The sequence below is a fragment of the Xanthomonas sp. NCPPB 1826 genome, from assembly GCF_056725285.1.
This window is the reverse complement of the sequence record NZ_CM161521.1, coordinates 1,260,503-1,316,649: the sequence shown is the minus strand read 5'-3', so window position 1 is coordinate 1,316,649 and position 56,147 is coordinate 1,260,503. Positions and strand designations below refer to the sequence as shown.

The 56,147-nt window shown below is 65.9% G+C and carries 50 protein-coding genes, 10 tRNA genes and 1 other RNA gene (2 of these 61 running past the window's edge); 21 read left to right on the top strand and 40 right to left on the bottom strand.

Going from position 1 to position 56,147, the window contains the following annotated elements; genetic code table 11:
* On the top strand, nt 1-239 hold the 3' end of the coding sequence (locus AC1PLA_RS05780; RefSeq protein ID WP_481105742.1) for a Maf family protein. 337 nt of this gene lie to the left of the window's left edge; only the last 239 of its 576 coding nucleotides appear in the window; its start codon lies beyond the left edge, outside the window; the stop codon is at nt 237-239.
* A 103-nt stretch (nt 240-342) separates the two neighbouring features.
* On the opposite strand, the gene AC1PLA_RS05775 is transcribed toward AC1PLA_RS05780, so the two are convergent.
* Genes AC1PLA_RS05775 through AC1PLA_RS05765 form a run of 3 tightly spaced genes read right to left on the bottom strand, consistent with a single transcriptional unit; the run spans nt 343 to nt 5,020 of the window.
* Nucleotides 343-2,175, bottom strand: a complete 1,833-nt coding sequence (locus AC1PLA_RS05775; protein ID WP_481105741.1) for a hypothetical protein — start codon at nt 2,173-2,175, stop codon at nt 343-345.
* Nucleotides 2,175-3,170: a glycosyltransferase gene (locus tag AC1PLA_RS05770; RefSeq protein WP_349782869.1), complete on the bottom strand. Its 996-nt coding sequence runs from the start codon at nt 3,168-3,170 to the stop codon at nt 2,175-2,177. Before AC1PLA_RS05770 ends, AC1PLA_RS05775 begins: the two co-directional genes overlap by 1 nt.
* An 8-nt stretch (nt 3,171-3,178) precedes the next feature.
* Nucleotides 3,179-5,020 carry an ArnT family glycosyltransferase gene (locus AC1PLA_RS05765; RefSeq protein WP_481105740.1) on the bottom strand — a complete coding sequence of 614 codons (1,842 nt, stop codon included), beginning with the start codon at nt 5,018-5,020 and terminating at the stop codon, nt 3,179-3,181.
* A gap of 36 nt (nt 5,021-5,056) precedes the next feature.
* On the opposite strand from AC1PLA_RS05765, the gene AC1PLA_RS05760 reads away from it, so the two are divergent.
* The 4 genes from AC1PLA_RS05760 to AC1PLA_RS05745 are packed head-to-tail and all read left to right on the top strand — an operon-like array spanning nt 5,057 to nt 9,447.
* Nucleotides 5,057-6,010 carry an AAA family ATPase gene (locus tag AC1PLA_RS05760; RefSeq protein ID WP_016902524.1) on the top strand — a complete coding sequence of 318 codons (954 nt, stop codon included), beginning with the start codon at nt 5,057-5,059 and terminating at the stop codon, nt 6,008-6,010.
* Between the two features lie 5 nt (nt 6,011-6,015).
* Nucleotides 6,016-6,972, top strand: a complete 957-nt coding sequence (locus AC1PLA_RS05755; protein WP_481105739.1) for a DUF58 domain-containing protein — start codon at nt 6,016-6,018, stop codon at nt 6,970-6,972.
* Nucleotides 6,965-8,917, top strand: a complete 1,953-nt coding sequence (locus tag AC1PLA_RS05750) for a transglutaminase TgpA family protein (protein WP_481105738.1) — start codon at nt 6,965-6,967, stop codon at nt 8,915-8,917. The genes AC1PLA_RS05755 and AC1PLA_RS05750 overlap by 8 nt, the downstream gene beginning before the upstream one ends.
* Nucleotides 8,914-9,447 (top strand): Slp family lipoprotein, encoded by a 534-nt coding sequence (locus tag AC1PLA_RS05745; RefSeq protein WP_016902527.1) that lies wholly within the window; start codon nt 8,914-8,916, stop codon nt 9,445-9,447. Before AC1PLA_RS05750 ends, AC1PLA_RS05745 begins: the two co-directional genes overlap by 4 nt.
* A 111-nt stretch (nt 9,448-9,558) precedes the next feature.
* Here the strand turns inward: AC1PLA_RS05745 and AC1PLA_RS05740 are convergent, their stop codons facing one another.
* The 4 genes from AC1PLA_RS05740 to dnaX form a co-directional block, all read right to left on the bottom strand.
* Entirely contained in the window at nt 9,559-9,909 is a 351-nt protein-coding gene (locus tag AC1PLA_RS05740; protein WP_481105737.1) for a histidine triad nucleotide-binding protein, read from the bottom strand.
* 106 nt (nt 9,910-10,015) lie between these two features.
* Entirely contained in the window at nt 10,016-10,609 is a 594-nt protein-coding gene (recR, locus tag AC1PLA_RS05735; protein WP_016902529.1) for a recombination mediator RecR, read from the bottom strand.
* Between the two features lie 100 nt (nt 10,610-10,709).
* Complete coding sequence (locus AC1PLA_RS05730; protein ID WP_005913896.1) at nt 10,710-11,030, bottom strand: YbaB/EbfC family nucleoid-associated protein; 321 nt, start codon at nt 11,028-11,030, stop codon at nt 10,710-10,712.
* 6 nt (nt 11,031-11,036) lie between these two features.
* Nucleotides 11,037-13,073, bottom strand: a complete 2,037-nt coding sequence (gene dnaX / locus AC1PLA_RS05725) for a DNA polymerase III subunit gamma/tau (protein WP_481105736.1) — start codon at nt 13,071-13,073, stop codon at nt 11,037-11,039.
* A 236-nt stretch (nt 13,074-13,309) separates the two neighbouring features.
* Between dnaX and AC1PLA_RS05720 the strand changes: the two genes are divergently transcribed.
* Together AC1PLA_RS05720 and ffs are read left to right on the top strand one after the other, a co-directional pair.
* Nucleotides 13,310-13,402, top strand: a tRNA-Ser gene (locus AC1PLA_RS05720).
* A 69-nt stretch (nt 13,403-13,471) separates the two neighbouring features.
* Nucleotides 13,472-13,568: signal recognition particle sRNA small type (gene ffs / locus AC1PLA_RS05715), an RNA gene on the top strand.
* Between the two features lie 246 nt (nt 13,569-13,814).
* Here ffs and AC1PLA_RS05710 read toward each other — a convergent pair.
* From AC1PLA_RS05710 to AC1PLA_RS05685, 6 genes are all read right to left on the bottom strand, one after another.
* Nucleotides 13,815-14,264 carry a molybdenum cofactor biosynthesis protein MoaE gene (locus AC1PLA_RS05710; RefSeq protein WP_481105735.1) on the bottom strand — a complete coding sequence of 150 codons (450 nt, stop codon included), beginning with the start codon at nt 14,262-14,264 and terminating at the stop codon, nt 13,815-13,817.
* Nucleotides 14,261-14,506 (bottom strand): MoaD/ThiS family protein, encoded by a 246-nt coding sequence (locus tag AC1PLA_RS05705; RefSeq protein WP_024938437.1) that lies wholly within the window; start codon nt 14,504-14,506, stop codon nt 14,261-14,263. Before AC1PLA_RS05705 ends, AC1PLA_RS05710 begins: the two co-directional genes overlap by 4 nt.
* Complete coding sequence (gene moaC / locus AC1PLA_RS05700) at nt 14,503-15,000, bottom strand: cyclic pyranopterin monophosphate synthase MoaC (protein WP_024938436.1); 498 nt, start codon at nt 14,998-15,000, stop codon at nt 14,503-14,505. Before moaC ends, AC1PLA_RS05705 begins: the two co-directional genes overlap by 4 nt.
* A 76-nt stretch (nt 15,001-15,076) precedes the next feature.
* The gene (gene moaA / locus AC1PLA_RS05695) at nt 15,077-16,108 is read right to left on the bottom strand and encodes a GTP 3',8-cyclase MoaA (protein ID WP_016902534.1); all 1,032 of its coding nucleotides are present in this window, start codon (nt 16,106-16,108) and stop codon (nt 15,077-15,079) included.
* Entirely contained in the window at nt 16,108-16,857 is a 750-nt protein-coding gene (locus AC1PLA_RS05690; RefSeq protein ID WP_016902535.1) for an MBL fold metallo-hydrolase, read from the bottom strand. Before AC1PLA_RS05690 ends, moaA begins: the two co-directional genes overlap by 1 nt.
* On the bottom strand, nt 16,857-17,606 hold the full coding sequence (locus AC1PLA_RS05685; RefSeq protein WP_053054149.1) for a 3-deoxy-D-manno-octulosonic acid kinase: 750 nt from the start codon (nt 17,604-17,606) through the stop codon (nt 16,857-16,859). The genes AC1PLA_RS05690 and AC1PLA_RS05685 overlap by 1 nt, the downstream gene beginning before the upstream one ends.
* Before the next feature lie 20 nt (nt 17,607-17,626).
* Between AC1PLA_RS05685 and AC1PLA_RS05680 the strand changes: the two genes are divergently transcribed.
* Nucleotides 17,627-18,676: a glycosyltransferase family 9 protein gene (locus AC1PLA_RS05680; RefSeq protein WP_104555572.1), complete on the top strand. Its 1,050-nt coding sequence runs from the start codon at nt 17,627-17,629 to the stop codon at nt 18,674-18,676.
* 237 nt (nt 18,677-18,913) lie between these two features.
* Here AC1PLA_RS05680 and AC1PLA_RS05675 read toward each other — a convergent pair whose 3' ends face one another.
* Complete coding sequence (locus AC1PLA_RS05675; protein ID WP_102252645.1) at nt 18,914-19,318, bottom strand: DUF6165 family protein; 405 nt, start codon at nt 19,316-19,318, stop codon at nt 18,914-18,916.
* Between the two features lie 99 nt (nt 19,319-19,417).
* Nucleotides 19,418-19,508: transfer RNA gene (locus AC1PLA_RS05670), tRNA-Ser, on the bottom strand.
* Between the two features lie 197 nt (nt 19,509-19,705).
* On the opposite strand from AC1PLA_RS05670, the gene AC1PLA_RS05665 reads away from it, so the two are divergent.
* On the top strand, nt 19,706-20,410 hold the full coding sequence (locus tag AC1PLA_RS05665; RefSeq protein ID WP_024938430.1) for a PP2C family protein-serine/threonine phosphatase: 705 nt from the start codon (nt 19,706-19,708) through the stop codon (nt 20,408-20,410).
* Nucleotides 20,411-21,008: 598 nt separating this feature from the next.
* Here AC1PLA_RS05665 and dnaQ read toward each other — a convergent pair.
* From dnaQ to AC1PLA_RS05650, 3 genes are read right to left on the bottom strand one after another with little or no spacing between them, the layout of a single operon-like run.
* Entirely contained in the window at nt 21,009-21,743 is a 735-nt protein-coding gene (gene dnaQ / locus AC1PLA_RS05660) for a DNA polymerase III subunit epsilon (RefSeq protein WP_039523879.1), read from the bottom strand.
* Nucleotides 21,744-21,762: 19 nt separating this feature from the next.
* Nucleotides 21,763-22,215 carry a ribonuclease HI gene (gene rnhA / locus AC1PLA_RS05655; protein WP_024938428.1) on the bottom strand — a complete coding sequence of 151 codons (453 nt, stop codon included), beginning with the start codon at nt 22,213-22,215 and terminating at the stop codon, nt 21,763-21,765.
* A 31-nt stretch (nt 22,216-22,246) separates the two neighbouring features.
* Nucleotides 22,247-22,903, bottom strand: coding sequence for a hypothetical protein (locus AC1PLA_RS05650; RefSeq protein ID WP_024938427.1), 657 nt, complete (start codon nt 22,901-22,903; stop codon nt 22,247-22,249).
* A gap of 12 nt (nt 22,904-22,915) precedes the next feature.
* Here AC1PLA_RS05650 and gloB point away from each other — a divergent pair, with 12 nt between their 5' ends.
* Both gloB and AC1PLA_RS05640 read left to right on the top strand, forming a co-directional pair.
* Nucleotides 22,916-23,683, top strand: a complete 768-nt coding sequence (gloB, locus tag AC1PLA_RS05645; RefSeq protein WP_104555573.1) for a hydroxyacylglutathione hydrolase — start codon at nt 22,916-22,918, stop codon at nt 23,681-23,683.
* Nucleotides 23,680-24,864 carry a lytic transglycosylase domain-containing protein gene (locus AC1PLA_RS05640; RefSeq protein ID WP_104555574.1) on the top strand — a complete coding sequence of 395 codons (1,185 nt, stop codon included), beginning with the start codon at nt 23,680-23,682 and terminating at the stop codon, nt 24,862-24,864. The genes gloB and AC1PLA_RS05640 overlap by 4 nt, the downstream gene beginning before the upstream one ends.
* A 671-nt stretch (nt 24,865-25,535) precedes the next feature.
* Here AC1PLA_RS05640 and AC1PLA_RS05635 read toward each other — a convergent pair.
* From AC1PLA_RS05635 to AC1PLA_RS05590, 10 genes are all read right to left on the bottom strand, one after another.
* Complete coding sequence (locus AC1PLA_RS05635) at nt 25,536-27,506, bottom strand: peptidyl-prolyl cis-trans isomerase (RefSeq protein ID WP_481105734.1); 1,971 nt, start codon at nt 27,504-27,506, stop codon at nt 25,536-25,538.
* A gap of 165 nt (nt 27,507-27,671) precedes the next feature.
* Nucleotides 27,672-27,748 (bottom strand) — tRNA-Asp (locus AC1PLA_RS05630).
* A 95-nt stretch (nt 27,749-27,843) separates the two neighbouring features.
* Nucleotides 27,844-27,920 (bottom strand) — tRNA-Asp (locus tag AC1PLA_RS05625).
* 28 nt (nt 27,921-27,948) lie between these two features.
* Nucleotides 27,949-28,023: transfer RNA gene (locus AC1PLA_RS05620), tRNA-Val, on the bottom strand.
* Between the two features lie 11 nt (nt 28,024-28,034).
* Complete coding sequence (locus AC1PLA_RS05615; protein ID WP_024938423.1) at nt 28,035-28,307, bottom strand: HU family DNA-binding protein; 273 nt, start codon at nt 28,305-28,307, stop codon at nt 28,035-28,037.
* A 214-nt stretch (nt 28,308-28,521) separates the two neighbouring features.
* Nucleotides 28,522-30,993: an endopeptidase La gene (gene lon, locus AC1PLA_RS05610; protein ID WP_016904733.1), complete on the bottom strand. Its 2,472-nt coding sequence runs from the start codon at nt 30,991-30,993 to the stop codon at nt 28,522-28,524.
* Nucleotides 30,994-31,138: 145 nt separating this feature from the next.
* Nucleotides 31,139-32,425 (bottom strand): ATP-dependent Clp protease ATP-binding subunit ClpX, encoded by a 1,287-nt coding sequence (gene clpX / locus AC1PLA_RS05605; protein ID WP_003483788.1) that lies wholly within the window; start codon nt 32,423-32,425, stop codon nt 31,139-31,141.
* A gap of 125 nt (nt 32,426-32,550) precedes the next feature.
* Entirely contained in the window at nt 32,551-33,177 is a 627-nt protein-coding gene (gene clpP, locus AC1PLA_RS05600) for an ATP-dependent Clp endopeptidase proteolytic subunit ClpP (protein ID WP_002806026.1), read from the bottom strand.
* A 98-nt stretch (nt 33,178-33,275) separates the two neighbouring features.
* Entirely contained in the window at nt 33,276-34,568 is a 1,293-nt protein-coding gene (gene tig / locus AC1PLA_RS05595) for a trigger factor (protein WP_039524079.1), read from the bottom strand.
* A gap of 201 nt (nt 34,569-34,769) precedes the next feature.
* A tRNA-Leu gene (locus AC1PLA_RS05590) sits at nt 34,770-34,854 on the bottom strand.
* Between the two features lie 274 nt (nt 34,855-35,128).
* On the opposite strand from AC1PLA_RS05590, the gene AC1PLA_RS05585 reads away from it, so the two are divergent.
* Nucleotides 35,129-36,424, top strand: coding sequence for a sensor histidine kinase (locus AC1PLA_RS05585; RefSeq protein ID WP_481105733.1), 1,296 nt, complete (start codon nt 35,129-35,131; stop codon nt 36,422-36,424).
* 125 nt (nt 36,425-36,549) lie between these two features.
* Here the strand turns inward: AC1PLA_RS05585 and AC1PLA_RS05580 are convergent, their stop codons facing one another.
* From AC1PLA_RS05580 to AC1PLA_RS05560, 5 genes are all read right to left on the bottom strand, one after another.
* Entirely contained in the window at nt 36,550-37,008 is a 459-nt protein-coding gene (locus tag AC1PLA_RS05580; RefSeq protein ID WP_481105732.1) for a hypothetical protein, read from the bottom strand.
* A gap of 201 nt (nt 37,009-37,209) precedes the next feature.
* Nucleotides 37,210-37,285, bottom strand: a tRNA-Lys gene (locus AC1PLA_RS05575).
* A gap of 84 nt (nt 37,286-37,369) precedes the next feature.
* Nucleotides 37,370-37,446 (bottom strand) — tRNA-His (locus AC1PLA_RS05570).
* Nucleotides 37,447-37,477: 31 nt separating this feature from the next.
* Nucleotides 37,478-37,554 (bottom strand) — tRNA-Arg (locus AC1PLA_RS05565).
* A gap of 42 nt (nt 37,555-37,596) precedes the next feature.
* Nucleotides 37,597-37,673: transfer RNA gene (locus AC1PLA_RS05560), tRNA-Pro, on the bottom strand.
* Nucleotides 37,674-37,825: 152 nt separating this feature from the next.
* On the opposite strand from AC1PLA_RS05560, the gene AC1PLA_RS05555 reads away from it, so the two are divergent.
* Nucleotides 37,826-38,587, top strand: a complete 762-nt coding sequence (locus tag AC1PLA_RS05555; protein ID WP_039523860.1) for a Bax inhibitor-1/YccA family protein — start codon at nt 37,826-37,828, stop codon at nt 38,585-38,587.
* Between the two features lie 117 nt (nt 38,588-38,704).
* Here the strand turns inward: AC1PLA_RS05555 and AC1PLA_RS05550 are convergent, their stop codons facing one another.
* From AC1PLA_RS05550 to grxC, 3 genes are all read right to left on the bottom strand, one after another.
* Complete coding sequence (locus AC1PLA_RS05550) at nt 38,705-39,712, bottom strand: isocitrate dehydrogenase (RefSeq protein WP_005998180.1); 1,008 nt, start codon at nt 39,710-39,712, stop codon at nt 38,705-38,707.
* A 358-nt stretch (nt 39,713-40,070) separates the two neighbouring features.
* Nucleotides 40,071-40,466 (bottom strand): carboxymuconolactone decarboxylase family protein, encoded by a 396-nt coding sequence (locus tag AC1PLA_RS05545; RefSeq protein WP_039523858.1) that lies wholly within the window; start codon nt 40,464-40,466, stop codon nt 40,071-40,073.
* Complete coding sequence (gene grxC, locus AC1PLA_RS05540) at nt 40,463-40,771, bottom strand: glutaredoxin 3 (protein ID WP_016902239.1); 309 nt, start codon at nt 40,769-40,771, stop codon at nt 40,463-40,465. Before grxC ends, AC1PLA_RS05545 begins: the two co-directional genes overlap by 4 nt.
* Nucleotides 40,772-40,919: 148 nt before the next feature.
* Between grxC and AC1PLA_RS05535 the strand changes: the two genes are divergently transcribed.
* The 8 genes from AC1PLA_RS05535 to lpxH all read left to right on the top strand — a co-directional run bounded on the left by AC1PLA_RS05535 (nt 40,920) and on the right by lpxH (nt 51,419).
* Nucleotides 40,920-42,566 carry a M48 family metalloprotease gene (locus AC1PLA_RS05535; protein WP_166764178.1) on the top strand — a complete coding sequence of 549 codons (1,647 nt, stop codon included), beginning with the start codon at nt 40,920-40,922 and terminating at the stop codon, nt 42,564-42,566.
* A gap of 174 nt (nt 42,567-42,740) precedes the next feature.
* Nucleotides 42,741-43,430, top strand: coding sequence for a phosphate regulon transcriptional regulator PhoB (gene phoB, locus AC1PLA_RS05530; RefSeq protein ID WP_002806631.1), 690 nt, complete (start codon nt 42,741-42,743; stop codon nt 43,428-43,430).
* Between the two features lie 76 nt (nt 43,431-43,506).
* On the top strand, nt 43,507-44,835 hold the full coding sequence (phoR, locus tag AC1PLA_RS05525) for a phosphate regulon sensor histidine kinase PhoR (protein WP_039523856.1): 1,329 nt from the start codon (nt 43,507-43,509) through the stop codon (nt 44,833-44,835).
* 122 nt (nt 44,836-44,957) lie between these two features.
* Complete coding sequence (gene ppk1, locus AC1PLA_RS05520; protein ID WP_104590471.1) at nt 44,958-47,060, top strand: polyphosphate kinase 1; 2,103 nt, start codon at nt 44,958-44,960, stop codon at nt 47,058-47,060.
* A 62-nt stretch (nt 47,061-47,122) separates the two neighbouring features.
* Complete coding sequence (gene ppx, locus AC1PLA_RS05515) at nt 47,123-48,643, top strand: exopolyphosphatase (RefSeq protein ID WP_026064255.1); 1,521 nt, start codon at nt 47,123-47,125, stop codon at nt 48,641-48,643.
* 216 nt (nt 48,644-48,859) lie between these two features.
* The gene (locus AC1PLA_RS05510) at nt 48,860-49,996 is read left to right on the top strand and encodes a glycosyltransferase family 4 protein (protein ID WP_481105731.1); all 1,137 of its coding nucleotides are present in this window, start codon (nt 48,860-48,862) and stop codon (nt 49,994-49,996) included.
* Nucleotides 49,977-50,519, top strand: coding sequence for a phosphatase PAP2 family protein (locus tag AC1PLA_RS05505; RefSeq protein WP_024938413.1), 543 nt, complete (start codon nt 49,977-49,979; stop codon nt 50,517-50,519). Before AC1PLA_RS05510 ends, AC1PLA_RS05505 begins: the two co-directional genes overlap by 20 nt.
* 156 nt (nt 50,520-50,675) lie before the next feature.
* Nucleotides 50,676-51,419, top strand: coding sequence for a UDP-2,3-diacylglucosamine diphosphatase (gene lpxH, locus AC1PLA_RS05500; RefSeq protein WP_039530457.1), 744 nt, complete (start codon nt 50,676-50,678; stop codon nt 51,417-51,419).
* 260 nt (nt 51,420-51,679) lie between these two features.
* Here lpxH and AC1PLA_RS05495 read toward each other — a convergent pair whose 3' ends face one another.
* The 4 genes from AC1PLA_RS05495 to purF form a co-directional block, all read right to left on the bottom strand.
* Complete coding sequence (locus AC1PLA_RS05495; RefSeq protein ID WP_065047629.1) at nt 51,680-52,099, bottom strand: hypothetical protein; 420 nt, start codon at nt 52,097-52,099, stop codon at nt 51,680-51,682.
* 135 nt (nt 52,100-52,234) lie between these two features.
* Complete coding sequence (locus tag AC1PLA_RS05490) at nt 52,235-53,488, bottom strand: zinc-dependent metalloprotease (RefSeq protein ID WP_039523844.1); 1,254 nt, start codon at nt 53,486-53,488, stop codon at nt 52,235-52,237.
* 480 nt (nt 53,489-53,968) lie between these two features.
* Entirely contained in the window at nt 53,969-54,772 is an 804-nt protein-coding gene (locus AC1PLA_RS05485; protein ID WP_481105730.1) for a ferritin-like domain-containing protein, read from the bottom strand.
* 265 nt (nt 54,773-55,037) lie between these two features.
* On the bottom strand, nt 55,038-56,147 hold the 3' portion of the coding sequence (gene purF / locus AC1PLA_RS05480) for an amidophosphoribosyltransferase (protein WP_016902228.1). The gene runs 357 nt beyond the window's last position; the window shows 1,110 of its 1,467 coding nt (coding positions 358-1,467); its start codon lies off the right edge, out of view — the gene reads right to left on this strand; its stop codon occupies nt 55,038-55,040.

Below are 56,147 nucleotides of genomic sequence, written 5' to 3'. Positions count from 1 at the left end.
GCCGCACCACGCACGCGCTGGACCTGACCGAAGTGCAGCTGCGCCCGCTGCCGCCAGCCGAAATCGACCGCTACCTGGCCGCCGAGCCAGCGCTGGATTGCGCCGGCAGCTTCAAGTGCGAGGGCTTCGGGATCAGCCTGTTCGACGCCATTCGCTCGCAGGACCCCACCGCCCTGGTCGGTCTGCCGCTGATCGCGCTGGCACGGCTGCTGCGGCAGGCGGGGTTCGAGATCCCGTAAGAATTGCAGTACGGCCAGGAGTGAAGGCCGCGCACGGAAAGATCGGGCACGAGCAAAACTCCCGAATCCCGAATCCCCAATCCCTGCACCCACGCACGCAGCCCTAATCGGGCCGAGTCAGCTCACAGAACTGATACGGATAATCGGCCTGCCCCACGCGCGAGGACAGCGTGCGGCAACGCGCAGGGTCCAGCGTCAGCCCGTACGCGGCCAGGCGCTGCTGCGCGGCCTCGCGCACGGCACGGTCGGCGGGGGCGATGTCCAACGCCCTGCCCTTGGCAACGTGGAGCACGCAGCGGCCCGGCTGCGATGCATCCAGTTCGGCACGCAGACCATGTGCGATCAACCAGCGCAGGCGCGTGCATTGCGGTTGCACGCTCCAGCCCAGTTGCTGCGCCCAGCGATTCATCCGGTCGATCCGCAGCTGCTGCTTGTCGCGCGCCGCGCCCAGCATGGCGTAGAGCTGCGGCCGCTCGGCAATCAGCGTTCGCACGCGCTGCCGGTACTGGTCGGTCTCGGCGATATTCGTCGCCACACCGATGTAACGCGCCTGCCGCGGAAGCAGCGGCACCCGCCAGGATTGCGGCTCGTCGCCGACCAGCAACACCGCGGAGGCGGCAGGTTCGCCCATCATTGGTTGCTGCACCTGGAAGCTGTCGCGTGCCCAGGCTTCATGCCCCCAATCCTTCCACCCGACCACCGCGACCAGGGCGCATAGCCCGATCAGCCAGGCCGCCTTGCGATCGGCGTGTGTGGCGAATGCGTGCCGGCACATGATCCAGAGCAGCAATGGTGCAAGCAGCTCCAGCACCACCAGATAGCGATGGATGCTGAAAATGGCCTGCCACAGCGCGTACGCAACGCCGAAGAACACCAGCAGGACCACGGCGGAGCGATCCAGCCCGACCTGCCGCACGGGCCGACGCAGCACGCTGCGTCCTGCAGCGACCAGCGTCACCGCATACAGCACCGCCCAACCGGCCTGCACCAGACCGAGATCGCCGATCCGCTGCGGCTTGAAGGTAAACAGCAGCGGCCAGATCAGCTGCTCGCCGAAATTGCGCGGCAGCCACCGCACATCGGCGATCGACACCGGCTGCGCAAGCGGCGATTTGAAGACTCCGTTGAACTGCGGAAACAGCGGATTGCCCAGGTGTTGCCAGACCTGCCAATACCAGGGCCCGGCCACCAGCACCACCACCAGCGCCGCAACGCCGGAAAGCACGCCAAGGCCCAGCACGCGCGAACGCAGCCGCCCGCCATCGCACAGGACCGCCGGCACCAGCGCCAACGCGTAGAGCGCATTGGTGAGCTTGAGCGAGACGGCCAAGCCGATCAGTGCGCCGGCAATGGCCCATCGATGCACCGCATGCGTGCCCTGCCGCGCCCGCGCCTGCGCCGACAACACCAGCGCCAGCGCGGCCAGCACCGGGATCGCGCTGGCGGTGTCGCCCATGGTGCCGCCAAGCCCGGACAGAAACACCGCGCTGCACATGCCGGCCACTGCAAGCAGCGGTGCCCACTGCGCGCGCCGCGTTTGCCCGGCCAATACGCGCCATGCCACTGCAGCCACCGGAACGAACACCAGCGCATGCAAGGCGCCCAGTAGCAGCCCGGCCACCGGCCCGGGAAGCTGCAGCATCAGCCACGCATGCAGCACATCGAGCAACGGGCTGAAGTAACTCTGCATCTGCGCCGGCGCCAGATCCACGCCCAGCCGGTCGTGTGCCCAGGCGTCGCCGATGTAGAGGTGGTAGTTGCGCAGGTCCCAGTTGGCGTCCTGGCCCAGCCCAAGCGAGAGCAGCGCGCCCAGCAGCACGACCGCCGTCACCGCCGCGGCGATCTGGCGTGGCGAATGAAAGCCGAAATGGCGATCGGCCCAGCCCAACAGCCGCTGTCGCCGGCCCACCGGCGTCGATGTCGCGATGGCTGCCATCAGCGGGTAGCTCCAGGCGCACGCGGCGCCACAACAGTGGCGACACCCGGCTCGGCCAGATACGCCAGATGCTTGGCCTCGACGCGTCCGCGCGTGACCGTGTCCAGGATCAGCCCGCACGCCAGCAGCAGGAAACCCAGCAGCATCAGCGCCACGCACAGGATCGCCGTGGGAAACCGCGGCACCAGCCCGGTCTGGAAATAGGTTTCGAACAACGGAATCGCCAGCACGATCGACAACGTGGCGCTAAGCACAAAGCCGATGGAGAAGAACAACAATGGCCGCTCGGCCTTGAACAACTTGGCAATGGTGGTGAGGATACGCCAGCCATCGCGCCAGGTATTCAACTTGCTTTGCGAGCCCTCCGGGCGCACGCCGTAGGCGGTTTCGACCTCGGCCACCGGCATGCGCAACTGCAATGCGTGCACGGCCAGTTCGGTTTCGGTTTCGAATCCCTGCGCATGCGCAGCGAAGGATTTGACGTAGCGCCGCGAGAACACCCGATAGCCGGACAGCATGTCGTCGAAACTGCGTCCGAACAGCAGACCCGCGCATCGCGTCAGCAATACGTTGCCGACGCGATGACCCGGCCGATACGCAGCCTGCTGCTGATCGCGGCGCGCGCCGACCACCATGTCCAGGCGTTCGTCGATCAGCTTGCGCACCAGCGCCGGTGCGGCGGCCGCGTCGTAAGTCGCATCGCCATCGACCAGCACGTAGATATCCGCTTCCACATCGGCAAATCCACGCCGCACCACATTGCCCTTGCCCTGCAGCGCCACGCGGCACACCTGCGCGCCTGCCGCCGCGGCGATCGCCGCGGTGGCATCGCTGGAATTGTTGTCCAGCACATGGATCGCCGCGCCCGGCAAGGCAGCGGCAAACGCAGCGACCACCGAGGCGACCGTCGCCGCCTCGTTATGGCAGGGCACCAGCACGGCGATTCGGATCCCGGGCACAGGCACGGGAGGGACAACAGTCATGGCGTCGGTCATTGCGTGATCTAAGGTGCGGAAACGGTGATGGGCTGTTCCCACCAGTCCTCGACGCTGCCGTCGTGGCCATGCAGGCGCAGTCCCAGCCAATGCGTGCCCGGCGGCAGCGCATGCGTGTCGAAGGTGGCGTTGAAACCGACGTTGGGGTGCTGCGGGTCGGTGGAGATCTTCCAATACGGGCGCACATCCAGCGGCGTGCCGTACTCGGCCTGCGCGACCGGGCGCCCGTCCATCAGCAGCTCCACCTGCGACAGCCCGACGCCATCCTTGAATGCCCAGCCGCGCACCTGCACCTGCCCGGACACGCGCACGTCCGGCAGCGGCGTGTCGATCCAGGCCATCGCCGGAGCGATGCATGGCCCGGGCTGGCGTTGCGCCGGCAGCGCGAACAGCAGGAAGCGCTGGTAGCCGTGATCGGTGGACACCACGGTGGGCGGCGGCAGCGGCCCGACCATCTCACAGATGTCGTGGTAGCGCTTCAACAGGTCGCGGTAACGCTGATCGCTGGGCGAGAGCACCAGCAGCCGCGGCCCGGCGCGCGTGCCGTCGCTGAGCAGTCCCCACTGCTGCAGCTGCGCGCTGCGCCCGTGCTTGTCGTTCAACTCCGCGCGCAGTACTTCCACGTTGGCATCGTGCAGTTGAAAGCCCAGCTCGGCACCGACCTTGAAATTTTCCGCCAGCACGCGCGTGCCCGGCGGCATCTGCGCGAGCCGGGTCTTGACCGCGCGCGCCAGGTCCTTCCACCCGGCGAAGTTGCGCGGATAGTATTTTTCGCCGGCCGCATGCGCGCGAATCGACGGTACCGACACCGCCAGGTAATAGCCGTACGCACCCAGGGTGCCGAGCAGCGCAATCGCCCAGGCCGCGCGACGCAGCGTATGCGGCCAACGCATCAGGATCACCGGCACCGCCACCAGCAGGGCCAGGTAGCCCGGCAGCGGCCAGTGGAAACTGATCCGCTCGGCATCGCTGAAGAAGCCGAGCACGAAGATCGCCACAGTCGAAATCCCGCCCAGCAGGCCGAAATACCGCCATTGCGCACGCGAACCGCCACCGGTACGCGTGCCGGCCAGGCCGACCTTGAGCATCGCCCAGGCCAGCAGCGGGGTCACCAGCACCGCCTGTATCAGCAAGAACCACAGCCCGGTGATCTGAAAGCGCCAGGGATGCCGGTCGACCAGCTGGAAGCGCAGCCCGGCCTCGTCATGCTCGGTATTCCAGAACAGCAGCGGCAGCCAGCTCACCGCGCCCACCGTCAGCGCCATCCAGATGCGCGGGTCGCGCATGACCGCGCGCCCCTGCGGAATGCACAGCAGCGCGATGCAGCCCACCCCGATCACCCCGGCAAAACGGTAATGACTGAGCGCGCCGATCACCAGGCCGATGGCGAGCTCGAGCGCACTGGTGGCATCAACCTCGCGCAGCAACCGCGCGCCGGCATCCATGCACAGCACCGCCGCCAGCGCCATCGGCACATCCGGCACCGCCAGGATGCCGAGCGTTGCCGACAGCGGCATCAGCAGGGTCAGGCTGCCGGCCTGCCAGCCCAGCGTGGAGCCGAACCAGCGCGTGGCGATATGCGCGATCAACCAGGGAATCAGCGCGGCAATGGCCAGAAACGGCAGGCGCAGGGCCAGCAGATGATGCCCGCCCAGTTCCACGCCCAGCCGCGCCAGCCAGGCGGTCATGCCCGGCAGATCCGAATACGCGGCGGCCAGATGCTGGCCTTCCTGCCAGTAGAACGCCTCGTCGACGAACAGCGGCAGCCGCGCGGCAATCAACAGCTTGACGGCCGTCGCCAGTGTCCACAGGATCACGAAGGTGCGATGTGCGCGTTGGTCCCCTTGCATTGCCCTGTGCACTCTTCTTCCACCTACGGAATTGTGATGTCGACACCGCTGCGTTCCACGGAAATGCTAACCGATGCGCTGCGCCAATCGCTGCGGCGCGCACAAGACCAGGTCAATTCGCTGCTGCTGGGCAAGGCGCAGGAAGTGCGCCTGGCGTTCGTGGCACTGCTGTCCGGCGGACATCTGCTGATCGAAGACCTGCCCGGTCTGGGCAAGACCACCCTCGCCCACGCGATGGCCTCCAGCCTGGGGCTGGGCTTCCAGCGCGTGCAGTTCACCTCCGACCTGCTGCCGGCAGACGTGCTGGGCGTGTCGGTCTACGACGCCGCCTCGCGCCAGTTCCAGTTCCATCCCGGCCCGGTGTTCACCAACGTGCTGCTGGCCGACGAAATCAATCGCGCGCCGCCGCGTACGCAAAGCTCGCTGCTGGAGGCCATGGCCGAACAGCAGGTCACGCTCGACGGCGTCACTCATGCGTTGCCGGAGCCGTTCTTCGTGATCGCCACGCAGAACCCGGTCGATCTGTCCGGCACATTTCCACTACCGGATTCGCAACTGGATCGCTTCCTGCTGCGGCTCAGCCTGGGCTACCCGAGCGCCGACGCCGAGCGCGCGTTGCTGTCGGGCGTGGATCGGCGCGAGCTGATCGCCCAGGCCGCACCGCAGCTCAGCGATGCCGACGTGGTGGCACTGCGTACGGTGGTGGGCCAGATCCATACCAGCGATGCGCTGATCGGCTATGTGCAGGCCTTGCTGCTGCGCAGCCGCCAGCACGCCGGGGTGCGCGTGGGGCTGTCGCCGCGTGCCGGCATCGCGCTGCTGCGCGCGGCCAAGGCCTACGCGCTGCTGCTCGGCCGCGAGCACGTGCTGCCGGAAGACGTGCAGGCCTTGTTCGTGGCGGTGGCCGGGCACCGGCTGGTGCCGGAGGCCGAATCCTCGTCCGGGCCGGCGCTGGCCAAGGCGCTGCTGCACAGCGTGCCGGTGGACTGATCCAGGTGCATGCGCACGTGCGCGGCATTGGCCGCCGACTCAGCCTGCTGGCGCGCCCGCGGGGCGCGGAGGCCTTGCCGATCGTGCTGGATCGGCGGCGCATCTACGTGCTGCCGACGCGCTTCGGGTTGTTCGTCACCGCCTTGCTGCTGGCGATGCTGCTGGGCGCATTGAACTACAACAACAACCCGGCGCTGCTGCTGGCGCTGCTGCTGGCCACCGCCGGGATTGCCAGCAGCATCATGGCGCACCTGCAGTTATCGGCGCTGCGCATCGAGGCGGTGTCGGCCGAACCGGTGGTCGCCGGCGAACCGTTGCGCATGCGGGTGTCGCTGGCACGTCGCGACAGCCGCGCACGGCGTGGGCTGCGCCTGGATCATCTGAACAGCAGCGGCTTCTGTGCGTTGCTCGAGCACGACATGGCCGAGGTGGACCTGCCGGTGCCCACCGAGCGGCGCGGCTGGCAGGACATTGAACGCATCCGCCTGTCCAGCACCCAGCCGCTGGGGCTGGTGCGCGCCTGGTCGTGGGTCTGGCCGGAGACACCGCTGCTGGCCTATCCCAGGCCCGAGGAACAGGGGCCGGCATTGCCCGAGGGCGCAGGTTCGCCCAACCAGACCCGCCTGCACCCGCAAGGCGAGGAGCTGCACCAACTGCGCCCGTATCGCGCCGGCGATGCGCCACGCACGATTTCCTGGAAGCATTCGGCACGCCGCGACAGCCTGCTGGTGCGCGAATACGAGCAGCCGCTGGGCATCGAAGTCACGCTGGACTGGCGCACGCTCAATGCGCTGCCGTACGAGCGCCGCATCGCGCGGCTTGCCCGCTGGGTCAACCTGGCCGAGCGCGACGGGCGGCGCTACCGCTTGTTGTTGCCGGGCCAACCGCCGCTGGGGCCTGCACAAGGTCCGGCCCACCATCACCTGTGTCTGCGCGCCCTGGCCCTGCTTCCCCATGACTGAGCCGTCCGTCCCGATCACCCAGGCCAGCCGCGCCTGGGTGCTGGTCACCAGCTGGCTGGCACTGGTGCCGTTGCTGTTGCAGCTGCCCGGCCTGCTCGCCGGCACCATTGCCGTGGCCGCCGTGCTGGTCGGCGTGCTGAGCTGGCGCGGCACCTTGATGGCACCGGTGCGGCTGTTGCTGGTGGTGGCGATGCTGGGCGCGGTGTACTGGCAGATCGGCATGCGCTTCGGCCGCGACACCGGCTGCGCGGTGCTGGCCGCGATGCTGGCGATCAAGGCCTCCGAGCTGCGCACCTTGCGCGATGCCCGCAGCCTGCTCGGCTTTGCGTTGTTCGCCCCGTTCGCGGCGTTTCTGCTCGACCAGGGGCCGGCGACGATGGGGCTGGCGCTGCTGGCGGTGGTGAGCGCGCTGCTGAGCATGCAGCGGCTGGCCGACGAGGAACACCGCACCGCCACGCCGGCGCTGCGGATGCAGTTGCGCGGCATCGGCAAGCTGGTCGCCATCGGCGTGCCGCTGGCCCTGGCCACGTTCTGGCTGCTGCCGCGCCTGAGCTCGCCGCTGTGGGGCGTGCCCGAGCGCGCGCTGTCGCGGCCGGGCCTGTCGGACAACATGTCGCCGGGTGAATGGATCGACCTGATGGCCGACGACAGCCCGGCGCTGCGCGTGCAGTTCACCGGCAAGGCGCCACCGCCGCAGCAACGCTACTGGCGCGGGCCGGTGATGTGGGACTTCGATGGCCGGACCTGGCAGCGCGCGCGCTGGACCGGCCGCGGCCAACCCGCCTCGGTCACCGCCGGGCCGCAGCGCTATCGCTATCGCCTGGACTACGAGCCCACCGATCGTCGCCAGCTGGTGTCGCTGGACCTGCCCACGCAGGCGGTGGCCAATGCCGAGCTGTCGCCCGACTACGAACTGTTCGCGCAGCGGCCATTGAGTGCGTTGACCCGCTGGGAGCTGCAATCGGCGCCACCGGCACGCTTCGACACCGACCTGCCGGACCAGTTGCGCAAGCGCGCCCTCGCCCTGCCGCCGGGCTTCAATCCACGTACGCTCGCGCTGGCACGGCAATGGCGCGCGGAAGCCGGCAGCAACGACGATGCCGTGGTGCAGCGCGCGCTGCAGTGGATCACCCGCGAATTCGCCTACACCCTGGATACCCCACTGCTTGGCCGCAACAGCGTCGACGAATTCCTGTTCCAGCAGAAGGCCGGGTTCTGCGAGCACTTCAGCTCTTCGTTCGTGGTGCTGATGCGCGCGGCCGGCATCCCCGCGCGCGTGGTCACCGGGTATGCCGGCGGCACCTACAACGGCTTCGGCAATTACTGGGTGGTGCGGCGCATGGATGCGCATGCCTGGACCGAAGTCTGGCTGGCCGGGCGCGGCTGGGTGCGGGTGGACCCCACCGCCGCGGTGGCGCCGGAACGTATCTACGACACGTTGGAAGACCGCGTGCAGGTCGGCGCGGGCAACAATTTTGCCCAGCTCGGCATGTGGGCCAGCCTGGGCCAGGTCAGCGACCTGCTGCGCCGCGGCTGGAACGATCTGGTGCTGTCCTTCGATGCCGACCGCCAGCAGCGGCTGCTGCAACCCTTCGGCATCGATCGCCTGGACAGCTCGCAGCTGGCCACCATCTTCGGCGTGTTTGCGGTCAGCGCGCTGGCGTGGATGGGTTGGCTGCTGGCGCGCGGCGAGCGTGAGCGCGACCCGCTGCTGCGCGCCTGGCATCGCCTGGGCCGCCGCTACGACAAGCTCGGCCTGGCCCGCGAACCGCACGAACCGGCCATCGCCTGGGCGCAACGTGTCGCCCGTTCACACCCGAATCCGGCATTGTTGGCACTCAGCCAACGTTTCGCTGCCGCGCGCTACGCTGGCGCTGATTCGGACAGCGCCTCACTCCTCAAAGATCTGCAGCAGCATCGCCCGCGAACCGGAGCTTCCTCATGAGTACCCGCTTTCTTCTTCCCATTGTCGCCGCGCTCGGGCTCGCCGCCTGCGCCACCGCGCCCAAGCCGCTGCAGGGTCAGTTCCCTACGGTCAGTCCGAGCGATTCCACCGCCAGCGCCCAGGTCGGCACGTCGGTGCGCTGGGGTGGCAAGATCATCCAGACCAAGCCCGGGCAGGGCCAGACCTGCTTCGAGCTGATCTCGCGTCCGCTCAATGCCAGCGGCCGTCCGGACCGCAACGCCGTGGACGCCAGCGATGGCCGCTTCCTGGCCTGCCGCTCGGGCTTCTACGACCCGGCCGTGTTCGAGCCCGGCCGCGAAGTGACCTTCATCGGCAAGATCGAAGGCTACGAAACCACCAAGATCGGCGAGTACGACTACAAGCTGCCCAAGGTGAATGCCGACGTGGTCTACCTGTGGCCGGTCGTGCGCGAGGTGGATGTGGTGCCGGCCTACCCGTACGGCCCGTGGGGCGACCCGTGGGGTCCGCGCTGGGGCGGTGGCTGGGGCTGGGGCCGCGGCTGGTGGTAATCGACCGCTGAGTCAGTGACACGCAAAAACGCCGCTCGCAGGGAGCGGCGTTTTTGTTTATGCGATGCGGCTGCTCGAACAGGCGCTAATGCGCTCGATCAAGCGACCAGGTCAGGGCGTGCCGAACCGTCCCAACGGCGCACCGGCCAGCAGATGCAGATGGATATGGAACACCGTCTGGCCGGCATGCTCGCGGCAGTTCATCACGATGCGATAGCCGTCCTGCGCCAGCCCCTGCTCGCGTGCATACGACGCTGCAGCGATTGCGAGCTTGCCCACCAACAGTGCCTGCTCCGGCGGCACATCGTCCAGCGTGGGAATCGCATGCTGCTTGGGAATGAACAGCACATGCACCGGCGCCTGCGGTGCGATGTCCTGAAAGCCCAGCACCTCGTCGTCCTCATAGACGATGTTGGCCGGGATTTCGCGACGAATGATCTTGCCGAAGATGGTGTCGGTCATGGGTGGGGATTGGGGATTGGTCATTAGGGATTGGCAAGAGCTTACCGCGCATGCCTCCGCTTTTCGCCTCTACGAATCCCCAATCCCAACTCCCTAATCCCCGCCCTCAAAGCACCTCACCCCGGGTGCCAAAGGCATGCGACAAGGTGCCGCGATCGACGTATTCCAGCTCGCCGCCCAACGGCATACCCTGCGCGAGCCGGCTCGGGCGCACCGCATGCTGGCGGGCAAGCTGCGCCAGGTAATGCGCGGTTGCCTCGCCTTCCACGGTGGCATTGGTGGCGATGATCATTTCGGTGACCTCACCGGTGGCCAGACGCTCGCCGAGCCGATCCAGGCCCAGCTCGCGCGGGCCGATGCCGTCCAGCGGCGACAGCCGGCCCTGCAGGATGAAGTACAGCCCGCGGTAGCCGGTGGCGTGCTCGATCGCCAGGCGATCGGCCGGCGATTCCACCACGCACAGCTGCTGTCGGTCGCGGCTGCTGCTGGCACAGATCGCGCAGATCTCCGCTTCGGTGAAGTCGCGGCATTGCACGCAATGGCCGACCTTTTCCACCGCATTGGCCAGCGCCGCAGCCAGGCGGCGGCCACCCTCGCGCTCGCGTTCGAGCACGTGGTAGGCCATGCGCTGGGCCGATTTCTGGCCCACACCCGGCAATACCCGGAAGGCCTCGATCAGTTGTTCGAGAAGAGAGGACATTGGGTGGCCGGGATTGGGAATTGGAGATTTGGGATTCGCAAATGCAGAAGCGGATCTCGCTTCCAGCCAATCCCCAATCCCGACTCCCGAATCCCCTCGCTCAGAACGGCAACTTCATGCCCGGCGGCAGCTGCATGCCGGCGGTGGCCGAGCCCATGCGGTCCTTGGATTCGGCGTCGATCTTGTTGGAGGCGTCGTTGAAGGCGGCGGCGATCAGGTCCTCGGCCATTTCCTGGTCGGAGAGGATGCTCGGGTCGATGCGGACCTTGCGGCACTCCTTGGCGCCGGTCAGCGTCACGCTGACCATGCCGCCGCCGGCGGTGCCGGTGACTTCCAGCTTGGCCAGCTCTTCCTGGGCGCGCTGCAGGTTTTCCTGCATCTTCTGCGCCTGCTGCATCAATTGGGCAATGTTCCCACGCATGTGTCGTTACTCGTCGTAAGGGCGGATGGAATCGGGGACGACCCGCGCGCCTTGCTGCTGAATCAGCTGCTGCACATTCGGATCGTTCATGAACGCTGTTTCGGCCGCGCTCTGGCGCTCGCCTTTCTGGCGACTGGCCCGCTCGTGCAGGGTCTCGACATCGGCGTTGCCGGTCTCGATGACGATGCGCGGCGTATTTCCCAACTCGGGCGCGAGTGCCTGCGCAAGGTTGGCGATGGAACGCTCGGAATTGAGGTATTCGAAACCCGGTGCCAGTGCCAGGCGCAACACGCCGTCGCGATGGCCGATGAAGGCGGCATTGGCGGCGAGCTGACGCGAGGGACCGTTCAAGCCGCTGCGGGTGACCAGATCCAGCCACTGCTCGGCGTCGGCGATGTGGCCGTTGTCGAGCAGGGGCGATGGATCGGTTGTCGGTTCCGGTGCCGATACGGAGGGTGCGGCAACCGATGGCATCGACATCACCGCCGCTGCAGGTGCAGGTGCTTCAGCCGCTGCGACAACTGCCAGCGCAGCTTCGGGCGCGACCGCAGGCGGCAACGCCGCAGCGACTGCTGCGGGTGGCGCCATTGCCGCTTCCGGCGCCAGCACGGGCGTCGCCGCAGCGACGGGGGCAGCATTGGCGCGCACCGGCGCATCGTCCATCGCCCAGGGCGGCGTGTCGTCGCTGCGCGCGGGAGCTGTCGATGGGCGGCTATCGGTCGATGCTTGCGCAGCGGGCAGCACCACGACAGGCGCGGGCGCAGCAGCGACCGGTGCCGGTGCGGCGACCGCAGCCACGGCAGCAGGCGCGGCCTCCAGGTCGGCCGGTTTCGCCACCGCTGCGGGTGCGGGAGCAGGCGCGGCTGCCACCGGTGCGGCGGCCTGCACGCCAGTTGCCGTAGAACGCGCATGACCGCCGGCACTGGCACCACGTCCATCGTCACTGCCGCCAGCCGGCACTGCCGCCGCTGGGCGGAAGGCCAGCATGCGCAGCACCGCCATCTCGAAACCGGCGCGCGGACTCGGCGCCAGATACAGATCGCGACGGCCGTTGAGCGCCATCTGGTACCACAGCTGCACCACTTCCGGCCGCAGCTGCGCGGCATAGGCGGTCGGGTCGATGCCATCGCCGACGAATGCCACCGACGGCACCAACTGCTGCACCTGGATGCGGTGCAAGGCCTCGGCCAGCGCCTCCAGCACGCCGCTCCAGTCGGGCGAGAACTCGGCCAGCGCGGCGACCACCTGCATCAGGCGCGCGCCATCGCCGTCGGCCAGCGACTGCAGCATCGCGCCGACCTGGGTGCGGTCGACCGTGCCGAGCATGGTGCGCACCACGTCCTCGCGCAGCGCGCCGCCGGCATAGGCAATGGCCTGGTCGAGCAGCGACAGGCCGTCGCGCAGCGAGCCGTCGGCGGCCTTGGACAGCTGCACGATCGCCGATGGATCCGATTCGATCTGCTCGGCGGCCAGGATCCGGGTCATCTGGCCCTGGATCTGGTCCTCGTCCAGCCGCTTGAGGTTGAACTGCAGGCAGCGCGACAGCACGGTCACCGGCAGCTTCTGCGGGTCGGTGGTGGCCAGCAGGAACTTCACATGCTCGGGCGGCTCTTCCAGCGTCTTCAGCAGCGCATTGAACGCGGCCTTGGAGAGCATGTGCACTTCGTCGATCAGATAGACCTTGAACTTGCCGCGCGAGGGCATGTACTGGGCGTTCTCGATCACCTCGCGCACATCGTCCACGCCGGTGTTGGACGCGGCGTCGATTTCCAGCAGGTCGATATAGCGGCCTGCGTCGATATCCAGGCAGGCCGGGCACTGGCCGCACGGATCGGCACTGGTGCCGGTCTCGCAGTTCAGCGATTTGGCGAAAATGCGCGCAATCGTGGTCTTACCCACGCCGCGGGTGCCGGTGAACAGGAATGCGTGGTGCACACGCCCACTGTCGAGCGCGTTACTGAGCGCGCGGACCACGTGTTCCTGGCCTACGAGTTCGGCAAAACGCTTCGGGCGCCACTTGCGGGCGAGAACAAGATAAGACATCGGGCAACCAGCTTCCTCTGAACCGATATTGTGCCATGGCGCGTCAAGTGGTTCGTTCAGCGGCCGTGGTGCCCCGGCGTTGCCACCCACCGGAGGACTGACAAACAGCGTCGGTGGCCGGCCAACCACCTGCGCTGGCGCCGTCATGCCGGACCGGCAGATCCTTTACCTTGTTAATGGCGCCCGCGGCGGCTAGAATCCCGCTCCTGCCGACGACCCGGTCGCACGGCAGGTACGGAGAGGTGTCCGAGTGGTTGAAGGAGCACGCCTGGAAAGTGTGTAAGCGTCTAAACCGCGCTTCGGGGGTTCGAATCCCCCTCTCTCCGCCAGTTTCATGATCCTGCAATGCGATTGCATGGATCCAGGGTCACACCAGTGACCCACGTCTTATGGTGGCCCCGTCGGTCCCTCGCGACGCTAGATCGAAAATCCCGCCAGGGCCGGAAGGCAGCAACGGTATCGATTGATGCGGGCGCCGAGGTCAACCGGCGGGGACACCACCCCAACCCAGACTGATGGCGCATCGACAGATGCCGCACGCACTCGGCGCGTAATGCAGACGGTGTGCAGCCGCCACTGCGACCCGGCACTTTGCGGCCATGCTCAAAGCTGGCCAGTGATTTGCAGCGCCGTGGCGACGGCTCGGAAATACGCGCAGCGTCGGGCGCTTTCCGGCGCGCTCAACCGGCGGACACCAACTGATCTCTTGATGTTCCCGCAGCGCCTGACCTGCAAGACGCGCTACTGCGTCTGCGATTCCGGATGCAGCCAGCCGGCATCGCCTTCCAGGTAATGCTCGTGCTTCCAGATCGGCACGCGCGCCTTGACCTCGTCGATAATGAAGCGGCAGGCATCGAATGCGGCGCCGCGATGCGCCGCACTGACGCCGACCCACACTGCCATGTCGCCGATGCGCAACTCGCCCACGCGGTGCACGCAGTAGGCGTTGACGATGGCAAACCGACTCATTGCCTCGTCGAGCACGCGCTGGCCTTCGGCCTGCGCCAGTGCGGCGTAGGCCTCGTAACGCAGCCCGGCCACGCTGCGGCCCTCATTGTGATTGCGTACCCAGCCTTCGAAACTGGCGAATGCGCCGGCATACGGGTGCTCCAGCGCAGCGCGCAAGCTGTCGACCGGCAAAGGCACGTCGGAAAGCGCAAAGAGGGCGGAAGTCTGCTCGCTCATACTCAACCTCCCGACACCGGCGGAATAAACACGATTTCACTGCCATCGCGCACGCCGTCCTCCCAGCGCGCAAACGCGCCATCCACCGCCACGCGCAGCTGCGCCGGTGTCCAGCGCAGGCCATGGCGCGTATCGAGTTCGGCATATAGCGCGCGCAGGTCCTGCGCCTGCGATTGCACCTGCTCGCTGGCAATGCCTGCTGCCTCACGCAGGCTGGCGAAATACAGCACTGTCACTGTCGTGCTCATTGGCTTGCTCCGATATCGCGCTTGCCACCGCGCTTGGACACCAACCTGGTCGGGCCGATGCTCATGCTGTGCGACAACGCCTTGCACATGTCGTAGACCGTCAGGGCCGCCACGCTGGCGCCGGTAAGCGCTTCCATTTCCACACCGGTGCGATGCACGCAGCGCACCGTGCAACGGATGTCCAGCAGCTGCTCGCCCGCCCAGTCGATCTCGAACCGACACGCGTCGATCGGCAACGGATGGCAGAAGGGAATCAACTCGTGCGTGCGTTTGACCGCCATGGTGCCGGCGATCACCGCGGTTTCCACGATGCCGCCCTTGGCGCTGCGCAAGCCATTGGCGCGCAACTGCGCGGCGACGGCGGCCGGAAAACGCACCCGGCTTTGCGCGGTGGCGCTGCGCGCGGTGACCGCCTTGTCCGAGACATCCACCATCGTGGGCAGTCCGGAATCGTCCAGGTGGGTCAGGCGTGCGGAACGGGATTTTGCAGGCATGGGAAACGACACGATGACAGGCGCTCAGGATGCGACATTCTCGGTGAACGGGGCGCCTGGATGGAACAGCAGTGCCTTACCCGCCGATCAGGAACATCTCCACCGGCTTGCCACGGCGCGGTGTCGATGCGCGCACCTCGCTGTAGCGGTCGCCACGCACGCTCCAGCGCGCACGCAGATGCTCAGACAATCCATGCTCGCCCTCGGCCAGGGCCGGCTTGAGGTCGTGGCCCTGGCTGGCGAACAGGCAGGTGTACAACTGCCCGTCGGCCGACACGCGTGCGCGCTGGCAGTCGCCGCAGAACGGCACGCTGACCGAACTGACAAAACCCACCTCGCCGGCGCCATCGGCAAATGCATGCCGCTGCGCCACTTCGCCGGTGTAATTGGCATCCAGCGGCAGCAATGGCCAGCGCGCGTGGATGCGCGCGTGCAGTTGCGCCGAAGTCACCACCGCATCGGCGGTCCAGCCATTGCAACTGCCCACATCCATGAACTCGATGAAGCGCAGCACATGGCCGCTGCCACGGAAGTGCTCCACAAGGGGCAGCACCTGATCTTCGTTGACGCCACGCTGCACCACGCAGTTGATCTTTAGGCGCTGGAAGCCGGCCTGCTCGGCAGCGGCGATACCGGCCAGCACCTGCGCGATCTCGCCGCGGTTGCCGCTCATGCGCCTGAACAGCTCCGGATCCAGCGCGTCCATGCTCACCGTGATGCGGCGCAGACCGGCCTGGCGCAGCGCCACCGCCTGACGGGCGAGCAAGGTGCCGTTGGTGGTCAGCGCCAGATCCTCGATGCCCTCGATCGTGGTCAGGCGCGCAATCAGGCTGGGCAGATCGCGACGCAACAGCGGCTCGCCACCGGTCAGGCGTACCTTGGTGACGCCGACCGAGACGAAGGCACGCACCAGCGTTTCCAGCTGATCGAAACTCAGGCGCTGCTGCGCATCGAATCCGTAGTCGTCGGGCACGCGATCGGCCGGCATGCAGTAACCGCAGCGGAAATTGCAGGCCTCGATGACCGACAGACGCAGGTCGCGCAGCGGCCGGCCATAGCGGTCCTGCATCGGCGCGGCGGTCAGGTTCGGCAACAGCAGGGCGCCCATCAGGGCACCATGGCGGCAGTCGGCTCTGCCAGCGGCAGATGTTGACCAGGCACGGCCACGCGATGGCCGCGTGCGCGGAGCACGTCGCCGTCGGCGTCGCTGGCGTAGTGGTACAGCAGCATGCGGCTCAACAGGTCCTGCGGGTACTCCCGCTCCAAATCGTCCACCCCAGTATGCGACGGGTTGCCGTGAACGCCGCAGTCATGCGCGATGAGCTCGCTGTCATCGGCATAACGGGCCAGCATTTCCGGGATCGGCCGGGTGTCGCCGCTCCAGACCAGCGCCCCCTTCAGCCGCAGCCCGTAGGCGGTCTCCGGCCAGTGATGGCGCGCCGGGAACACTTCCAGCCGCACCCCGTCGTGCCAGAACGCGTCGCCGACCGGCACCAGCTGGAAGGCATCCCAGAAGTTCGCGCCGCCCTCGGCCAGCACGTTGGGGTAGTCGGCGATCCGCCGCTGCAGCAACGGCACCACCGGCGCCGGCACGTACAGGCGCGTGCGCCCGCGGCGTTGGGAGAAATAGCTGTCCACGAACAGCCGTTCCAGCCCGCCGACGTGGTCCAGGTGCACATGGGTGATGAAGACCGCCTGCGGCAGATGACCGTACTGGGCCTGGTAGGCAGTCAGCCCTTCGCTGCCGCAATCGATGGTCAGCCACGGCGCGCCGGCGCGCTCGATGGTGGCCATCGGCGAACCGAGCGCCACCGCCGACGCATTGCCGACACCTTGCACCCGCAACGCCCAGTTCATCAGTAGCCCCGGCCCCAGGCCAGTTCGTACGCGCGGTGCAGGCGTTCGTAATCCTTGTCGACCTCTTCGCGGCTACGGTTGCCGCGCAACTTCAGCAGCGAGCGATGCAGGCGCTTGAGATTACGTTCGCGCCAGCGCGTGGCCGGAATGCGCAACACGCCACGGTCGAAATCGATCAACCAGCCATGCCCGCCGGCATCGAACAGGATGTTGTGCGCGTTGAGATCGGCATGATCCAGGCCGGCGCGATGAAAGCGCGCGATCAGCCGTCCGGTTTCTTCCCACGGCGCCCCACGCCCGGCGACCTGCGCATGATCGGCGAGCGAGCGCACGTTCTCCAGGCGCTCCATCAACAATGCAGCGCGATAGCTCAGCCCCTCGCGCAGATAACAGGCCGCCAACGGGCGCGGCACCGGCAACTTGCGCCTGAGCAGTTCGCGCATCAGCCGGAACTCGGCAAAGCTGCGCGTGCGTCCGGCGCCCTTCCACAGATAGTGATCGCGGCTCACGCGCGCGGCCATGCCGCCGCGCAGGTACTGCCGCAACACGCTGTGACCGAACGGCGCATCCACGAACCACGCCCCACCGCGCCCGCCTTCATCGACCGGCCGTGCCCTGTCGCCCCAGCGTTGCGGCGAAAACAGCCCGGCATCGGCTTGCCGCAGCCGTTCGCGGTCGAACAGAATGGCGCCATAGCCGCGGCCTTCGCGGTACGGCGCCAGCGCTTCAGTGGCGTCGAAAGAAACCATCTATCGAGTCTAACAACACCATGGCTTCTACGCCCGCCTCGTTATGCCTGCTGCGCCTGTCAGCCCTGGGTGACGTCACCCATGTGGTGCCGCTGGTGCGCACCTTGCAGGCGGGGTTTCCGGCAAGCCAGCTGCATTGGATCATCGACAAGGCCGGGCTGAAATTGCTCGATGGCCTGCCCGGCGTGCAGTTCCATGCCTACGACAAGCGCACCGGCGTGGCCGGCATGCGCGCGCTACGCCGCTCGCTGGCGCCATTGGGTCGCTTCGATGCGCTGCTGCAGATGCAGGTGGCCTTGCGCGCCAACGTGCTGTCGGCCTTCGTACCGGCGCGGCGGCGGATCGGCTATGACCGCAGCCGTTCCAAGGATCTGCACGGCCTGTTCGTCAACGAGCGCATCGCCGACCGCCCCGGCATCCACGTACTCGACGCCATCGGCAGCTTCGCGCAGCCACTCGGCCTGACCCAGACCCAGGTGCGCTGGGACTTGCCGGTCCCCGACGAGGCGCATCGCTGGGCACGCGCACAATGGGACGACGATGGTCGCCCGGTGCTGATGATTTCGCCGTGCTCCAGCCACGCACGCCGCAACTGGTATCCCGACCGCCATGCCGCGCTGGCCGACCATGCCGCAGCACAGGGTTGGCGGGTCGTGCTGTGCGGTGGCCGCAGCGAGCTGGAACGCAGCACCGCCGATGCCATCGTCGCAGCCGCGCACACGCCGGTGCTGGACCTGGTCGGCAAGGACACGCTCAAGCAACTCCCCGCCCTGCTCGCCCGCGCCGATCTGGTAGTTACCCCCGATTCCGGGCCGATGCATATCGCCAACGCGATGGGCACCAAGGTGCTGGGCCTGCATGCGGCCAGCAACCCGCTGCGCAGCGGCCCTTACTCGGACGTGCGCTATTGCATAGACCGTTACGACGCGGCCGCCCGCAAATACCTGGGCAAGCCGGCCGACCAGTTGAAATGGGGCACCAAGATCGAATTCGACCAGGTGATGGCGCTAATCACCGTGGACGATGCGATCGCCGCATTCGAGCGTTATCGCAGCGATCATCCGCGCTGAGCATCGGTAAGGGATAGGCGCTAGAACAGGCGTTCAATCGCCGCAGAGCTGCGCGCTGCGCCGTGGCGCAGACGCCCACAACAGCCAGGAAACAGGAGCCAAACACCGCCGGCTCACGTGCGCGGCAGCCAATCACCGCGGTGCCGGCCGACTCGAAGTGTGGCGGCGCACCAGAAAGCGCCGCGCACCCACCGACCACCACGTGTATCGGTTACGCAGACCTGCAGTCAGCGGCTCTCAGACACCGCTAGCGCGGTAGTCCTGATACGACTTCTCTTCCACGTACGACGAACCCAGCGCCAGGTTGATCTCTTTCTTGATGCGCGCGCGTTCGTCGTTTTCGATATAGACGCTGCGCGCCAGCTGCACGAAGCCGTCATCGAAGGTCTGCGCCTGCTCCTTGAGCCGGATGTCGTCCTCGATCACCCATAGCCGCTCGTTGACGGCCTTGAGCGCGGCACGCAGACGCACGATGTCATGGCCGGCGGCCGGATGCGCCATCCAGCTGGTCTCCAGCGCGGACAGCTCGCTGCGCACGTTGGCCAGCTTGACGGGGTCGCTCATGCGCTCGGACTTGATCTGCAGGATCGCGATCTTGTCGAGCAGCTCACCAAAGGACACGGGCACCAGGATCTCGGACATGACAGGCCTCCAACGGATATCGGGCGGATTGTAGCCAGCGCAGCAGCGCGCGGCGGCGACACATAAACAAAAGCCCCCTTGCGGGGGCTGATGCGAATCTGGCGGAGAGGGGGGGATTCGAACCCCCGAGGCGCTATAAACGCCTGCCTGATTTCGAGTCAGGTACATTCAACCGCTCTGCCACCTCTCCAGATGGTCCCCAGTGTCCTGGGGCCGTGCATCATACGGGCACCGGCGCCCAGCTACAAGCGGCCCGGGCCGGCATCGCCGGCACGATCGAAGGTCCGGGCGTGAACCCGCCCTGCGGCATCGGCGATCGGCGTGTTGCTGCGGGCCGGCCGCGCCGCGATGATGGTCACGCACCTCCTTCCTTGGCGACCCGCCCCCATGCTCGAATTCGGACACCTTACCCATGTCGGCCTGCGCCGTGACCTCAATGAGGACACGTACTACGGCGACAGCGAGCTGGGGCTGTGGCTGGTGGCCGATGGCATGGGTGGGCATGCCTGCGGCGAAGTGGCCAGCGCCCTGGCACGCGAAACCATCGTGCGCGAGGTGCGCGCCGGCACCCCGCTGGCCCAGGCGGTACGCATCGCCGACGAAGAGATCATCAAGACCTCGCGCCGCTGCAACGACACCTTGCCGATGGGCACTACCGTCGTCGCCGCGCGCGTACTGGGCCAGCGCTTCGAAGTGGCCTGGGTCGGCGACAGTCGCGCCTACCTGTGGCGCGACGGCCGGCTGGCGCAGCTGAGCCAGGACCATAGCTATGTGCAGGAACTGATCGCCCAGGGCACGCTGACCAGCGAACAGGCGCGGGCGCATCCGCATCGCAATGTGGTGACCCAGGCGCTGGGCGTCACCGATCCGGTCCACCTCAATGTCGCCACCATGCAGGGCGAGCTCAAATCCGGCATGCAGCTGCTGCTGTGCAGCGACGGCCTCACCGAAGAAGTCGACGATGCCGCGATCGCCGCGACCCTGTCGCAAGCCGATTGCAGCGCACAGGAATGTGTCGAATGCCTGGTCGCAGCCGCACTTGATGGCGGTGGCTCGGACAATATCACCGCGATCCTGGTGCGCAGCTACTGAAAACGGCCAACAAGACCTAGCGAGCGCCCGCTGGCGGTCAGCGCAGAATTTCGTTGGCTGCATATTGTTGGATGCAGACAAACGCTTGGTCGGTCCAGGGTACGGTGTCCTCACCGCCTGCGAACCACGCCGTCAATCTAGCCCTGAAGACTCGCTTGCAGCATCCAGGCCGCCAAGGATCCCGGAACCGTCGAGAGCAGTGCACCAGAGCGTGAGTCGGCTGCCTGGTTGAACACCATGCACATCGACCATCTTGACAGGTCCTTGCCCGCCCACCGTCGCGGGACCTTACGCGGCATGGAGGCCGCGTAAGAGCCTACACGGACGTACTTGCGGCGTGTCCTGCGATGGTGGGCGGGCAAGGGCCCCGCAGCCAGGCCGCAGATCACCGGCCTGCAGCCAAGAGCAAGCTCATCGCGCTCCGCAATAGACCGGATCGAAGTAGCTGTTAGCCGCGCCAAGCACGGGCATTGAACCCGCACGGCAGCCATCATGTGCGCACTACTCGCGCCCAGAACCGCCAGGCTTCAGCGGCGCACTGCGCCCCACCACATCGCCACGCCGCGCGACAACCGGACACCCGTTGCCGAAAGCCGCACTACCCGGCAGCAGCCACCTCTTCAACCGGCGCATCCCACAATGCGCGCCCGGCCTTCTTGCGCAGGTGCGCCAGGCGCGCCTCGTGCGCCTGCGACTCCGACGCGGTTACCACCACCCGTGCGCGCGGCAACAGCAACGCCGGATCGAAGGTGATCATGCCCTCGCCATGCTCGCTGCGCTGGCCGGTATCGGCGCTGGCAAAGCCGATCTCTTCCTGGCCCGAGGTCAGCGCGATGTACACATCGGCCAGGATCTGCGCATCGAGCAAGGCGCCATGCAACTGGCGATGCGAGTTGTCCACGCCCAGACGCTTGCACAAGGCATCCAGCGAGTTGCGCTGCCCTGGATAGCGCTCGCGCGCCATCATCAGGGTATCCACCACGGTGGCGCGCTCGACGATACGGCCGTAGTTGTCGCCCAGCAGCGACAGCTCGTTGTCCAGGAAGCCCAGATCGAACGCGGCGTTGTGGATGATCAGCTCCGCGCCGTCGATGTAGGCCAGGAACTCCTCGACCACATCGGCAAACAGCGGCTTGTCGGCCAGGAACTCCAGAGTCAATCCGGTCACCTCCTGCGCACCGGGTTCGAAATCGCAATCGGGCTTCAGGTAGCGATGGAAGTTGTTGCCGCTCGGGCGCCGCTCCAGCAGCTCCACCGCACCGATTTCGACGACGCGGTTGCCCTTGCGCCATTCCAGGCCGGTGGTTTCGGTATCGAGAATGATCTGACGCATGAATCCTCTTGCTGATTGCTTACGCGGTTGCGCTGCCACCGCGCTGGGCGATGGCCTGATTGCGGGCGAGCACGTCGACGCGCTCGTTGTCCGGGTCGCCATTGTGGCCTTTCACCCAACGCCAATCGATGCTGTGGCGTTGCGTGGCCGCATGCAGCCGCTCCCACAGTTCACGGTTCTTGACCGGGTCGCCGCCGGCGGTTTTCCAACCGCGGCGCACCCAGCCGGACATCCACTCGGTGATGCCCTGGCGCACGTATTGCGAATCGGTATGCAGCACGATCTGGCATGGCTCGGTGAGCGTTTCCAGCGCCATGATTGCCGCCATCAACTCCATGCGGTTGTTGGTGGATGTGGCTTCGCCGCCGGACAATTCCTTCTCGCGGCCGTTGTAACGCAACAGGGCCGCCCAACCGCCCGGCCCAGGATTGCCGAGGCAGGAGCCGTCGGTATGCACTTCAATGGATTTCATCAGCTTCTGGTGTTTGGAAAGTGGTCAGTCGTCAGATCGTGGCTACAGGCTGCGGCCAGCGCGAGGGCATCGCGATCGGGGTAGGCCCGATCGAAGCGGCGGCGCGCTTTTCCACTTCGAGCAGATACACCGCGCGCCAGGGTGCGCGATCGGTGCCGGTAACGCCACGCCCGGTGCGCCAGATTGGCCCCAGGTAGCGCTCGGTCTCCACGCATTGCAGCCCCGCACGCTGCGCCAGCAGCCGCCAGCGATCCGGCCGCAACGCCACCGGACCACGCCGCGCCCAGCGAAAGCGGTACGGGCTCAGCGGATTGAGCGTGAACAGCCATAGCCGCCCGCCCGGCATCAGCAAGCGCTCGCATTCGGCCAGGAATTCCGCCGCGCCGCCCACCACCGCATGCTGCACCACGATGGCCTGCAGGCTTTCGGTCGGCAACGGAAACGGCATGGCGCAACGCGCATCGCCCGCAAAGCGGCCAGCGCTGCGAGTCAGCCGCAGCCCGCGCCCTTGCAGCAGCTCGCGCGGCGGCAGCTCGGGCGTCGGCGTCAGCCACAACCAGGGCTGCGAGGGACGCGTTTGCAACGCCGCAAGCGCCAATTTGCGCTCCAGCAGGAGCAGGCTGCGCCCTGCACCTGTTTCAAACCAGGATGAGACGCCAGCTTGACGGGAGAATGGCGTGGCAGGCATGGTCCCAATTCTATGCGACTGACCGCCCTGCCCGCATTCGACGACAACTACATCTGGGCGCTGGTCGCCAGCGATGGCCGTGCAGTCATCGTCGATCCGGGCCAGGCCGAGCCGGTGTTCGCCGCCGCTGAGCGCGAAGGCTTCAGCCCCAGCGCCGTCCTGCTGACCCACCACCATGCCGACCACATTGGCGGCGTGGCAGCGCTGCAGCAGCGTTGGCCGGACCTTGCGCTGTACGGCCCAGCCGACGAACGCATCCCTGCAGACGCCCACCGCGTGGGCCAGGGCGATCGCTTGAGCCTGCTTGGCAACAGCTTCGATGTCCTGGAAGTGCCCGGCCATACCCGCAGCCATATCGCCTTCGTCACCGACCGCCATCTGTTCAGCGGTGATACCCTGTTCAGCCTAGGCTGTGGGCGGATGTTCGAAGGTACCGCTCCTCAGATGTTCGACGCGTTGCAGCGCCTGGCCTCCCTGCCTGGCGAAATGCTCGTGTGTTGCGGCCATGAATACACCTTGGCCAATGCGGCCTTTGCGCTGCACGTCGATCCCACCAACGCTGCCTTGCAGCGCCGTCAACAGGAAGCCCAGGCCATGCGTCATGCAGCCCGTCCTACCCTGCCGATTTCGCTCAAGAGTGAACTGGCCACAAATCCGTTCTTACGCACCAGCAGTCCCGAAATCCGCGCTGCGGTGGCGTCTCGCGCAGGCGGGGCAATTTCCTCTGAAGCTGACGTTTTCGCCGAACTTCGGCGCTGGAAAGACGAATTTCGCGCATGAGGCGCCTGCTTCTGGCAGTGCTGACCGCATCGGCGGTCATCGCACCCGCAGCCGCATCGTCCAACGACGCAAGCCGCCCCAAACCCGCAGAGAGCTCGATCACCCAGACCGCCACACCCGAGGTGCGCAACGGCCGGGAGATCTTTTCGTCGTTTCTGGACGGTCGTGCCGATCCTGGCTGCGACAGCGAACATAGCGATACGCGCTGGGAACAACATTTTTCGCGCGCGCCGGCACGCCTGGCGGACGACGCACAGGACGTGTTGCCGTTGTTCGGCTACGTGGTCGATGAACTACGCGAAGCCGACATGCCGACCGAATTTGCGCTGATTCCGTTCGTCGAGAGCGGTTATCGCCCGGGCGCTCGCAACGGCAGCGGTCCCGCCGGCCTCTGGCAGTTCATCGCCACCACTGCGCGCAACCACCACGTGCCGGTTGGCGCTCAATACGACGGCCGCCTCTCGGCAGTGGACTCCACCACGGCGGCGGTGCGTTATCTCAAGACGCTGTATGGCATGTTCGGCGGCGATTGGCGCCTGGCGCTGATGGCCTACAACGCGGGCGAGTATCGCGTGCTGCAGGCCATGCGCACGGCCGGGATGAACGCGCAGAACGCTCGCCCGTCCGAACTGCCCGGCATGTCCAAGGTCACCTACGAGTACGTGGAAAAGCTGCACGCGCTCGCCTGTGTGCTGGACCATGCGCAGCAGCAGGGCAATCTGCTGACCTCGCTCGACCGCCCGGTACCGGTACTCACCGAACATGCATTGCCGGCCGGCACCAGCCTCAACGCCTTTGCCGGACAACGCGACATCGAGCCGCAGCTGCTGGCCCGGCTGAATCCGGCGCTGGCCAGCGCGCGCGCCGCACCGCGGGGCGTGCATGTGCTCGCCCCGATCGCATCTGCGCAGCCAGGTGCGACAGGCGCCTCGGTCGCATCTGCCGACACGGGCAGCCTTGTCGACAACAGCGCTGCCGCTCCCACAGTCGTTGCCGCCGCGACGACGGACGCCTCCAGGCCACAGGCGCGCACCACGCATACGGTCCGCAACGGCGAATCCGCCTGGGCTATCGCACGCCGCTACGGCGTGACCGTCACGACACTGCTGACCAGCAATGGCCTGGACAAGCGTGCCGTGCTGAAGCCCGGCATGGTGTTGTCGTTCGAAGACACACCCTGACCTAAGCCGCCTGCCTCCGGCGCCGTTCCGGCGCCGCTGACACCACAGCGGCACGCTTTTCGTCGACCTTGCACGGGGAAGTTGAGCACCGCGCTGCGCAGGCGTAGGTCGGCTGCGAAGAGAGCGCCTGACACTTGTCTTGCCTGCGCTGCTGCAACGACGCCATATGGAATCGGAAACCGGGTGGAATCCGGAACCGGCACGCTCGCGGCCGATCGCCCCGCTATCGCTGCAAGCCAATTGACATCGCAGTTGATTGAGCGCCTGCAGCGTCTGCCGCCAACCGACATGGACCCACCCGTAGGCGCACGAACGTGCAACCGACGCTGGCTTTTCTGGCCTGGCAGATTGGCCCGGCAGATCAGCACGTTTGAATGACGCACGTCTTCGCACACGCATGCCTGCAATCCTGACGCGCGAAATCCGCAACGCCGGCAGACCTATCCCGAACGGATGGCAATGCGCACGACGTCAGATCAGTTGCGGCGGGCCATCGCAGTGATTTAGCCAGTTGCTGCGGGCATCCAGTGCCTGGTCCACGCGACCACAGACTCGCCGCAGCGCCAGTGGCGGGATACTCCACACGAACGCTGGCACCTGCCCACGACGGCATCGGCCAAAGAAAAAGCCCGGTTACCCGGGCTCTTTCTCCACCAGTCGAACAGCAGCGGTTACAGCTGCGCTTCTTCGATCTGGATCTTGTAGCGCTTACGCATTTCCTTGACGTACGCCTGCGCCGCGTTGTTGCCGTCGATCTGGCTCAGCTGCTCGCGCAGCATGGTCTGCTGCTCGGCCGGCATCTGCTTCAGGTCGCCCGGGGTCGCCTTGCTGATGACGAACACCGCAAAGCGTCCGCCATCCAGCTCCACCTTGCCCACCGACGGCTTGCCTTCGGTCGGACGCGGCGCGCTGAAGATGGCGCGGTTTGCCGCCGGCGTCGGAATCGGCGCGGTACGCGGCAAGCCCGGGATCGGCTGCACCTGCAACTTCTCGCTGGCAGCCAGCGCCTGCAGGGTCTCGCCTTTCTGCACACGTGCCAGCAATGCGTCGGCAGCCGCCGCGGCAGCCTTCTCGGCGCGGTCCGCGCGGACGGCGGCGATCACCTTCTCGCGCACCTTGTCCAACGGCAGGGCCGCCTCGGCGGTGTGGTTGGTCACACGCAACACCACGCTGTGGTTCGGCCCGATGGTGATCGGATCGCTCACCGTGCCGTCCTGCACCAGCGTTTCGGAGAATGCCGAACGCAGCACCGCCGGATTGGCCGCGATACCGCTGGCATCGGCGCGCGAGAACGGACCCAGCGTCTGCACTGGCAGACCGACCTGCTTGGCTGCCGGCTCCAGCGCGGTGGGATTCTTGTAGACCTGATCCACCAGCTTGCCGCTCACATCCGTAAACGCCTTGTCGGCATCGGCCTTGAGCTGCTCGGCGGCGAGCTGATCGCGCACCTGCTCGAACGACTTGCCCTGGCCGCCCTTGACCTCGCGCAGCTGGATCACGTGGTAACCGAACTCGCTCTTGATCGGGCCGACCACCTCGCCAGCCTTCATCGAAAACAGGGCATCTTCGAACGGCTTGACCATCGTGCCCTTCTCGACCCAGCCAAGATCGCCACCGGCGCCCTTGGAACCGGGGTCCTGCGAATTGGCCTTGGCCAATGCGGCGAAATCGGCACCTGGTTGCTTGGCTTCCGCAGCCAGCTTGGCCGCTTTTTCCTCGGCGGCTTTCTGCGCGGCAGGATCGCTACCGGCGGTGATCAGGATGTGCGATGCCAGACGCTGATCCGGCTCAACAAAACGCGCTTTCTCTTCGTCATAGCGCTTGCGCAGCGTCGCCTCGTCAGCGGCGGTTGCCGGCGGCAACTTGGCGGCATCGAGTTCGACATACTCGATCGTCACCGTCTCCGGCTGACGGAAATCCTGGGTATGCCCGTCGTACCACTGCTTGATCTGTGCATCGCTGACCGGCGCGGTATCGGCAGCCGGGGGCGGGAGCATGGCCAGCTGCACGTCACGCGTTTCGCCCATCAGCTTGAGCAAGCGCTCGAACTCGGCCTTGGTCGCAAAGCCCGACTCGGCAATCGCCTGCGGAATCACCGACTGCTGCAAGCTGTCGCGCACCAACGCATCGAACTGCGCCGGCGTGCGCGGCGGCGTGCCCTGCGCAAGTGCAGCGCGGTACTGGTCGGGGCTGAATTTGCCTTCGACCTGGAACGCCTGAATGCCGGCGATGTAATCGCGCACCGTCGCATCGCCGATCACGATGCCGGCATCTTCGGCACCCAGACGCACGACTTGCTCATCGACCAACTGGTCGAGTACCTGCAATTTGTTTTCGCGCGATTCGAACGTGCGCGGATCGAAATTCTCGCCCTGGCGCTGCCGTTCCTGCATGCGCGCCTGTTCGAAGCGGGCGCGGAAATCCTGGGTACTGATTTCATGGTGCTGCCACAGCAGCGAGACCGGCCACCACGACGGCGCCGATTTCCACCACGTCGGTGGCGCCTGCACCTTGGCCACGTTATTGGCGCCAATGCCGCCGAGGTAGCTGTTGTCGATGACGAACAGGAACGGAATCATCAGCAACCCCAGGATGGCGGTAGCGATCCAGCCTGACGTCTTGTCGCGAAGTTTCTGCAGCATTGGCAAATCACGGCCTGTGGGCGAGCCGCGCAGTGTAACGCGCCTGACGCCGGGCACCCAGCCCAATCCCGCACCGTACCGGATCCGGCATGGCTTTCGGCGCGCAATTACCGCCATAGCGGCCAAAAAAAAGCCCCCGGCACGGAGCCGAGGGCTTTGTATAACTGGCGGAGCGGACGGGACTCGAACCCGCGACCTCCGGCGTGACAGGCCAGCATTCTAACCAGCTGAACTACCGCTCCGCTTTAAACTTGGACTGCTGCTTCCCCACTATTTCCGCAATGCGAATCCGGTGGAGAAAACGAAGCCCCCAATCGCTCAGGGGCTTCGGTATAACTGGCGGAGCGGACGGGACTCGAACCCGCGACCTCCGGCGTGACAGGCCAGCATTCTAACCAGCTGAACTACCGCTCCGCGCTTGAAACATTTGCCTGGTGCTTAATGGTGGGTGCTGAGGGTTTCGAACCCCCGACCCTCTCCGTGTAAGGGAGACGCTCTACCGCTGAGCTAAGCACCCTAGCGAGTCGGTTAGTTTACTGCATCCTTCAGGGCTTTGCCAGCCTTGAATGCAGGATTCTTCGAAGCAGCGATCTTGATGCTGTCGCCGGTCTTCGGATTGCGGCCGGTGCGCTCAGCGCGCGCGCGGACCTGGAAGGTGCCAAAGCCAACGAGGGTGACGGCATCGCCCTTCTTCAGCGCCTTGGTGATTTCGCTCACAACCGCGTCAACAGCACGGCCGGCCTCAGCCTTGGAGATGTCAGCGGCAGCGGCAACGCCATCGATCAATTCGGTTTTATTCATTCTTGAAACTCCCTTTGCGGCAGATGCCGCGGAATCGACAATCGGCGCTCTTGCCGTTAGCGAAGAACCCGACACAAGTGGTATCGCGTGACGCATCACAATTTGCCGCGCCCACGAGTCGTGCATTTATACCAGCGCCCCCAACCGCACGCAAGCCAAAACCCAATAACGACGCGGGTTTTGGCTTGTTTTGCCTGGGTTTAGACAAGCGGTTTTAGTGCTTGACGCGGGTACCCGGAGTAGTGCGTGACTTGCCGCGAACCGCAACCCGCGAAGCCGTCTTGCGGGCCTTTTCCTTACCCGCCTTCTTCGGTGCCAAAGGACGCTCCAATGCGAGATCCAGCACTTCGTCGATCCACTTGACCGGCACGATCTTCAGATCGCGCGTCACGTTGGCCGGGATGTCGGCCAGATCCTTACGGTTCTCGTCGGGGATCAGCACGGTGCGGATGCCACCGCGCAACGCTGCCAGCAACTTCTCCTTCAGGCCACCGATCGCCGAGACGCGACCACGCAAGGTGATCTCGCCGGTCATCGCCACATCGGCGCGGATCGGCACCTTGGTCAACACCGACACCAGCGAGGTCACCATCGCGATACCGGCACTCGGGCCATCCTTCGGCGTCGCACCGTCGGGCACATGCACGTGCACGTCCTGCTTCTGCAGGAAATCCACATCGATGCCGAGTCGCTCGGCGCGCGAACGCACCACCGACAAGGCGGCCGACGCCGATTCCTTCATGACGTTGCCGAGCTGACCGGTCAGGATCAGGTTGCCCTTGCCCGGCACCAGCGTGGACTCGACCTGCAGCAGCTCGCCGCCGACTTCGGTCCAGGCCAGACCGGTGACCAGGCCGATTTCGTTTTCTTCTTCGGCACGGCCGAAATCGAAGCGACGAACGCCCAGATACTTGTCGAGGTTCTTCGCGTTGACCGTGACCAGGGCCTTGGGCTTGCCCTTCTTGGCGACCACCTTCTTGGCATCCGGCTGCGGGCCGGCAAGCGCGATTTCCTTGACCACCTTGCGGCAGATCTTGGCGACTTCGCGCTCGAGGTTACGCACGCCCGATTCGCGCGTGTAGTAACGCACGATGTCCTGGATCGCATCGCTGCCGATCTCGATCTCTTCCGGCTTCAGGCCGTTGGCCTTGATCTGCTTGGGCACCAGGTAACGCATGGCGATGTTGAGCTTCTCATCCTCGGTGTAGCCGGGGATGCGGATGACTTCCATGCGGTCCAGCAACGGACCGGGAATGTTGAGCGAGTTGGAGGTGGCGACGAACATCACCTCCGACAGGTCCAGGTCCACTTCCAGGTAATGGTCGTTGAAGGAGTTGTTCTGCTCCGGATCGAGCACTTCCAGCAGCGCCGAGGACGGGTCGCCACGGAAGTCCATCGACATCTTGTCGATCTCGTCCAGCAGGAACAGCGGGTTCTTGCTGCCGACCTTGTTGAGGTTCTGCACCAGGCGGCCGGGCATCGAGCCGACATAGGTCCGGCGATGGCCACGGATCTCGGCCTCGTCGCGGATACCGCCCAGGCTCATACGCACGAACTTGCGGTTGGTCGCCTTGGCGATCGACTGCCCGAGCGAGGTCTTGCCCACGCCCGGCGGCCCGACCAAGCACAGAATCGGCCCCTTCATCTGCTTCACGCGCGACTGCACCGCCAGATACTCGAGAATGCGTTCCTTGACCTTGTCCAGGCCGTAGTGATCGGCGTCCAAGGTATCTTCTGCGACCTTCAGGTCCTTGCGGACCTTGGTGCGCTTCTTCCACGGCACGCCCAGCAGCCAATCCAGATAGTTGCGCACCACGGCCGCCTCGGCGGACATCGGCGACATCTGCTTGAGCTTGTTGAGCTCGGCCTTGGCCTTGGTCTCGACCGGCTTGGGCATGCCCGCCTCGGCGATCTTGCGCGCCAGCTCCTCCAGCTCGCCCGGCGCATCGTCCAGATCGCCCAGCTCCTTCTGGATCGCCTTCATCTGCTCGTTGAGGTAGTACTCGCGCTGGCTCTTTTCCATCTGCGACTTGACGCGGCCGCGGATGCGCTTTTCCAGCTGCTGCACATCGATCTCGCCGTCCACCAGCCCGACCAGCAGCTCCAGCCGCTCGCCGATCTCTGTGATTTCCAGCAGGCGCTGCTTGTCGGCCAGGCGCACGCCAATATGCGCGGCGATGGTGTCGGCCAGACGGCCCGGCTCGTCGATGCCGGCCAGGGTCTGCAGCAGCTCCGGCGGCAGCTTGCGGTTGGTCTTGACGTACTGCTCGAACAGCGACATCAGCGAACGCGCGATGGCCTCCACTTCGCGCGGCTCGCGCGCGTCGCTGGCTTCGATCTCGATGCCCTGCCCCTGCAGTGCGCCATCCAGCTCGACGACCTTGTCGACGGTGACCCGCGACAGACCTTCGACCAGCACCTTGATGGTGCCGTCGGGCAACTTGAGCAGCTGCAGCACCTGCGCGAGCGTGCCAACGGTATAGAGGTCGCTGGCGGTCGGGTCGTCGGTTTCGGCCGACTTCTGCGCAACCAGCAGGATGCGCTTGTCCGCCTCCATGGCTTTTTCCAGCGCGCGCATCGACTTGTCACGGCCGACGAACAGTGGAATCACCATGTGCGGAAACACCACCACGTCGCGCAGCGGCAACACCGGCAGATCGAGAACTTCTGGTTGGGACTGGGCCATGGGGCGCTCCGCAGGAATGGGGGTTTTGGGGCGTAAAAAAAGCCGATGGCCCCGTTATGGGGCCATCGGCGAGGTGTTGCAAGTAGCGTTCGGAAACCCTTTATCCGCGAGCGAGGCCGGGGCCGGGCGCAGCGGCATCCAGGCCTCAGTCGCCGGACGCGGCCTTGGCCGGCGCCGGTTGCGCCTGGTAGATCAGATACGGCTCGGATTTGTGCTCGATCACCGACTCGTCCACCACCACCTTGCTGACATTTTCCTGCGAGGGCAGCTCGTACATCGTATCCAGCAGCACCGATTCGACGATGGTGCGCAGACCACGCGCGCCGGTCTTGCGCTTGAGCGCCTTCTTGGCAATCGCAGACAGCGCGTCGGGGCGGAACTCCAGCTCCACACCTTCCATGTCGAACAGCTTCTTGAACTGCTTGGTGATGGCGTTCTTAGGCTCGGTCAGGATCTTGATCAGCGCCGGCTCGTCCAGTTCCTCGAGCGTGGCGACCACCGGCAGGCGGCCGACGAACTCGGGGATCAGGCCAAACTTGATCAGATCTTCCGGCTCGACCTCGGCCAGGATCTTGCCGACTTCCTGCTTGCGCTCACTGCTCTTGACCTTGGCACCGAAGCCGATGCCGCCGGCATCGTTGGAACGCTGCTGGATCACCTTGTCCAGCCCGGCGAACGCGCCGCCGCAGATGAACAGGATGTTCTTGGTGTCGACCTGCAGGAATTCCTGCTGCGGATGCTTGCGACCGCCCTGCGGCGGCACCGAAGCCACCGTGCCTTCGATCAGCTTCAGCAGCGCCTGCTGCACGCCTTCGCCGGACACGTCGCGGGTGATCGACGGGTTCTCGCTCTTGCGCGAGATCTTGTCGATTTCGTCGATGTAGACGATGCCCTGCTGGGCCTTCTCGACGTCGTAATCGCACTTCTGCAGCAGCTTCTGGATGATGTTTTCCACGTCCTCGCCGACATAGCCGGCTTCGGTCAGCGTGGTGGCATCGGCGATCGTGAACGGCACATTGAGCAGGCGCGCCAGCGTTTCGGCCAGCAGCGTCTTGCCCGAGCCGGTCGGACCGACCAGCAGGATGTTGGATTTCGCCAGCTCGACGTCATCGTTCTTGCTGCGGCTCTCGATACGCTTGTAGTGGTTGTACACCGCCACGGCGAGCGTGCGCTTGGCGCGCAACTGCCCGATCACGTATTGATCCAGCACCTCGAGAATCTCGCGTGGCTTGGGCAGACTGGAGCGTGCCGACTGCGCCTTCTCTTCGAGTTCCTCGCGGATGATGTCGTTGCACAGCTCAACGCACTCATCGCAGATGAATACGCTGGGACCGGCAATCAGCTTGCGGACTTCATGCTGACTCTTACCGCAGAACGAGCAGTAGAGAATCTTGTTGCTGTCGCCGGAACGACCTTGGCGGTCTTCGCTCATGCTTCTGTTACCCAGTTACCCCACCCGATGCACGGGGGTTCGATTTCGAGAATAGCACAGGGTCGGGAGGACATCCGCCCAGCCCGACCCTGCCGGTTTTTCCTGCAATTTCAGCAATCTGGCGATCAAGACGGCTGGATCGACTCTTCCGGACGGCGTTCCAGCACCTGGTCGACCAGGCCATAGGCCTGCGCATCGACCGCACTCTTGAAGTTGTCGCGCTCGGTATCGCGCGCAATCGTCTCCAGGGATTGGCCGGTGTGCTTGGCCAGGATCTCGTTCAGACGCGAACGCAGGGTCAGGATCTCGCGCGCATGGATATCGATATCGGTGGCCTGGCCCTGGAAGCCGCCCAGCGGCTGGTGGATCATCACGCGCGAGTTCGGCAGCGCATAGCGCTTGCCGGCCGCGCCCGATGCCAGCAACAGCGCGCCCATCGAGGCGGCTTGGCCGACGCAGATGGTGCTCACGTCCGGCTTGATGTACTGCATGGTGTCGTAGATCGCCATGCCGGCGGTGACCACGCCGCCCGGCGAATTGATGTAGATGCTGATGTCCTTTTCCGGGTTGTCCGCTTCCAGGAACAGCAGCTGGGCCACGATCACGTTGGCCATGTGGTCGTCGATCGGACCGACCAGGAAGATCAGACGCTCCTTCAGCAGACGCGAGTAGATGTCATACGCACGCTCGCCGCGGCTGGTCTGTTCGACCACCATCGGCACCAGGTTCAGGGCTTTGGTCACAATGCTCATCAGTCTTCCTGTAGTGGCAGCGGCTTGCGCCGATGGCCGGGTTTGACATCCGCATCCCAGCCATCGGGATGCGGGTTGGTGTCACGCGGTCGCTTACCTTAGACCCGAATGGCGTCCTGGAACGACAGCGACTGCTCGGTGTGCTGGGCGCGCTCGGCGATCCAGTCGATCACCTGCTCTTCCATGACACGGCTCTGCAGTCCACTCATCAGTTGGGGGTCGTTGCGGTACATCTCAATGACCTGCTCCGGCTCTTCGTAGGTCGAGGCGATCAGACGCAGCGTTTCGCTGACGCGCTTGGATTCCAGGCGCAGCTCGTTGCGACGGGCCACCTCGCCCACCAGCAGACCGACCAGCACGCGCTTGGCAGCCGCGTCCATGAAACCCTGGTGGGCATCCGCCGGGATCTCGCCCGGGTTGCGGCCGCTGCGACGGACCTGCTCGACCTGCTGCGCCAGCATCGAACGGGCTTCGTTCTCGACCAGGCGCGGCGGCATTTCCACGTGCGCATAGGCGGCGATCAGCTGCTCGCCCACTTCGCGACGCAGGCGGTTCATCAACGCGCCCTTGAGCTCGCGCTCCAGGTTGGTGCGGATGTCGGCGCGGAACTGCTCGGCATCGCCACTCTTCACGCCGAAGCTCTTGATGAACTCCTTGTCCACCACCGGCAACACCGGCTCGGAGACCTCGACCGCCTTGACGTGCACCTGCACGGTCTTGCCGGCCAGCTGCGGCACGCGCCACTCTGCCGGAAAGTCGATGGTCAGGGTCTTGTCTTCGCCCTTGGCCAGGCCTTCCAGGCCCTTTTCGATCTGGTCGAACATCACGCCCGAGCCCAGCACGCTGCTGCCGGTCTCCACGCCTTCGGCGGGCAGACGCTCGTCGCCGGCCTGCGACCAGGTCTCCAGCGCCACCAGGTCACCGACCTGCGCGCCGCGCTCGACCGGGTTCCAGGTGCGGCGCTGCAGACGCAGGTTCTCGATCATCTGATCGATGTCGGCATCGGTCACGTCGGCGGTATGACGCACCACCGACAGCTTGGCCACATCGATATCGCCGAAATCCGGCACCACTTCGAAGGTGGCGACGAAGTCGAAATCGCTCTCGCCCTGGTCGATACGCGGGTTGCCGGCCAGACGCAGCGAATGCTCGCGCACTGCCGAATCGAAGGTCTCACGCAGCAGGCCTTCCATCGCCTCGGCACGCACCTGCTGACCGAACCGCTGCTCGATGACCTTGGTGGGCACCTTGCCCGGGCGGAAACCCTTGATACGCGTGGTCCGCGCAAGTTCGCGCAGGCGGCCACCGACATGCGTCTCCAGGCGCTCCTGCGGCAGGGTGAAGGTCAGGCGGCGTTCCAGATTGCCGGTGGATTCGATCGATGCTTGCATGTTGACTCCTGCCACCGACTGCACAAGCGTCGGCACGAGATGGAAGATGCGGGTTGACGGATGGCGAGAAAGCCGCCGAGCCTTGTAGTTTCGCCGATAACGGCGGCCGCTGCCAGCGGAATACGCGTCACTGCGCCGCGCAATGGAAAGACCCCAGGCCTGCGGCGGGAAGCGGCCGGAACACGCACGGCCGCACTGCATTGGTGCGAAAGGGGGGACTCGAACCCCCACGCCTTGCGGCGTCAGAACCTAAATCTGGTGCGTCTACCAATTCCGCCACTTTCGCGATGCTGCTCCTGCCCGGCCATTGTTGCAGGGATGCCGGGAAAGAAAAAGCATCGCGGGAGCAACTACGCCGCTGAATGTCGCCCACGGCCTGCACCCTGCGCGCCTGCACGGACAGCGCGAGCGCGGCCGACCCTGAGTCCGACGCGCCGACGATAAACACATTCATCATGCAACTCGGCGCGCACTGGCGTACCTTGCTTCCGCCCGCTAGCGCTGGGTAAAGCTGGCATTCGCTAAAATTCCGTTAACACCAGTGAGAGGCAGTTATCGCGATGAGAGATCGCTATCGGCAGACCGTGGCGCTGTCCCGCGACTGCATCAAGGAGATCGACCTCGACGGGCGGATTACGGCCATCAACATCAATGGCCTGACCGAACTGCGCGCCAGCCACCAGGATCAGCTGATCGCGCGGCCCTGGCGCGACCTGTGGCCGCCGGAGGCGGCCGAGCTGGTGGATGCGGCAATCGCCGGCTCTCGCGCCGGTTCGATCCAGGAATTCGAGGCCGCCAGCGTGAACTTCGTTGGCGTGCGCCAGATCTGGCAGGTCGTCACCAGCCCGCTGTTCGATGCACTTGGCAAGGTCGAAGCGATCCTGGCGGTGAGCAGGAACATCTCCGACCGCCGGGCGCTGGAGACCGCCTTTCGCACACTGGATTCAACCCTGACCGCAGAGCGCGCATTTTCCAGTGGTGTGCTGCGACTGGCGCAAGCGCGCGAACATTCGCTGTCGAGCGAACTGCACAGCCTGCGCGACCTGCAAGAGCGCATCGAAGGCGATCTGGACATTGCGCGCGCCGCACAGAGCGCTGCCGAAAAGATTTCCGAGCAGGCGCAAAAGGGCGAGGCGGTGGGACAACTGCTGGCCGGCGTGGTGCACGATCTGAACAACGTGCTGCAGGCGGCAACCTCGGCCATCGAGCTGGTGGTACAGCGCGCCAGGATCGACGCGCACGACACCAAGCTGTTGAGCGTGGCCGATGCGGCGCTTCAACATGGCTCGGTCATGGCACAGCGCCTGGTCGGGTTTTCGCGGCAGTATCCGTACAGCCCGGAATCGGTGGACCTGGCTGCCTTGACCGAACAGCTCGGCCCCTTGCTCGAACAGGTGATCGGCGCGGATCTGCAATTGCAGCTGCGCACCGCCGAAGGTGGATGCTGCGCAATGGTCGACCGCCACACGGTGGAACGCGCCATCTTGAACCTGGTGATCAACTCCCGCGATGCCTGCCAGGGTGGCGGCGTCATTTGCGTGGAGACCGGCGACGCCGTGGTCGCTGAAGAACAGGCCAACCTGGCCAGGCCGGCCGGGCACTACGTCACCATCGCCGTGGCCGACAACGGGCATGGCATGGATGCGCACGTGCAGGCGCACCTGTTCGAAGCGTATTTCACCACCAAGGATGCCGACAAAGGCGCGGGCCTGGGGTTGGCGCAGGTGTACAGCGCGGTCCGTCAGGCAGGTGGCTTTGTGGAAGTGACATCGGCGCCCGGCCAGGGCGCGTGCTTTACGCTGGCGTTCCCACGCATGCAGCAGAGCGCGGCGCCGGCGCCCGCCGCATCGCCGTAAGCGACCACGGCTGCAGTTGCCCGTCGCCGATCAGGCGTAGCGCACCGCATCAAGGTCGTCAGCGCCATCCAGTGCAGCAAAGAACCTCTTGCTGCGCATGCTGATGGACGTTGCCTGGCGGCCCGTCACCCGGCGCGAGGCGACACTGCCAGGCGCGACCACATCAGCCAGACAAACACGGCGCAGGCGCCACCTGCCGCCAGCCCACATTGCAGCAGCGTCAGCATCACTGCGCGATCAGACATCATCGACCAGCCGCCGATGATCGCCAGCAGCAGCACGATCACCCCGGCCGAGAGCAGACCGCTCAACGCACCGATGCCAACGTGGACCAGCAGGTTGGGCCGGCGCCGGCGATACCACCAGGCGCAGATGCGCGCGCACAGCCATCCCGCCGCGGCGCAGGCAATCACCGGCAACACCAGGCCGTAGGACCAGGCAACGATCAACAACGCGGTCTGTAGGTCGAAACGGGTCAATTGCGCCAGGCCCAGCAGCCCGCCGAGCGGAGGACCGACGATCGCGAACACGCCAACCTGGCCCAGGATCGAATGCCGCACTGCTCCGGACACCTCAGACCTCATGTGCGCTCGCTCGGCCGGGCGGCGACGACCGGTGGCGATTGCGCACCTGACGCCGGCCAGACATCGCGCCGAGCCGAGATCGGCACTGCGTTGCCGCGGCCGCCGACCGAGACGACAGCGAAGCTGCAATCGATTCCCTGCGTCATCTTTTCCTCAGCACAAAAAGAAAAGCACCTAGGCGGATGCCTAAGTGCTTTTGTTTGGTGGGCCGTCAAGGATTCGAACCTTGGACCTATTGATTAAGAGTCAACTGCTCTACCAACTGAGCTAACGGCCCTGAAACTGGTCGCACATTGTATGCGCGTTTTTGCTTGGTTGCAACACCCCGCGATGCATCGGGTCCAACTTTTCCTGCAATCAGTGGGGTGGCTGAGGGGACTCGAACCCCCGACATCTGGAATCACAATCCAGTACTCTAACCAGCTGAGCTACAGCCACCACTGAAACCTACTTCCTACCGCACCGCCGATGGCGCGCCCGACAGGACTCGAACCTGTAACCGCCGGCTTAGAAGGCCGGTGCTCTATCCGGTTGAGCTACGGGCGCCCGGACCGAACTTCGCATTCCCACGCCGTCAAGAGCTCGGAATGGTCGGGGTAGAGGGATTCGAACCCCCGACATCCTGCTCCCAAAGCAGGCGCGCTACCAGACTGCGCTATACCCCGGCGGGACCTTTCAATCCCGAAGGCTGGAAAGGTCGGCTATTTTGGGAATGATTGGCCTTGCTGTCAATCACTCTGTGTAAATCGGACGATCCGGTATCCTCGCGGCATCGCTCGCCAAGTCGGCAGGCATCTACATTTCATGGAGAACACGCATGCGTAGCGGCAATCCCGCCCTTCGGGAATCCACCTTCCTCGACCTCGGTTCCGGCTCGGTAGTCACCCGCGATGGTCAGGCGATGACGCTCAACGGCACCGTCAACAAGACCGGCCTGCTGTTGCTGATGGCGGTGGTCACCGCCGCCTTCGCCTGGTCGCAGTCGATCGGGGCCGATGGCGCTCCGTTGCCTGCCGCGCGGCTGTACATGATCGCCGGCGCGATCGGCGGGCTGGTGTTCGCGCTGGCGACCAGCTTCAAGCCGACCTGGGCCCCGGTCACTGCGCCGCTGTACGCGCTGGTGGAAGGCTTCTTCCTGGGCTCGATCTCGGCAGTCTACGAGGCGCGTTTCAACGGCATCGTGTTCCAGGCGGTCCTGCTGACCTTCGGCACCATGTTCGCGCTGCTGTTTGCCTATCGCAGCGGCATGATCAAGGCCACCGAGAACTTCAAGCTGGGCGTGGTGGCAGCCACCGGCGGCATTGCGCTGGTGTATCTGGCGACCATCGTGCTGGGCCTGTTCGGCGTGCGCATCCCCTTCATCCACGACTCTGGCCTGATCGGCATTGGCTTCAGCCTGTTCGTGGTGGTGGTGGCTGCACTGAACCTGGTGCTGGACTTCGACTTCATCGAAAGCGGTGTCGAACAGGGCGCTCCCAAGCACATGGAGTGGTATGGCGCGTTCGGCCTGATGGTGACGCTGGTGTGGCTGTACATCGAGTTCCTGCGCTTGCTGTCGAAGCTGCAGTCGCGGAATTGAGCGGGGAATCGAGCGTCGGGACTGGAGATTCGTAAGAGCGATTCCACCCAATCCCTGGACTCAACGCAAAAAAAAGGGCGCCTGGGCGCCCTTTCTTTTTTGCTGTCGCCGTGTCGCTCAGAGGCGGCTGGCGATGGCCTTGGCGAAGCCCATGGTGTTGCCGGTGCCGCCCAGGTCGGGGGTCAGCGAATCCTTGGCTTCCAGGGTGGCCACGATCGCTTCGCGCAGGCGCTCGGCGTTCTGCGGCTGACCGATGTGGTCCAGCATCTGCGCGGCACCCAGCAGCAGCGCGCACGGGTTGGCCTTGCCCTGCCCTGCGATGTCCGGCGCCGAGCCGTGCACGGCCTCGAAGATCGCCGCGTCCACACCGATGTTGGCGCCCGGGGCCAGGCCCAGGCCGCCGACCAGACCGGCGCACAGGTCGGAGATGATGTCGCCGAACAGGTTGGTGGTCACAATGATGTCGAACTGCTCAGGACGCATCACCAGCTGCATGCAGGTGTTGTCGACGATCATTTCCTGGAATTCGATTTCCGGGTACTGCGTGGCCACATCGCGCGCCACCTTCAGGAACAGGCCCGAGGTCGACTTGATGATGTTGGCCTTGTGCACCGCGGTGACCTTCTTGCGGCCGGTAGCGCGCGCCAGGTCAAAGGCGTAGCGCACGATGCGCTCGGAGCCCTTGCGGGTGACGCGGGCGCCGGAGAACGCGGTCTCGCCGTCCTCGGACACGGTCTGGCCTTCGCTCAGGTAGGCGCCTTCGGTGTTCTCACGCACCGTGATTAGGTCCACGCCATCGGCGAAACGCGACTTGGTGTTGGGGAACGACTTGGCCGGACGCACGTTGGCGTACAGGTCGAACTTGCGACGCATGGCGACGTTTATCGAACTGAAGCCCTCGCCGACCGGGGTGGTCAGCGGGCTTTTCAGGGCCACCTTGTTCTTGGTGATCGAGGCCAGGGTGGACTCGGGCAGCAGATCGCCGTGCTTTTCCAGCGCGACCAGGCCAGCGTCGGCGTACTCGTAGGTCAGGCCAGCCTGCAGCGCGTCGAGCACGAACAGCGTGGCATCCATGATCTCCGGGCCAATACCGTCGCCGCGGATGACCGTGATTGTCTGCGTCATAACGTTGGGTTTCCGAACTTGAAGGGGGGAGCGCCAGCCGCAATACCCGGCAGAGCGGCGCAAGGAGGTTTCACAGGCAATTATGCCCGATGCCGGTGAAGGCGCCCAAACCGACCTTGGTCTAAGAGCCCCCAGCTGCACACGGCGACCATTCGGCGCAGCGAATGGCGGCAGAAACAGCCGCGCTTACCAGCGCATGCATGCACAACTTCAGTGCAGATGCCCTGAAAGCACCTGCCCCTAGCCAGCGGCCGGTGCCGAAATCGGACCGCGAAGGCCACGCCGCCGAGAACAGGCGGCACGCGCCCTCGCCCACCGTTACGAATCCCGACTCACCACTCCCCCACTCCCGTACCAATCACCCGTGCGCGTGCTGCTCCGGTGCCGGGGCGCCGCCTTCGAGCTGGTCCAGGAAGTCCACCGCGCGCCGCAGATGTGGGATGACGATGGAGCCGCCGACCACCAGGCCGACCGAGAAGGTTTCGAAGAATTCCTCGCGGGTCACGCCGGCCTCCTTGCACTGGGCGACGTGATAGCTGATGCAGTCGTCGCAGCGCAGCACCATCGAGGCGACCAGGCCGAGCAGTTCCTTGGTCTTCACATCCAGCGCGCCGGCCTGGTAGGTCTGGGTGTCCAGCGCGAAGAACCGGCGCACCACCTGGTTCGGCTCGGCCAGGATGCGCTGGTTCATGCGCTGGCGGAATTCGGTGAACTCGCGCAGCCGGTCGTCGCTGCCGCCGCCGGTCTCGCTCATGCCTGGCCGCCTGTGTTGCCGGCCAGCAAGGGCTCGAGCTTGCCGGCCCGGTGCATCGCCATCATGTCGTCGTAGCCGCCCACATGGACGTCACCGACAAAGATCTGCGGCACGCTGGTGCGCTTGGCCAGCGCGACCATCTTGTTGCGCTCGGCCGGGTCCAGGTCGATGCGCACCTCGGTCCAGGTCCGGCCCTTGCTCTTGAGGAAGTTCTTGGCCGCCACGCAGTACGGGCAGATCGCGGAGGAATACAGGGTGATCTGCGGGCCGCTGGCCGCATCCTGCACATTGGTATCTTGGCTCACGGGAAACTCCGTGGTTGGTCTGAGGTCTGACAATGGTACCGGGCGACTGGAATTTCCATGTCGTCACCGCAACACTGTGGATTAACCGATGATTCACGCCATCGCGCCGTGCTGCCCGCATGCTCCGCGCACCACCTGGGAGTTCCACTTGCGCCTGCTACCGCTCGCCACCGCCCTCACGCTGGCCGTTGCCATGGGGGTGGCACCCGCGCAGGAAAACCGCCTGCCCGACATCGGCTCGTCTGCCGGCGAGTTGCTGACCCCGGCGCGCCAGGCCGAGTACGGCAAGATGATGCTGGCCGAGTTGCGCAATTACGACTATGTGCTGGACGACCCGCTGATCACCGACTGGCTGCAGACCATGGGCACCCGGCTCGGCGCCAACAGCGACCAACCGCAGCAGCCGTTTACGTTTTTCATGCTGCGCGACCGCCAGATCAATGCCTTCGCCACGTTGGGCGGCTACATCGCGGTCAATGCCGGGCTGGTATTGACCGCCGAGCGCGAGGACGAGGTGGCCGCGGTGCTGTCGCACGAAATCGCCCACGTCACCCAGCAGCATGTGCTGCGCGGGGTGGAACGGGCGCAGCGCGACCAGATCCCGATCCTGCTCGGCATGCTGGCGGCGGTGGTCGCCGCGCAACAGGCCGGCGGCAATTCCAAGGGCGATGCCACCATGGCCGGCATCACCAGTGCGATGGGGCTGATGCAGCAGCGCCAGATCGACTACACCCGCTCCAACGAATCCGAGGCCGACCGGCTGGGCATCCGCACGCTGGTGCGCAGCGGCTACGACGTGGATGCAATGGCCGGCTTCTTCGAGCGCATGTCGGTGGCGATGCGTGCCAACGAGGGCGGCTACAGCGCGCCGGACTTTCTGCAGACCCACCCGGTCACGGTCACCCGCATCAGCGAGGCCAAGGCGCGCGCCGAGCAGATGAAGAAGAACACCGTGGTGCTGACCACCTCGGTGCCGGGCGGCACGCGCCAGGAACGGGTGGACCCGGCCGACCCGTCGCTGTCCGAACCGCTGAGCCGCAACGGCAACGCACTGCTGCCGTATGCGCTGCGGCTGCCGGTGGATGCGCTGAGCCGCAGCGGCGATCAGCAGAACTTCGACTGGGCCAAGGAACGCCTGCGCGTGCTCAGCGCCACCACGCCGGATGCGGCCATCCGCGAATACGAGACCCTGCGCCGCAGTGCCAAGCACGGCCTGACCGACGCGCAGCGCTACGGGCTGGCGCTGGCGCGCCTGCGCAACAGCGGCGGCCGGCCCGGCGAGCCGGTGGCCGAACTGACCAGCCTGCTGGAAGCGCACCCGGATAACCTGTGGCTGTCCTTGGGGCTGAGCGAGGCGCAGGCGCGGGTGGGCCAGCGCGAGGTGGCCAATGCGCGTTTCGACGCGCTGCTCAAGCAGCTGCCGAACAACCGCGCGGTGGCGCTGACCTATGCCGGCGCACTCAACGAGCAGGCCAGCAAGGAGTCCGGCCAGCGCGCGCGCCAGGTGCTGGAGCCGCTCCTGCATCGCAGCAGCGAAGATCCCCTGTTGCAGCAGACCTACGCACGCGCCTGCGAGCTGTCCGGCGACCATCTGCGCGCCAGCGAGGCCTATGCCGAAGCTGCGTACTTGAACGGACGCCCGGAACAGGCGCTGATCCAGTTGGAAGCGCTGAAGAAGAAAGATCTCGACTATGTGACACGGGCGCGGGTGGATGCACGCATCGCGGCGATCACGCCGACCGTGCTGGAGCTGCGCCGGCAAGGCATCCGCGACCCGGATCTGTCGACGCGCTAGCGCATGTGACGGTTGGCGCAGCGGTCATTCGGGCGTGTGTCGACGAGTTCAGCACCGCGCCTGCCAGTGGCACAGGCCGCTTTGACCACGGCGGCAGCCCTCAGGCATGTCACATTAGAGTCACAAAACCGTAGTCTACTGGCGATCAACCTAAAGCCAGACGGTAAGCCCCGCGTGCAAAAACGCATTCTGATCGTCGATGACGAACCCGCGATTCGCGACATGGTGGCGTTCGCGCTGCGCAAAGGCGAGTTCGAACCCATCCATGCCGGCGATGCCCGCGAGGCGCAGACCGCCATCGCCGACCGCGTGCCGGACCTGATCCTGCTGGACTGGATGCTGCCAGGCACCAGCGGGCTGGATCTGGCACGGCGCTGGCGCAAGGAACAGCTGACCCGCGAGATTCCGATCATCATGCTGACCGCACGCGGCGAAGAGAACGACCGCGTCGGTGGCCTGGAAGCCGGGGTCGACGATTACGTGGTCAAGCCGTTCTCGGCGCGCGAGTTGCTGGCGCGCATCCGCGCGGTGATGCGCCGCACCCGCGAGGACGACGAGGACGGCAGCGTGGCCGTGGGCCGCCTGCGCATCGACGGCGCCGCGCACCGGGTGTTCGCCGGCGATGCGCCGGTGCCGATCGGCCCGACCGAATACCGCCTGCTGCACTTTTTCATGACACATCCCGAGCGCGTGTATACCCGCACCCAGCTGCTGGATCATGTCTGGGGCGGCAGCGTGTATGTGGAAGAGCGCACCATCGACGTGCACATCCGCCGCCTGCGCAAGACGCTGGAACCGTTCGGCCTGGAAAACATGGTGCAGACCGTGCGTGGCTCGGGCTACCGTTTCTCTTCGGCAACCTAGTGGTTGCCGCACAGCCGGTCGGCCCTGCAGGCCGGCCGGCTCGCACGCCTACTGACGCTCCGTGGTAACGCCTTCCATGCCTCAACATATCCGTTCCGCCTGGCTCAAGACGCTCGGCACTCTCGCGCTGTTGCTGGGCGCTGCCGTGCTGGTCGGCGTGCTGATCGAGCATGTGTGGATGGCGTTGACGCTGACCGCGCTGGGGGTGCTGGCCTGGCATTACTGGCGGTTGCGCCAGGTGCTGCAGCGCCTGACCGCGCGCCAGCGTGCCGAGCCCGCCGCCGGGATCGGCGCCTGGAACGAGCTGGATCGCCTGCTCTATCGCAGCCAGGCCGAAATGCGCGCGCGCAAGCGCCGCCTGATCGAGATGCTGCGTACCTACCGCGCCGCCGCGCAGGCACTGCCGGATGCGGTGGTGGTGGTGGATCGCAACAGCCAGCGCGTGCAGTGGTTCAACCGGGCCGCGGGCGGACTGCTGGGGCTGCATCATCCGGGCGATATGGGCGTGTCGGTGGTGGAGCGGTTGCAGCCGTTGCCGCTGGCGCACTGGCTGGCCGCCGGCCGCAATGCCGAGCCCATGCTCGACGCCGCCTCGCCGGTGGATCCGGACCTGCGCCTGAATCTGCGTCTGATCCCCTACTCCGACGATTACTGGCTGCTGGTGGCGCGCGATGTCAGCAAGCTGCTGCGGCTGGAGCAGGTGCGCCGCGACTTCGTGGCCAACGTCTCGCACGAGTTGCGTACGCCATTGACGGTGGTGCACGGCTATCTGGACATGCTCGACCCGGAAGACTTTCCCGATTCGGGCCCGATGCTGGCCGAGATGCGCAAGCAGTCGCAGCGCATGGCGCAGCTGGTCGAAGACCTGCTGACGCTGTCGCGGCTGGAATCGCAGGAAGAACTCGGCGAGGAACACGTGGCGATGGCGCCGATGCTGTCGACGTTGCGGCGCGAGGCCGAAGCGCACAGCCAGGGCCGCCACACCGTGGAAGTGTTCGACGAGGCCGGCGTGGACCTGCTCGGCTCCAACAAGGAACTGCATAGCGCCTTCTCCAACCTGGTCACCAACGCGGTGCGCTACACGCCCGGCGGCGGCACGGTGACGATCCGCTTCGTGCGCGAGGGCGATGGCGCGGCCCTGGCAGTGCGCGACACCGGCTACGGCATCCCCGCCTCGCATCTGCCGCGCATCACCGAGCGCTTCTACCGCGTCTCCAGCAGCCGCTCGCGCGAGAGCGGCGGCACCGGGCTTGGGCTGTCGATCGTCAAGCACATCCTGGGACTGCACCAGGCGCGTCTGGAAATCGAAAGCGAAGTCGGACGCGGGAGCGAATTCTCATGCCATTTTGTCGCTGCGCGCGTCGTGCAGCGCGATCAGTCCCTGCCACTGTCACGTTCGGCGTGATATGTAAGAGGTGCGCGCCGCACCGCGGTGCGATGCACGCGCGCACGACGCGCTACATTGCCTGCGCTGCCCCAGGCGCGCTGCCACGCCGCACACCATCTCCGTCTTGATGACCGATTCCAATGGGCCACGCCAAAGAACTGCACGACGTCACACCTTCCGAGGACATCGCCACCGATCCGTTGCGCGATCCGGCGCTGTACATCAACCGGGAACTGTCGCAACTGGACTTCAATTTCCGGGTGCTGGCACAGGCGTTGGACGAGCAGGTGCCATTGCTGGAACGGCTGCGGTTCCTGTGCATTTCCTGCACCAACCTGGATGAATTCTTCGAGATCCGCGCCGCCACCGTGCGGCATGCGCAGGAGTTCGGCTTGCCGCCGGCGCCGGATGGCCTGAGCCCGACCGCCATCCTCAACGCAGTCCACGACCGCGCCGCCAAGCTGGTCGAACAGCAGTACCACGCATGGAATGAAGTGCTGCGCCCGGCGATGGAAGATGCCGGCGTGGCCGTGCTCAGCCGCACGGCCTGGACCTCGCGTCAGAAGCGCTGGCTGCGGGCGTACTTCCGCAACGAGATCATGCCGGTGCTGTCGCCGCTGGGGCTGGACCCAGCGCATCCGTTTCCGAAGATCCTCAACAAGACCTTGAACATCGTGGTGGTGCTGGAGGGCCAGGACGCATTCGGGCGCGCCGGTCATCTGGCCATCGTGCGTGCGCCGCGCTCGTTGCCGCGCATCATCCAGCTGCCGGCGAGCCTGTCGCCGGAGGGCGCGCAGAGCTTCGTATTCCTGTCCTCGGTGCTGTCCGAGTTCGTCGACGAGCTGTTCCCCGGCATGCAGGTCAAGGGCTCGTATCAGTTCCGTGTCACCCGCAACTCCGAGCTGGTGGTGGACGAGGAAGAAGTCGAGAACCTGGCGCTGGCCTTGCGTGACGAGCTGGTCACCCGTGGCTATCGCCCGGCGGTGCGCCTGGAGATCGCGCACGACTGCCCGGCGCCGATCATGCGCACCCTGCTGCAGAACTTCGGCCTGAACGAAAACGCGGTGTACCGCATCGTCGGGCCGGTCAACCTGAGCCGCGTCACCCAGGTCTACGATCTGGTGCAGCGCCCCGAACTGAAGTATCCGTTGTTCAATCCGCGCACCCTGCGCGACAACGACGGCATCTTCGAGATCGTCAGCAAGGGCGATGTGCTGCTGCATCACCCCTTCGATGCGTTCACTGCGGTGCTGGACGTGATCCGCCAGGCCGCGGTCGACCCGAACGTGCTGGCGATCAAGCAGACGCTGTACCGCACCGGCAAGGACTCGCTGATCGTCGATGCGCTGATCCTGGCCGCGCGCAACGGCAAGGACGTCACCGTGGTGGTGGAGCTGCGCGCGCGCTTCGACGAAGAGGCAAACCTGGGCCTGGCCGACAAGCTGCAGGAAGCCGGTGTGCAGGTGGTGTACGGCGTGGTCGGCTTCAAGACGCACGCCAAGATGCTGCTGATCGTGCGCCGCGAGGGACGCAAGCTCAAACGCTATGTGCATCTGGGCACCGGCAATTACCACAGCGGCACCGCACGCCTGTACACCGACATCAGCCTGATCACCGCGGATGTGGAAATCGGCAACGATGTGCACATGCTGTTCCAGCAATTGTCCGGGCTGGCCCCGCGCATGAAGCTGGAGCAGTTGCTGCAGTCGCCCTTCACCCTGCACGCCGGCGTGTTGAAGCGGATCGAGCGCGAAACGCGGCTGGCCCGCAATGGCCGCCCGGGCCGCATCATCGCCAAGATGAATGCCCTCAACGAGCCGCAGGTCGTGCGTGCGCTCTACACCGCCTCGCAAGCCGGCGTGCAGATCGACCTGATCGTGCGCGGCGCCTGCACGCTGCGCCCGGGCGTCCCCGGCGTGTCGGACAATATCCGCGTGCGCTCGATCGTGGGGCGTTTTCTGGAACATAGCCGCGTGTACTGGTTCGGCAACGATGGCGCGGCAGAGTTGTACTGCGCCAGCGCCGATTGGCTGGAGCGCAACCTGCTGCGGCGCGTAGAGACCTGCTTCCCGATCCTGGACCCGGATCTGGCCAAGCGCGTCTACCGCGAAGTGCTGCAGAACTACCTGGACGACAACGTCAACGCCTGGGAACTGGATGCTGACGGTGTCTATCACAAGCGCATACCCGGCCCTGGCGAGCCTGCCCATTCGGCGCAGATGACCTTGCTCGAGCGGATCTGAAACTGCGCGGGCTTGGCCCCTCACGGGGCCAACGGCCCATCGGCTACCATGCGCCCATGCCAATGCCCTCCCCCACGATCCCGCCCCTGCGCGATGGCGATTTCCTCGCCGCCATCGACTTAGGATCCAACAGCTTCCACATGGTCATTGCGCGCTACCTGATGGGTCAGCTGCGCGTGGTCGATCGCCTGCGCGAAACCGTGCGCATGGCCGACGGCCTGGATGGCAAGGGTGGCATCTCCAACGAAGCGCGCCAGCGTGCGCTCGAATGCCTGGCGCGCTTTGGCCAGCGCATCCGGGAAGTGCCGTCGCTGCGCGTACGTGCGCTGGCCACCAACACGGTGCGTCAGCTGCGCTCGCCGCAGGCGTTCCTGATGCCGGCCGAAACCGCGCTCGGGCATGCGATCGAAGTGGTCAGCGGACGCGAGGAAGCGCGCCTGATCTATCTCGGGGTTGCGCATGCGCAACCACCCAAGCCCGATCAACGCCGGCTGGTGATCGACATCGGCGGCGGCTCGACCGAGTTCATCATCGGCCGCGGGTTCCAGACCCTGGAACGCGAATCGCTGCAGGCCGGTTGCATCGCCAGCACGCGCCGCTTCTTTCCTGGCGGCAAGCTGTCGAAGAAGAAATGGAAGGATGCGCTGACCGAGATCGGCGCCGAGTTCCAGCAGTTCGCCAATCAGTACAAGGCGCTGGGCTGGCACGAGGCGATCGGCTCGTCCGGCACGCACAAGGCCATCGGCGAGATCTGTGCGGCGATGAAGCTCACCAAGGGCGCAATCACCGCCGAGGCGCTGCCGGCGCTGCGCGATGAATTGCTCAAGGCCAAGCGCATCGAAGACATCCAGTTGCCCGGCCTGGCCGCCGAACGCCGGCCGATCATCGCTGGCGGCATCCTGGTGCTGGAAGCGGCGTTCCAGGCCCTGGGGCTGGAGAAGCTGATGGTCAGCAAGGCGGCGATGCGCGAAGGCATCCTCTACGACATGCTCGGCCGCGGCGGCGAGAACGACCCGCGCGACAGCTCGGTGGCCTCGCTGGTGCAACGCTACGGCATCGACGAAGTGCAGGCGCAGCGCGTGGAAGCCACGGCCTGCCGCCTGTTCGACCAGGTCTGCGAATCCTGGCAGCTGGATGGCGACGACGCGCAGGTGTTGCGCCGCGCTGCGCGCCTGCACGAGCTGGGCCTGATCATCGCGCACAGCCAGTACCACGTGCACGGCAGCTACATTCTGGAGCACTCGGACATCGCCGGTTTCTCGCGCCAGGAGCAGCAGGTGCTGGCATCGCTGGTGCGCACGCACCGCCGCAACGTGCCCAAGACCGCGTTCGATGCGCTGCCGGACCGCCTGCTGCTGCCGACCCGGCGCAAGGCCGCGCTGCTGCGGCTGGCGGTACTGCTGCATCGCGCACACGAATCGGACCCGATTCCGACCCTGGAACTCACCGCCGATGACACCCGCCTGTCATTGATCCTGTCGCAAAGCTGGATCGACTCGCGCCCGCTGCTGCGCGCCGACCTGATCGGCGAAGTCGAAAGCATGGCCGGGCTGGGGATCGCGTTCAAACCGTTTGTGACCTGAGGCCTGTGGCCTCAGGCGGGATTTGGGATTTGGGATTCGGGATTCGTTGACCGCGGCACGTGATGTATTGCGTACTCGCCCAGATGCGCGAAGATCGCTTTTGCGAATCTCCAATCCCGAATTCCTAATCCCGTCGCACTTGTCACCGCCGCGACTTATACGCGCAACATCCATGCCATCGCCCTCCCGGAAGCTAGCGAAAACCGGAGAACGGGTATGCGCTACGCGATCGTTACCGAAACCTATCCCCCCGAAGTCAACGGTGTTGCACTGACCGTGCACGGGCTGGAAACCGGCCTGCGCGCACGCGGACACCAGGTGGACGTGGTGCGTCCACGACAGAGCGGCGATACCGATGCGGCCACCGCCCTGCTGGTGCGCGGCGCGTCGCTGCCGCGCTACCCGGGACTGAAATTCGGATTGCCGGCAACCCAACGCCTCGTTCGTCATTGGCAAATCACGCAACCGGATGCGGTCTATGTGGCCACGGAAGGCCCCCTGGGCTGGTCGGCAATGCGTGCGTCACGCCGGCTCGGCATTCCGGTCGCCACCGGCTTCCATACCCGCTTTGACGAGTACCTGCCCGACTACGGTGCCGCCTGGCTGCAGGGCACTGCGCTGCGCTGGATGCGCCGCTTCCACAATCAGGCCGAGGCGACCCTGGTACCCACGCGCGAGCTGCAGCAGTTCCTGCGCGACGGCGGCTTCCAGCGCGTGCAGTTGCTGGCACGCGCGGTAGACAGCCAGCAGTTCGATCCGGCCCGCCGCGATCCGGCCTTGCGTGCCGAATGGGGCATCGAGGGCGAAGGCTTCGCCGCGATCTATGTCGGACGCATCGCCAACGAAAAGAATCTGCCATTGGCGATTCGCGCGTTCCGCAAGCTGCAGCAGATCCGCCCGAAGGCGCGCTTCGTCTGGGTGGGCGATGGCCCGGCACGCGAAAGGATCGCGCACGAAAATCCGGACTTCATCTTCTGCGGCATCCAGCGCGGCGAGGCGCTGGCGCGCCACTTCGCCAGCGGCGATCTGTTCCTGTTCCCCAGCCGCAGCGAGACCTTCGGCAATGTGACCCTGGAGGCGATGGCCAGTGGTGTGGCCACCGTGGCCTTCGACTACGGCGCCGCACGCGAGTATCTGCGCAGCGGCCACAGTGGTGCGGCAGTGGAGAACGAGGAGGCGTTCATCCAGGCGGCCGTCGCACTCACCGACGACGATGCGATGCGCCAGCGCCTGGGTGCGGCGGCCGCACAGGCGATGAAGAAACTGCATCCGGACAACGTGGTCTCCGACTTCGAGGCCTTGCTGATGGGCATCACTGCGGCACGGGGGCGTTATGTCGGCAACGCGGCTTGAACTTCTGCGCGGTCACGAAGCGCGCTGGTGCCGGCGCGCCAACCACTGGTGCCGGCGCCACCCGGTGCGGCGCGCATTCGCCACCATCAGCAGGCTCGGCGATGGGGTGTTCTGGTACAGCCTGATGGGCTTGCTGGTGCTGCTCGACGGCATGGACGGCGTGCGTGCATCTGCGCACATGGCCGCCACCGGCGTGCTCGCGCTGACCTTGTACAAATCACTCAAGCGCTGGACGCGTCGGCCACGCCCGTACGCGGCCGACGTGCGCATCCGCGCCTGGGTGGCGCCGCTGGACGAGTTCAGTTTTCCGTCCGGCCACACCTTGCATGCGGTGTCCTTCAGCATCGTGGCACTGGCGTACTACCCGTGGCTGGCGCCCCTGCTGGTGCCGTTCTCGGCCGGCGTGGCGCTGTCGCGCGTGGTGCTGGGCCTGCACTATCCCAGCGACGTACTCGCTGCCACCGCGATCGGCGTGCTGCTGGCCAGCCTGTCGCTGTGGGGATTGCCGGTGTTGCTCGGCTGAGGATTGAGCTCTGTCATCGCAGCATCTGCCCGACCAGGCCGGTGATCCTCTCGTTGTCGCAGCCGGCCATTCACCCGGCACTCGCTCCGCGATGCAACGTTCCACCGATTCCCGATTCCCGATTCCCGTCCCGCGCTCCCGCCGTACAATGGCGCAATGACGACCCTGTTCATTTCCGACCTGCATCTGGATCCGGCCCGGCCGGCGATCACCGAGCTGTTTCTGGACTTCCTGCGCACGCAGGTGCCCGGTAGCGACGCGCTCTACATCCTCGGCGATCTGTTCGAAGCCTGGATCGGCGATGACACGCCATCGACCGCTGCCGATGCGGTGGCTGTGGCGCTGCATGCGGTGGCCGATAGCGGCGTGCCGGTGTTCTTCATGCCGGGCAACCGCGACTTCCTGGTTGGCGAGGCGTACGCACAACGTGCGGGCTTCCGCATCCTGCCCGACCCCACCGTGGTCGATTTGTACGGACACCCGACCTTGCTGATGCATGGCGATCTGCTGTGCACCGACGACACGGCATACCAGGCGTTCCGTGCGCAGACGCGCGATCCGGTCTTTCAGGCGCAGTTCCTGGCGCAGCCGCTGGCCGCGCGGGTGGCCTTCGCGCAGCAGGCGCGCGCTGCCAGCCAGGCGCGTCATGCAGAACTCAAGCAGGGCGACCAATCGCGCTTCGAGACCGTCACCGATGTCACCCCGGCCGAAGTGGAGGCCACCTTCGTGCGGTATGGCCTGGACCGCCTGATCCATGGTCACACCCATCGCCCTGCAATCCACACCCTGCAGGCCGGCGGCCAGACCTGCACACGCATCGTGCTGGGTGACTGGTACGAACAAGGCTCGGTGTTGCATGTGGATGCCGACGGCGTGTCGCTGGAGCAGCTGACGCTTTGACATGGCTGACAGCAGGTGACGAGCGGCCAGCTCGACGCAGGCCGCTCGCCCGGCACCCGTTTGCAAGCGACAGACCGCGATGGGCACGGGCCGCGCCATCTGCAGGTGAGCGCCGTGGTTTCGAGATCAGGCCTGCGCACGCTCGGCGTGCTGCTCACCCGTGCTGGAATGCAGATAGATGCGTCGACGCGTTGTCGGCACGCCTGATCGCGCCAGCCTGCTGATACGTAACCGCACGGTCCATGCAGTCTCCAGACGCATCACTGCAGGCTGCGCGCATGCTCGGCGTAGTCGACAAAGTCGGCATTGACTATGTCGTACCAGAGCACCGTGCCATCGGCCTGCACGCGGAAACGATCGCGCACCGGGTTGGTCTGCGGATCGCCGGGGCACTCGTTGCCATGCCGCTCGCGCACTGCAAAGTCGAACGCATCCGCTGCGGGCTCAGCGTCGTCTTCGTCGACGATGCTGATGCAGTTGTCTGGATAGAAATGGTCGTTCTGCAGGCGGGTTTCCAGCACATCCAGCGCGCGGGCGCGGGCATCGTTGCCGGTCGTGGCTGCCGGCGCGGACACCGCCGGTTTGGGTGGCGCAGGGGCCGGGTCGGCAGGTTGCTGTTTGCAGCCGGCAACTGCCAGCGCGACCAGGCACAGCGCCGCATAACGCAGGGACTTGGACATGGGTGTTCCGCTCCGCAGGACACGCCGGCAGCTGCCGGCAGTGCCTCTAGTCTGCGCGATCGCTGCGCCTGCGTGTAGCGGCAAAGGCCCGGCACCTGCGTGCCGGGCCCGACGACGGAAGGATCGGCTTGGTCCTCAGCGGAAGCCGGCGATGGTGGCCTTGGTGTTGACCAGCACGCGCTGGTTGTCGGCGGTGCTGGCGTTGCCCATGGGGACGCCGTTGTAGCTGATGTTGGGGTTGGACCAGTAGTTCAGGCGCGGGCAGCTGCTGCTGCAGTCGTAGGCCATGATGGTGCGCCAGCTGTTGCCGTAGCGATAACCGTGCCCGTACGCATATGGCGAGGTGCTCGGGTCGTTGGTGGCGTCGTGACGGGCGCTCTGCAGATGGCCGATTTCATGCGCGAAGCTGTAATAGCCGGTGGCGCAATCCCAGTACACCGAGGCAAACGCGGTCGCTGCGGTTGAGCCGATGCCCGATGCCAGGCCGCAGTAACTGCTGTTGTTCAATACGATCACGCCCACATCGGCGGTGTAGGTGTTGCGGCTGGTGTGGATGCTGTCCATGTAACCGTCGTTGGTCACGCGGAAGCGCTGCAGGTCGGTAGTGAAATTGCCGGTTTCGCTGTAGCTGGTGGTCTCGTAACGCGCCAGCTGCAAGGTGATGCCGACATTGCTGTTGATGTAGCCCTGGTTGGCCTCGGCCACTGCCAGTTGCACCAGCGACTGCATGTTGCCGCCGTAGGCGGTCACCGCCTGATTGGTGGCCACCACCAGCACGCGGATGGTCGCCGGGCTGCCCGACGATGCGGCGGCCGCGGTAACGCGCCCGTCGCTGGGCATGTCGATCTTCGGCAGCAGGCTGTATTCGGCCGGGTGTTCCTGCGGCAGGCGGCTTTCTTCCACCTGCACCAGCACATGACGGCCATCGGCGAGCGGGCGCAGCCGATACAGCTTGCCGGCGTAACGGATGGTGCCGGTGACGGTATCGCCGCTGCGCACCAGGATGGCCGAGTTGAGCGGATCCACACCCGACAGCGTACGGGCACGGGTACCGGCGCGCGGGCCGAGATTGCCGTACCACACGCTATCGCCGCCTTCCAACGCATCGACCTTGGCCTGGGTGGCGGTGATGGTCTGGCCGTCCAGCTGCAGCTCCAGCAGCTTTTCCGAGGCGGTGACGGCACCGGCGTCGAGCTGGACCACCTGCGCGTTGGCGGTGGACGGTGCGCTGAGCAGGCGCTGCAACGAGGGTTCGGCAGTGGCGGTGGCGCTTGCGCTGCGGCTCAACGCAGGGCCGGATTGATACAGCGGCTTGCCGGCAGCAGCGGCCGAACCGGCCAGACACATGGCGATCAGACCCACCGTGGTGCACATCGACTTCGACTTCATCGTCTCTCTCTCCTTAGACATGGAAGTAACGGATGTGAAACACCGGGCCCCTGCCCCCGGGACGCCATTAAGGCGCGCCGGGCCGTGCCGATTGCAAGTTGTTACAAAAGAAAATTACAGTTTTGTGATGTCTGCCGTTGAATGGATGCGATTCCGGCAGCTGCGCGGCAGGACCCAGCGCACAGTCCGGCGATCGAAGGCGCGTTACCGCGCAGGTGGCCTGTCGCGTTTGGCGGTAGCCGGCGCGGGGCACGACGTCATGACGAAGGGATGCGGTACGCATCGCCCCAGTGCGCAGTACCGCAGCACGCCACCGCCACCGAGCGTTCGTTCTGCCGCGCAATGCGCTCGGTACTTCATGAGCAAGGCTGCGCACATCAACCAGCGTGGCGTCGGTGCGAGCCAATTTGATATCTGCTCCGCAAGCGGCGATCAACAGATCGCGCACTGCAGCCCGCCCGCGCATTCACCACCGGCGGCTCAGCCGGCCTGCTCCACCAGATCGGCCAGTTCGTCCTCATCGAAGCCGGCAAGCAGCCGCGCCTGCAGATTGAACGGCCCATGCAGGTAACCACCGGCGTACTTGTGCAGCAGCGCCTTAAAGCGCGCGCGCGGCTCGATGCCGGCCTGCGCGCAATACCAGCGGTACCAGCGCGAGCCGGCCGCCACATGCGCCACCTCTTCGCGCAGGATGGTGTCCAGCACATCGGCAGTGGCGGTATCGCCGAGCGAGCGCAGCTTGACGATCATCGCCGGTGTCACATCCAGCCCGCGCGCTTCCAGCACGCGCGGCACCAGCGCCATGCGTGCCAGGCCGTCATGTGCGGTTTTCTCGCACATTTCCCACAGGCCGTTGTGCGCGGCGAAGTCGCCGTAGTCGTGGTCGTGCGCCTGCAATCGCGCGCGCAGCAGCATGAAGTGGCGCGATTCGTCGTCAGCCACGCCAACCCAGTCGGCATAGAACGCCGCCGGCAACCCACGGAAGCGATACACCGCATCCCAGGCCAGGTCGATGGCGTTGAGCTCGATATGCGCGATGGCGTGGATAAAGGCGGCGCGGCCTTCCGGGTTGCCTAGCCCACGCCGCGGCACCTCGCGCGGATGCACCAGCACCGGCCTTGCAGGTCGGCCAGGCATGCGGATCGGCTCCGGGGGCGCCGCCTGCGGCGGTGGCAGCGGCAACGTGCCGGCACGGAACGCGGCCGCATGTCGCTGCGTCAACGCAACCTTCTGCAGCGGATCGGCCGCTTGCAGGCAGGCGTGTGCGGCTTGCAGAAGATCCATCGTGTCCATCACTCCGTCGTTGCGGTAGCCGCCAGATCGACAACTGGCGCTTCGATCTGCAGCGGCGATCGAGACCCCCACGCAGCCGTCGCAGGTGCGGTCTGCGAACAACCAGCAGCTGGCACCACTATCGAACCAGCGCGGCGCACCGACTTGTCGATCGGCGGCAATCAAATCGCGCGATCACCACGCAGGTACTCCTGCGTGGCACAGCGGCTCTAGGCCACGTCTGGGTAGCGCCGAGCTGCAGCGCTACCGCACAGCCTCACGCGCGGCGACGCTTCTTGGCATCGTCCGAGCGCAATTGCTGGATGCGTTCGAAATAGCCTGGCTCGATGCCGGTGATGTACTCGCCGTTGAAGCACGAGGAATCGAACTGCTGGATGTCCGGGTTGCCTTCGCGCACGGCCACCTCCAGGTCTTCCAGATCCTGGTAGATCAGCCAGTCGCAGCCCAGGAATTCCTGGATTTCCAGCTCGCTGCGGCCATGCGCGATGAGTTCTTCGGCCGCCGGCATGTCGATGCCGTAGATATTGGGGTAACGCACCGGCGGCGCGGCCGAGGCCAGATACACCTTGCGCGCACCGGCATCGCGCGCCATCTGCACGATCTGCCGGCTGGTAGTACCGCGCACGATCGAATCGTCGACCAGCAGCACCACGCGGTTGCGGAACTCCAGGTGGATCGGATTGAGCTTGCGCCGCACCGATTTCTGCCGCTCGCCCTGCCCCGGCATGATGAAGGTCCGGCCCACGTAGCGATTCTTGACGAAGCCCTCGCGGTACTTCACCCCGAGCACGTTGGACATCTCCAGCGCCACATCGCGCGAGGTGTCCGGGATCGGGATGATGGTGTCGATATCATGGTCCGGGCGCAGCCGCAGGATCTTCTCGCCCAGCTTCAGGCCCATGCGCATGCGCGCCTTGTGCACCGAGATGTTGTCGATCATCGAATCGGGACGCGCGAAGTACACGTACTCGAAGATGCACGGCGCGTTGACGGTCGGCGCAGCGCAGACTTCCGAAAACAGCTCGCCGCGCGCGGTGATCACCATCGCCTCGCCGGGGCGCACGTCGCGCACGCGCTGGTAGCCGAGGATGTCCAGCGCGGCCGATTCGGAGGAGACGATGTATTCGGTGCCTTCGGCATGCTCGCGCTTGCCCAGCACCAGCGGACGGATGCCGTGCGGGTCGCGGAAGGCGACCAGGCCCAGGCCCAGCACCACGCTGACCACCGCATAGCCGCCCTTGCAACGGCGGTGTACGCCGGCCACCGCGCGGATCGCCGCCTCGGGCGTGAGCATGCGCTGCGCGTCCAGCTCGTAGGCGAACACGTTCAGCAGCACTTCGCTGTCCGAATCGGTGTTGATGTTGCG

Bases quoted from the DNA above. Each gene is read 5' to 3' on its own strand.
- clpX (WP_003483788.1), bottom strand. From the start codon at position 32,425: ATGAGCGAAGACCGCCAAGGTCGTTCCGGCGACAGCAACAAGATTCTC.
- ppk1 (WP_104590471.1), top strand. From the start codon at position 44,958: ATGGGCCACGCCAAAGAACTGCACGACGTCACACCTTCCGAGGACATC.
- AC1PLA_RS05550 (WP_005998180.1), bottom strand. From the start codon at position 39,712: ATGACGCAGACAATCACGGTCATCCGCGGCGACGGTATTGGCCCGGAG.
- dnaX (WP_481105736.1), bottom strand. From the start codon at position 13,073: ATGTCTTATCTTGTTCTCGCCCGCAAGTGGCGCCCGAAGCGTTTTGCC.
- AC1PLA_RS05485 (WP_481105730.1), bottom strand. From the start codon at position 54,772: ATGGATCTTCTGCAAGCCGCACACGCCTGCCTGCAAGCGGCCGATCCG.
- AC1PLA_RS05680 (WP_104555572.1), top strand. From the start codon at position 17,627: ATGGCTTCTACGCCCGCCTCGTTATGCCTGCTGCGCCTGTCAGCCCTG.
- AC1PLA_RS05765 (WP_481105740.1), bottom strand. From the start codon at position 5,020: ATGCAAGGGGACCAACGCGCACATCGCACCTTCGTGATCCTGTGGACA.
- AC1PLA_RS05775 (WP_481105741.1), bottom strand. From the start codon at position 2,175: ATGGCAGCCATCGCGACATCGACGCCGGTGGGCCGGCGACAGCGGCTG.
- AC1PLA_RS05640 (WP_104555574.1), top strand. From the start codon at position 23,680: ATGAGGCGCCTGCTTCTGGCAGTGCTGACCGCATCGGCGGTCATCGCA.
- AC1PLA_RS05505 (WP_024938413.1), top strand. From the start codon at position 49,977: ATGTCGGCAACGCGGCTTGAACTTCTGCGCGGTCACGAAGCGCGCTGG.
- AC1PLA_RS05690 (WP_016902535.1), bottom strand. From the start codon at position 16,857: ATGAACTGGGCGTTGCGGGTGCAAGGTGTCGGCAATGCGTCGGCGGTG.
- AC1PLA_RS05745 (WP_016902527.1), top strand. From the start codon at position 8,914: ATGAGTACCCGCTTTCTTCTTCCCATTGTCGCCGCGCTCGGGCTCGCC.
- AC1PLA_RS05750 (WP_481105738.1), top strand. From the start codon at position 6,965: ATGACTGAGCCGTCCGTCCCGATCACCCAGGCCAGCCGCGCCTGGGTG.
- AC1PLA_RS05510 (WP_481105731.1), top strand. From the start codon at position 48,860: ATGCGCTACGCGATCGTTACCGAAACCTATCCCCCCGAAGTCAACGGT.
- AC1PLA_RS05705 (WP_024938437.1), bottom strand. From the start codon at position 14,506: ATGAGCACGACAGTGACAGTGCTGTATTTCGCCAGCCTGCGTGAGGCA.
- phoR (WP_039523856.1), top strand. From the start codon at position 43,507: ATGCCTCAACATATCCGTTCCGCCTGGCTCAAGACGCTCGGCACTCTC.
- moaC (WP_024938436.1), bottom strand. From the start codon at position 15,000: ATGCCTGCAAAATCCCGTTCCGCACGCCTGACCCACCTGGACGATTCC.
- AC1PLA_RS05760 (WP_016902524.1), top strand. From the start codon at position 5,057: ATGTCGACACCGCTGCGTTCCACGGAAATGCTAACCGATGCGCTGCGC.
- rnhA (WP_024938428.1), bottom strand. From the start codon at position 22,215: ATGAAATCCATTGAAGTGCATACCGACGGCTCCTGCCTCGGCAATCCT.
- dnaQ (WP_039523879.1), bottom strand. From the start codon at position 21,743: ATGCGTCAGATCATTCTCGATACCGAAACCACCGGCCTGGAATGGCGC.
- AC1PLA_RS05675 (WP_102252645.1), bottom strand. From the start codon at position 19,318: ATGTCCGAGATCCTGGTGCCCGTGTCCTTTGGTGAGCTGCTCGACAAG.
- AC1PLA_RS05770 (WP_349782869.1), bottom strand. From the start codon at position 3,170: ATGACCGACGCCATGACTGTTGTCCCTCCCGTGCCTGTGCCCGGGATC.
- AC1PLA_RS05635 (WP_481105734.1), bottom strand. From the start codon at position 27,506: ATGCTGCAGAAACTTCGCGACAAGACGTCAGGCTGGATCGCTACCGCC.
- recR (WP_016902529.1), bottom strand. From the start codon at position 10,609: ATGTCCTCTCTTCTCGAACAACTGATCGAGGCCTTCCGGGTATTGCCG.
- AC1PLA_RS05495 (WP_065047629.1), bottom strand. From the start codon at position 52,099: ATGTCCAAGTCCCTGCGTTATGCGGCGCTGTGCCTGGTCGCGCTGGCA.
- AC1PLA_RS05585 (WP_481105733.1), top strand. From the start codon at position 35,129: ATGAGAGATCGCTATCGGCAGACCGTGGCGCTGTCCCGCGACTGCATC.
- AC1PLA_RS05685 (WP_053054149.1), bottom strand. From the start codon at position 17,606: ATGGTTTCTTTCGACGCCACTGAAGCGCTGGCGCCGTACCGCGAAGGC.
- clpP (WP_002806026.1), bottom strand. From the start codon at position 33,177: ATGAGCATTGTGACCAAAGCCCTGAACCTGGTGCCGATGGTGGTCGAA.
- gloB (WP_104555573.1), top strand. From the start codon at position 22,916: ATGCGACTGACCGCCCTGCCCGCATTCGACGACAACTACATCTGGGCG.
- moaA (WP_016902534.1), bottom strand. From the start codon at position 16,108: ATGGGCGCCCTGCTGTTGCCGAACCTGACCGCCGCGCCGATGCAGGAC.
- AC1PLA_RS05615 (WP_024938423.1), bottom strand. From the start codon at position 28,307: ATGAATAAAACCGAATTGATCGATGGCGTTGCCGCTGCCGCTGACATC.
- AC1PLA_RS05740 (WP_481105737.1), bottom strand. From the start codon at position 9,909: ATGACCGACACCATCTTCGGCAAGATCATTCGTCGCGAAATCCCGGCC.
- AC1PLA_RS05580 (WP_481105732.1), bottom strand. From the start codon at position 37,008: ATGAGGTCTGAGGTGTCCGGAGCAGTGCGGCATTCGATCCTGGGCCAG.
- lpxH (WP_039530457.1), top strand. From the start codon at position 50,676: ATGACGACCCTGTTCATTTCCGACCTGCATCTGGATCCGGCCCGGCCG.
- AC1PLA_RS05545 (WP_039523858.1), bottom strand. From the start codon at position 40,466: ATGAGCGAGACCGGCGGCGGCAGCGACGACCGGCTGCGCGAGTTCACC.
- AC1PLA_RS05650 (WP_024938427.1), bottom strand. From the start codon at position 22,903: ATGCCTGCCACGCCATTCTCCCGTCAAGCTGGCGTCTCATCCTGGTTT.
- AC1PLA_RS05490 (WP_039523844.1), bottom strand. From the start codon at position 53,488: ATGAAGTCGAAGTCGATGTGCACCACGGTGGGTCTGATCGCCATGTGT.
- tig (WP_039524079.1), bottom strand. From the start codon at position 34,568: ATGCAAGCATCGATCGAATCCACCGGCAATCTGGAACGCCGCCTGACC.
- AC1PLA_RS05665 (WP_024938430.1), top strand. From the start codon at position 19,706: ATGCTCGAATTCGGACACCTTACCCATGTCGGCCTGCGCCGTGACCTC.
- AC1PLA_RS05555 (WP_039523860.1), top strand. From the start codon at position 37,826: ATGCGTAGCGGCAATCCCGCCCTTCGGGAATCCACCTTCCTCGACCTC.
- ppx (WP_026064255.1), top strand. From the start codon at position 47,123: ATGCCCTCCCCCACGATCCCGCCCCTGCGCGATGGCGATTTCCTCGCC.
- AC1PLA_RS05730 (WP_005913896.1), bottom strand. From the start codon at position 11,030: ATGCGTGGGAACATTGCCCAATTGATGCAGCAGGCGCAGAAGATGCAG.
- lon (WP_016904733.1), bottom strand. From the start codon at position 30,993: ATGGCCCAGTCCCAACCAGAAGTTCTCGATCTGCCGGTGTTGCCGCTG.